Source organism: Lelliottia nimipressuralis (genome assembly GCF_004115925.1).
In the GTDB taxonomy this organism is placed as follows: Bacteria; Pseudomonadota; Gammaproteobacteria; order Enterobacterales; family Enterobacteriaceae; genus Enterobacter; species Enterobacter nimipressuralis.
The window spans coordinates 57,672-101,178 of the sequence record NZ_SDDX01000026.1 but is presented as its reverse complement, the minus strand read 5'-3'; the positions used below and the strand labels follow the sequence as shown (position 1 = coordinate 101,178).

The 43,507-nt window shown below is 55.5% G+C and carries 49 protein-coding genes (1 of these 49 running past the window's edge); 14 read left to right on the top strand and 35 right to left on the bottom strand.

What is annotated here, in order from left to right:
* Window positions 1-103: 103 nt before the first annotated feature.
* The 11 genes from parM to ETG88_RS19350 form a co-directional block, all read right to left on the bottom strand.
* Window positions 104-1,153 (bottom strand): plasmid segregation protein ParM domain-containing protein, encoded by a 1,050-nt coding sequence (parM, locus tag ETG88_RS19400; RefSeq protein ID WP_129036137.1) that lies wholly within the window; start codon window positions 1,151-1,153, stop codon window positions 104-106.
* A gap of 37 nt (window positions 1,154-1,190) precedes the next feature.
* The gene (locus ETG88_RS19395) at window positions 1,191-1,949 is read right to left on the bottom strand and encodes a C40 family peptidase (protein WP_129036136.1); all 759 of its coding nucleotides are present in this window, start codon (window positions 1,947-1,949) and stop codon (window positions 1,191-1,193) included.
* 11 nt (window positions 1,950-1,960) lie between these two features.
* Window positions 1,961-2,881 carry a putative lateral flagellar export/assembly protein LafU gene (gene lafU / locus ETG88_RS19390; protein ID WP_102105717.1) on the bottom strand — a complete coding sequence of 307 codons (921 nt, stop codon included), beginning with the start codon at window positions 2,879-2,881 and terminating at the stop codon, window positions 1,961-1,963.
* Window positions 2,881-3,744, bottom strand: a complete 864-nt coding sequence (motA, locus tag ETG88_RS19385) for a flagellar motor stator protein MotA (protein WP_100777999.1) — start codon at window positions 3,742-3,744, stop codon at window positions 2,881-2,883. Before motA ends, lafU begins: the two co-directional genes overlap by 1 nt.
* 7 nt (window positions 3,745-3,751) lie before the next feature.
* Window positions 3,752-4,444 (bottom strand): FliA/WhiG family RNA polymerase sigma factor, encoded by a 693-nt coding sequence (locus tag ETG88_RS19380; RefSeq protein ID WP_164971819.1) that lies wholly within the window; start codon window positions 4,442-4,444, stop codon window positions 3,752-3,754.
* A 22-nt stretch (window positions 4,445-4,466) separates the two neighbouring features.
* Window positions 4,467-4,934: a flagellar basal body-associated FliL family protein gene (locus ETG88_RS19375; RefSeq protein ID WP_100778001.1), complete on the bottom strand. Its 468-nt coding sequence runs from the start codon at window positions 4,932-4,934 to the stop codon at window positions 4,467-4,469.
* Window positions 4,935-4,937: 3 nt separating this feature from the next.
* Window positions 4,938-5,981, bottom strand: coding sequence for a flagellar hook-length control protein FliK (locus ETG88_RS19370; protein ID WP_187469905.1), 1,044 nt, complete (start codon window positions 5,979-5,981; stop codon window positions 4,938-4,940).
* Window positions 5,981-6,286 (bottom strand): hypothetical protein, encoded by a 306-nt coding sequence (locus ETG88_RS19365; RefSeq protein ID WP_129036135.1) that lies wholly within the window; start codon window positions 6,284-6,286, stop codon window positions 5,981-5,983. The genes ETG88_RS19370 and ETG88_RS19365 overlap by 1 nt, the downstream gene beginning before the upstream one ends.
* A complete protein-coding gene (fliS, locus tag ETG88_RS19360; RefSeq protein WP_100778003.1) occupies window positions 6,279-6,674 on the bottom strand; it encodes a flagellar export chaperone FliS in 396 nt (131 codons plus the stop codon). The genes ETG88_RS19365 and fliS overlap by 8 nt, the downstream gene beginning before the upstream one ends.
* Window positions 6,675-6,690: 16 nt before the next feature.
* Window positions 6,691-8,010 (bottom strand): flagellar filament capping protein FliD, encoded by a 1,320-nt coding sequence (gene fliD / locus ETG88_RS19355; protein ID WP_233211686.1) that lies wholly within the window; start codon window positions 8,008-8,010, stop codon window positions 6,691-6,693.
* Between the two features lie 184 nt (window positions 8,011-8,194).
* Entirely contained in the window at window positions 8,195-9,043 is an 849-nt protein-coding gene (locus tag ETG88_RS19350) for a flagellin N-terminal helical domain-containing protein (protein ID WP_100778005.1), read from the bottom strand.
* A gap of 664 nt (window positions 9,044-9,707) precedes the next feature.
* Here ETG88_RS19350 and ETG88_RS19345 point away from each other — a divergent pair.
* Window positions 9,708-10,685 carry a winged helix-turn-helix domain-containing protein gene (locus ETG88_RS19345; RefSeq protein ID WP_233446133.1) on the top strand — a complete coding sequence of 326 codons (978 nt, stop codon included), beginning with the start codon at window positions 9,708-9,710 and terminating at the stop codon, window positions 10,683-10,685.
* Window positions 10,663-11,127, top strand: coding sequence for a hypothetical protein (locus ETG88_RS19340; RefSeq protein ID WP_102105714.1), 465 nt, complete (start codon window positions 10,663-10,665; stop codon window positions 11,125-11,127). Before ETG88_RS19345 ends, ETG88_RS19340 begins: the two co-directional genes overlap by 23 nt.
* Before the next feature lie 24 nt (window positions 11,128-11,151).
* Here ETG88_RS19340 and ETG88_RS19335 read toward each other — a convergent pair whose 3' ends face one another.
* The 15 genes from ETG88_RS19335 to flgB all read right to left on the bottom strand — a co-directional run bounded on the left by ETG88_RS19335 (window position 11,152) and on the right by flgB (window position 24,487).
* The gene (locus ETG88_RS19335; protein ID WP_129036134.1) at window positions 11,152-11,820 is read right to left on the bottom strand and encodes a DUF2931 family protein; all 669 of its coding nucleotides are present in this window, start codon (window positions 11,818-11,820) and stop codon (window positions 11,152-11,154) included.
* Between the two features lie 41 nt (window positions 11,821-11,861).
* Window positions 11,862-12,533, bottom strand: coding sequence for a DUF2931 family protein (locus ETG88_RS19330; protein ID WP_129036133.1), 672 nt, complete (start codon window positions 12,531-12,533; stop codon window positions 11,862-11,864).
* Window positions 12,530-14,521, bottom strand: a complete 1,992-nt coding sequence (locus tag ETG88_RS19325; RefSeq protein ID WP_129036132.1) for an Hcp family type VI secretion system effector — start codon at window positions 14,519-14,521, stop codon at window positions 12,530-12,532. Before ETG88_RS19325 ends, ETG88_RS19330 begins: the two co-directional genes overlap by 4 nt.
* A 232-nt stretch (window positions 14,522-14,753) precedes the next feature.
* Window positions 14,754-15,749, bottom strand: a complete 996-nt coding sequence (locus ETG88_RS19320; RefSeq protein WP_129036131.1) for a hypothetical protein — start codon at window positions 15,747-15,749, stop codon at window positions 14,754-14,756.
* A complete protein-coding gene (flgL, locus tag ETG88_RS19315) occupies window positions 15,749-16,663 on the bottom strand; it encodes a flagellar hook-associated protein FlgL (protein ID WP_100778013.1) in 915 nt (304 codons plus the stop codon). The genes ETG88_RS19320 and flgL overlap by 1 nt, the downstream gene beginning before the upstream one ends.
* 21 nt (window positions 16,664-16,684) lie before the next feature.
* On the bottom strand, window positions 16,685-18,055 hold the full coding sequence (gene flgK, locus ETG88_RS19310) for a flagellar hook-associated protein FlgK (protein ID WP_100778014.1): 1,371 nt from the start codon (window positions 18,053-18,055) through the stop codon (window positions 16,685-16,687).
* Between the two features lie 3 nt (window positions 18,056-18,058).
* A complete protein-coding gene (locus tag ETG88_RS19305; RefSeq protein ID WP_129036130.1) occupies window positions 18,059-18,451 on the bottom strand; it encodes a rod-binding protein in 393 nt (130 codons plus the stop codon).
* Window positions 18,452-18,460: 9 nt separating this feature from the next.
* Window positions 18,461-19,552, bottom strand: a complete 1,092-nt coding sequence (locus tag ETG88_RS19300; protein ID WP_164971817.1) for a flagellar basal body P-ring protein FlgI — start codon at window positions 19,550-19,552, stop codon at window positions 18,461-18,463.
* An 11-nt stretch (window positions 19,553-19,563) separates the two neighbouring features.
* Window positions 19,564-20,229, bottom strand: a complete 666-nt coding sequence (flgH, locus tag ETG88_RS19295; protein WP_100778017.1) for a flagellar basal body L-ring protein FlgH — start codon at window positions 20,227-20,229, stop codon at window positions 19,564-19,566.
* 19 nt (window positions 20,230-20,248) lie between these two features.
* Window positions 20,249-21,034 carry a flagellar basal-body rod protein FlgG gene (flgG, locus tag ETG88_RS19290; RefSeq protein ID WP_100778018.1) on the bottom strand — a complete coding sequence of 262 codons (786 nt, stop codon included), beginning with the start codon at window positions 21,032-21,034 and terminating at the stop codon, window positions 20,249-20,251.
* Window positions 21,035-21,064: 30 nt separating this feature from the next.
* Window positions 21,065-21,796 (bottom strand): flagellar basal body rod protein FlgF, encoded by a 732-nt coding sequence (locus ETG88_RS19285; RefSeq protein WP_100778019.1) that lies wholly within the window; start codon window positions 21,794-21,796, stop codon window positions 21,065-21,067.
* Window positions 21,796-22,983, bottom strand: a complete 1,188-nt coding sequence (flgE, locus tag ETG88_RS19280; protein ID WP_100778020.1) for a flagellar hook protein FlgE — start codon at window positions 22,981-22,983, stop codon at window positions 21,796-21,798. Before flgE ends, ETG88_RS19285 begins: the two co-directional genes overlap by 1 nt.
* Before the next feature lie 12 nt (window positions 22,984-22,995).
* On the bottom strand, window positions 22,996-23,688 hold the full coding sequence (flgD, locus tag ETG88_RS19275) for a flagellar hook assembly protein FlgD (RefSeq protein WP_100778021.1): 693 nt from the start codon (window positions 23,686-23,688) through the stop codon (window positions 22,996-22,998).
* Window positions 23,689-23,691: 3 nt separating this feature from the next.
* Window positions 23,692-24,117, bottom strand: a complete 426-nt coding sequence (gene flgC / locus ETG88_RS19270; RefSeq protein WP_100778022.1) for a flagellar basal body rod protein FlgC — start codon at window positions 24,115-24,117, stop codon at window positions 23,692-23,694.
* 19 nt (window positions 24,118-24,136) lie between these two features.
* Window positions 24,137-24,487, bottom strand: coding sequence for a flagellar basal body rod protein FlgB (flgB, locus tag ETG88_RS19265; RefSeq protein WP_107702447.1), 351 nt, complete (start codon window positions 24,485-24,487; stop codon window positions 24,137-24,139).
* A gap of 87 nt (window positions 24,488-24,574) precedes the next feature.
* Here flgB and flgA point away from each other — a divergent pair, with 87 nt between their 5' ends.
* From flgA to ETG88_RS19240, 5 genes are all read left to right on the top strand, one after another.
* Window positions 24,575-25,360 carry a flagellar basal body P-ring formation chaperone FlgA gene (gene flgA / locus ETG88_RS19260; RefSeq protein WP_129036128.1) on the top strand — a complete coding sequence of 262 codons (786 nt, stop codon included), beginning with the start codon at window positions 24,575-24,577 and terminating at the stop codon, window positions 25,358-25,360.
* Window positions 25,361-25,488: 128 nt separating this feature from the next.
* Window positions 25,489-25,761 (top strand): flagellar biosynthesis anti-sigma factor FlgM, encoded by a 273-nt coding sequence (flgM, locus tag ETG88_RS19255; protein WP_100778025.1) that lies wholly within the window; start codon window positions 25,489-25,491, stop codon window positions 25,759-25,761.
* 2 nt (window positions 25,762-25,763) lie between these two features.
* Window positions 25,764-26,201, top strand: coding sequence for a flagella synthesis protein FlgN (locus ETG88_RS19250; protein WP_129036127.1), 438 nt, complete (start codon window positions 25,764-25,766; stop codon window positions 26,199-26,201).
* Between the two features lie 40 nt (window positions 26,202-26,241).
* Window positions 26,242-28,518 carry a glycosyltransferase gene (locus ETG88_RS19245; RefSeq protein WP_129036126.1) on the top strand — a complete coding sequence of 759 codons (2,277 nt, stop codon included), beginning with the start codon at window positions 26,242-26,244 and terminating at the stop codon, window positions 28,516-28,518.
* Between the two features lie 16 nt (window positions 28,519-28,534).
* The gene (locus ETG88_RS19240; protein WP_129036125.1) at window positions 28,535-29,182 is read left to right on the top strand and encodes a methyltransferase domain-containing protein; all 648 of its coding nucleotides are present in this window, start codon (window positions 28,535-28,537) and stop codon (window positions 29,180-29,182) included.
* 167 nt (window positions 29,183-29,349) lie between these two features.
* Here the strand turns inward: ETG88_RS19240 and ETG88_RS19235 are convergent, their stop codons facing one another.
* From ETG88_RS19235 to ETG88_RS19195, 9 genes are read right to left on the bottom strand one after another with little or no spacing between them, the layout of a single operon-like run.
* Entirely contained in the window at window positions 29,350-30,288 is a 939-nt protein-coding gene (locus ETG88_RS19235; protein ID WP_129036124.1) for a hypothetical protein, read from the bottom strand.
* A gap of 34 nt (window positions 30,289-30,322) precedes the next feature.
* A complete protein-coding gene (locus ETG88_RS19230) occupies window positions 30,323-31,702 on the bottom strand; it encodes a glycosyltransferase family 2 protein (protein WP_233446134.1) in 1,380 nt (459 codons plus the stop codon).
* A gap of 1 nt (window position 31,703) precedes the next feature.
* On the bottom strand, window positions 31,704-32,147 hold the full coding sequence (gene fliJ, locus ETG88_RS19225) for a flagellar export protein FliJ (RefSeq protein ID WP_100778031.1): 444 nt from the start codon (window positions 32,145-32,147) through the stop codon (window positions 31,704-31,706).
* A 6-nt stretch (window positions 32,148-32,153) separates the two neighbouring features.
* Window positions 32,154-33,473 carry a flagellar protein export ATPase FliI gene (gene fliI / locus ETG88_RS19220; RefSeq protein WP_100778032.1) on the bottom strand — a complete coding sequence of 440 codons (1,320 nt, stop codon included), beginning with the start codon at window positions 33,471-33,473 and terminating at the stop codon, window positions 32,154-32,156.
* The gene (gene fliH, locus ETG88_RS19215; protein WP_129036123.1) at window positions 33,466-34,212 is read right to left on the bottom strand and encodes a flagellar assembly protein FliH; all 747 of its coding nucleotides are present in this window, start codon (window positions 34,210-34,212) and stop codon (window positions 33,466-33,468) included. The genes fliI and fliH overlap by 8 nt, the downstream gene beginning before the upstream one ends.
* 2 nt (window positions 34,213-34,214) lie before the next feature.
* The gene (locus ETG88_RS19210; protein WP_100778034.1) at window positions 34,215-35,249 is read right to left on the bottom strand and encodes a flagellar motor switch protein FliG; all 1,035 of its coding nucleotides are present in this window, start codon (window positions 35,247-35,249) and stop codon (window positions 34,215-34,217) included.
* A complete protein-coding gene (gene fliF / locus ETG88_RS19205) occupies window positions 35,218-36,891 on the bottom strand; it encodes a flagellar basal-body MS-ring/collar protein FliF (RefSeq protein ID WP_100778035.1) in 1,674 nt (557 codons plus the stop codon). The genes ETG88_RS19210 and fliF overlap by 32 nt, the downstream gene beginning before the upstream one ends.
* A 10-nt stretch (window positions 36,892-36,901) precedes the next feature.
* Window positions 36,902-37,276 (bottom strand): flagellar hook-basal body complex protein FliE, encoded by a 375-nt coding sequence (fliE, locus tag ETG88_RS19200; RefSeq protein ID WP_100778036.1) that lies wholly within the window; start codon window positions 37,274-37,276, stop codon window positions 36,902-36,904.
* Between the two features lie 20 nt (window positions 37,277-37,296).
* Window positions 37,297-38,328, bottom strand: a complete 1,032-nt coding sequence (locus tag ETG88_RS19195; protein WP_100778037.1) for a sigma-54 interaction domain-containing protein — start codon at window positions 38,326-38,328, stop codon at window positions 37,297-37,299.
* A 486-nt stretch (window positions 38,329-38,814) separates the two neighbouring features.
* Between ETG88_RS19195 and ETG88_RS19190 the strand changes: the two genes are divergently transcribed.
* The 7 genes in view from ETG88_RS19190 to ETG88_RS19160 are tightly spaced (at most 5 nt apart) and all read left to right on the top strand, a layout consistent with a single transcriptional unit that may run on beyond the window.
* Window positions 38,815-39,696, top strand: a complete 882-nt coding sequence (locus ETG88_RS19190; RefSeq protein WP_129036122.1) for a FliM/FliN family flagellar motor switch protein — start codon at window positions 38,815-38,817, stop codon at window positions 39,694-39,696.
* Window positions 39,689-40,090, top strand: a complete 402-nt coding sequence (locus ETG88_RS19185) for a FliM/FliN family flagellar motor switch protein (protein WP_100778039.1) — start codon at window positions 39,689-39,691, stop codon at window positions 40,088-40,090. The genes ETG88_RS19190 and ETG88_RS19185 overlap by 8 nt, the downstream gene beginning before the upstream one ends.
* Window positions 40,087-40,839, top strand: a complete 753-nt coding sequence (gene fliP / locus ETG88_RS19180) for a flagellar type III secretion system pore protein FliP (RefSeq protein ID WP_100778040.1) — start codon at window positions 40,087-40,089, stop codon at window positions 40,837-40,839. The genes ETG88_RS19185 and fliP overlap by 4 nt, the downstream gene beginning before the upstream one ends.
* Window positions 40,840-40,841: 2 nt before the next feature.
* Window positions 40,842-41,114, top strand: a complete 273-nt coding sequence (gene fliQ, locus ETG88_RS19175; protein ID WP_100778041.1) for a flagellar biosynthesis protein FliQ — start codon at window positions 40,842-40,844, stop codon at window positions 41,112-41,114.
* Window positions 41,115-41,119: 5 nt separating this feature from the next.
* Complete coding sequence (gene fliR / locus ETG88_RS19170; protein WP_100778042.1) at window positions 41,120-41,893, top strand: flagellar biosynthetic protein FliR; 774 nt, start codon at window positions 41,120-41,122, stop codon at window positions 41,891-41,893.
* A complete protein-coding gene (flhB, locus tag ETG88_RS19165) occupies window positions 41,890-43,026 on the top strand; it encodes a flagellar biosynthesis protein FlhB (protein WP_420890802.1) in 1,137 nt (378 codons plus the stop codon). The genes fliR and flhB overlap by 4 nt, the downstream gene beginning before the upstream one ends.
* Window positions 43,013-43,507: the start of a flagellar biosynthesis protein FlhA gene (locus tag ETG88_RS19160; protein ID WP_100778044.1), read on the top strand. It continues 1,602 nt past the right edge of the window; the window shows 495 of its 2,097 coding nt (coding positions 1-495); the start codon lies at window positions 43,013-43,015; the stop codon falls past the right edge of the window. Before flhB ends, ETG88_RS19160 begins: the two co-directional genes overlap by 14 nt.

Below are 43,507 nucleotides of genomic sequence, written 5' to 3'. Positions count from 1 at the left end.
CATGGACTGATGCCACTTTTGCAGCTGCTGCATCGCGCGCAGATCCGCGCGCGACTGGTCTGGCGTCAGGTGCAGGGACAGATTGACGCGGCGAATCTGTCCCTTACGCATCGTCACCCACCTCGGCCATTAACGGCTCCTCGACCGTCTGCACACCGGCGTCAGAGTGGTACAGGCAGATTTCGCGCGACAGCGCGCTCTGCGGATTTTCAATGCTCACCACGCGATCGCCGAGGGTCGCGTAGACGTCGCGAATCGCCCCTTCGATCAGGTGCGCACCGCCGCCGACCAGGTAAACGCGGTTCGGGTTTTTGGCGAATTTTTTCGCTTCGTAAGCGACCTGATCGCCCAGCTCCTGAATTTTAATCTCAATCTTTTCGAGAATGTCGTCGATGCGCGATTCGTCGTTAATCACGCTTTTTACAAAGTTAAGATCGTGGCGGCGCTTGATCAGCTCATTCGCCACCAGATAGCTGGAGTCGCTGTCGGCAGCGGCCAGCAGTTTGCGCGTCGCGTCCGTCACCATCGCCACGCCGATTTCGTTGTTGCCGTAGATGGCCGACACATCGTCGAATTCGCCAATCACCACGCCCATATCCAGGGTGGTGCCGCCGCAGTCTATCACCAGCGATTTGGTAAATTCATTAACGTTCGAGTTGAGCAGGTGAGACAGCGCTGCAGGCAGGCTCTCCGGCATCACCTGCACATCCACGATGCGGAACAGCTCGCCCTTGTTCAGGGAGATATCGCGCATCAGATTCTGGCGCTTCGCTTCGATGCGCTCTTCGTTACGCTGACAGTCGTCCGGCTTGTAGAACTGGGTGATCGGTAAGGTCACAATCACCTCTACGTCGCACGGCGTTACCCCGGTCTGAAGCAGGGCGTGATGCACCGCCAGCAGGTTTAGATCGTCATATTGATAATCGATATGGGTGGTGGAGAGCGCCTTATCGGACGTGGCGTCGTAGGTGTATTTGGTGGTGCCGATGGTGTAATTGTGCACCGCCTGGCCGCGCAGCAGCGCCGCGCTCTTCCAGTCTTTGCGGAAGGAGTTCGGCGAGACCACGGTCTTCAGGGTGCCGTTTTCAATCCAGCTGATTTTGACGTTAGTGGAACCGTCGTCGATGGCGAATTTTTTGCAAGTCTGGGTCATGGAAAATGTCTCAATCGTTCTGAAAAAGGGGGCCGCGTCAGAGCACAGCCTCGTCAGTTAAAATGCGGCGGGCACCGAGATAGTGGTCCTGCCAGAAGTTATCGGAAAGCTGGCTGATGCGAATATTCAGGCCGGTGCGCGGGGCTTCGATAAATTTGCCGTCCCCGAGGTAGACGCCGACGTGATCCGCGCCGGGGCGCTGGTTGATGTTGAAGAACACCAGATCGCCGCGTCGCAATTTGTCCTGTTTTATCTGGCGCAGCGTGCGGTCCTGATACATACCGTTGGCGGTGCGTGGCAGATTGCGGCTCAGCACCGGCGTGAACGCGTAGAACACCAGGCCGCTGCAATCAAAGCCCTGCTCCGGCGTCTGGCCGCCCCAGACGTAGGGTTTGCCAATCTGCTCTTGCAGCAAATGAATCACTTTTTTCAGCGACGCCTGCAGGCGCGGGCTCATCTTCTCGCCGGGGAGCGGCTCCCAGATCATGTCCGTAGAGAGCTTTCCGGGCTGCCAGCGTTTATGCATCGCCAGCTGTTCGCGATTTTGTACTCGCTCAAGGCGTTTCGCCTCGCTCAGCTTGCGCTTTTGCTCCGGCGTCACCGGCACCACGGCGATGCGGGTGCGGGCTTTTTTCAGCAGCGCCGCGCGATTGCGCATCCGCGTTTTGGCGGCGGCCTCTTCTTCGGAGACCGTCTCACGACGCGGCGCGGCGTCGGCATGAAAAGTCCCGGCCACCATCAGCGCGGCAGCCAGCGCCATACAGCGCAGGATCGGGAAAGGGATAAAGGTCAACATCACTCAATCGTCTATTGTTTCTGCGAGAGTTTATCAATGATCGGCTTGATCACTTTCTCGCCGTGCTGACCAAAGAACTGGTACAGCGACTCGCTCGCCGAGTGTGTCAGCACCATGATTTCAATGCGGCGGTTCGAGGAGCTGAGCGGATTTTCCGGGTCGAGCAGCATCTGATCGGCCATTCCACTCACCTGCAAAATTTTCCCTGGCGCTAACCCGGCTCTGGTCAGGACTTTACGCGCCTGCATGGCTCGCTCGCCGGACAGGTTCCAGTTGTTGTAGAGATCCTGATCGCGGAAACGGGTAGCGTCCGTGTGGCCGGTGATAATGATTTTGTTGTCGATCTTGTTGAGCGCCGGGGAGAACTCCGTCAGCAGACGAGTAAAGAACGGCGTCAGGATCGCGCTGCTGCGCTGGAACATCTCGCGCTTCTGATCGTCGGTGATCAGGATCCGTAGCCCCTGCGGGACGATCTCCATTTTCAGGTTCGACTGGGCATCGTAGGCCGAGGTGATCTTCATGATGATCCGCGCCAGATCTTCGATCTCCCTTTGGGAACGCTTATTCACATCCTCCAGACTTTCGCCTTTCAGCCCAGCCTGAATAGTCATCGGTTTTTCTGCGGATGATTTTTTCGCTTCGCGATCGCGTTTTTCCGTGACCGCAATTTTACCGCCGCTGCCGTGCGGCTGGGTGATTGGCGTCAGGGAGTTGCCCTCAAAAATCGACTCGCCGTTGAGCTGAGAGACGATCTCTTTGCGCTCCTCTTCCGTCACCGAGCCCATGATCCACAGAACCATAAACAGCGCCATCATCGCGAGAGTAAAGTCGGCGAAGGCCACCTTCCACGCCCCGCCATGAAAGGTGTCGTGGCTTTTGCGCGAGGAGCGTTTGATGATGGTGGTATGTTCTTTTCCGCGTGTGCCGCGCATCAGGATTCACCCGTCATCTGGTTCACCCAGCCGTCGAGCGTGGCGAAGGTCGGTTTCGAATCGAGCGGCAGCATTTTACGTCCGGCATCCACCGCCAGCAGCGTGGGTTTGCCCGCCACGTGATTCACCAGCACGGTACGCACGCACTCGATCACCGCGAGCTGCTTTTTGGTGTTCTGCTCCATGGCGTTCGCCACCGGGTCCATCAGGCAATAGCAGAAGAAAACGCCGAGGAAGGTCCCGACCAGCGCCGCCGCCACTTTCACGCCGATCACCGCAATGGAGCCGTCGATGGATTGCATGGTGATAATGATCCCCAGTACCGCTGCACAGATACCGAAGCCCGGCATCGCTTCTGCGGTACGTTGCAGCGAGCGGGACGGCTGCAGCAGGTTCTCTTCCATCGCCACCAGCTCCTGCTCCAGAATCCCTTCCAGCTCGTGCTCGTTAATCTTACCCATCGCCATCAGGCGGAAGTTGTCAGAGATAAAGGTGATCAGCGCTTTGTTCTGCAGGATCAGCGGATATTTCTGGAACAGCGGGCTACTTTCCGGCACTTCGATGTGCGCATCCAGCACCTTTAGGCCGCCGTCCTGCACCAGCTCCAGCAGTTCAAACAGCAGCATCAACAGCTGGCGTTGATACTCATCCGTGTACTCGTTTTTGCGCATAATGCCGCGAAACTGACGATACATTTCCGCCAGAACCGGACGCGGATTCGCGAGCACCATCGCCCCCAGACCGGCCCCTAAAATGATGATGATTTCACCGGGCTGCCAGAATGAGGCGAGACGGCCGCCGGACATCAGAAACCCGCCGACAACGCAGGCAAAAATAATAAAAATACCGAGAAACTTTTGCATATACCTTTCACTTCTGGAAAAAACACTGGATCTTTTGAGCGATCTTTTTATTAAGCTGGCAGACGCGCGCCTCGGTCAGATCGAGAACCAGCGCGATTTCTTTCAGACTCATTTCCTGCTGGTAATAGAGCGTCAGAATCAGTTGTTCACGCTCATCAAGGCTCGCCAGCGCAGCCTTTAACGTGCCGCTGGTGACCATTTCGTCCTCCAGCGAGCGGGTGTTGAGGGTGCCGTGCAGCGCATCCTCACCTAATAATTCATCGAGACTTTCCAGCGTCCTGGCGCAATCCAGCAGTAAATACTCGTGGTATTCGTCAGCGGTGATGGAGAGGTGCTCGCTGAGATCCTCAAACGTCGGCGTGCGCCCCAGCTTGCGCGTGATGTCGCGGATCGCATCGTTGATCTTGTGGCTCTTCTGTCGAAGCCGACGCGGACGCCAGTCCAGCTCGCGCAGCTCATCCAGCACCGCGCCACGCACGCGCGCAGCCGCGTAAGCGCCAAACTGCTCATCAGGGTGGCCGTAGCGACGCAGGGAGGTCAGCAGACCCATCAGGGCGATCTGCTCCATGTCCTCTTTGTCCATTACGCTACTGGTTTGCCAGGAGAGCTGCTTCACCACCCGGTGCACAAGCGGTAAGTACGCGTTGATGTACTTCGCTTCATCAGCCGGGGTCAGCGCGTCATCCGCAATAAAATCCATCATGTCAGTCGACTACCGTTTCTTACTGGAAAACCATTTTGCTGATGATGACGTCTTTAAACGGCATACGCGTATTGAGGCTCTCAAAGCGGGCCGTGTAGGCATTCATCAGCTTATCGCGCAGGGCTTCCACGCTCATTTCACGCACCGCGTCGTAGTCCATCGCTGAGAGGGCATTGACCGTCGCGCCGCGAATGGCCGGAGACATCTCCTCCGCGCGGCTGGTGTCGGCGGCGGAATCAGTGGTCAGGGCCAGCTCCAGCAGCAGATAGCGCTCGGAATCGCCGGGGCTTTTTAAGGTGACGACCACGTTTTTGATTTCGACAAACTCCACCACGCTCTCTTTCGACGAGCTGAAGAAATCAGAAATGATGGAACGTTTATGCTCGTCCTGGCTGAGCAAATGCGTGCCCATGACGGTCAGTACGGCGGCAAAAGTGGCTGCTATCAGGGCAATCACCAGCCCTAAAGAAAAAGTCTTCAAAGTCATAAGTTAAACCGTAAGTAATACTGAATCGTCTGTACCGTCAGTGGAGTGTGCGTCCTCTGCGGCTATCTCTGCCCCTGCTTCAGGCCTGTCTGCCTGGGATAGCAGTTGCTGTCCGCGTCCTTGCTGCCGTCCGGACTGGGTAGATACCTGCACGTTCACCTGGACAACATTTTGCTCTGTCAGGCTCTGGCGCAGTTCATTGCTGATCTGCTGGAGCGCGCGCACCGTCTCGCTGTTGCTGGCGCTGATGTGCACCTGCATCCGACCATTTTCGATCTGCAGCGAGATATCCACTTTGCCCATCTCTGGCGGATCGAGACGGATGGTGGCGTGCTGCACCTGGTTTTTGACCTGGATCTGCAGCCGATCGTTAAGCGCGCTGTGCAACTGCTGCGCCCATTTGGTTTCGTCTGCGTCCAGTTTGACCGGCGGCAAATGCACGGTTTGCTTCTCCATCGCCGTCGAGAATGTCTGCCCGCTGGCGACCGGTTGCCCTGCGGCAGGCAGCACGTCAGCCAGAGTTTTCACCACCTCGGCGGCGAGCGGTTTGGTATGCTCGACTGCCTGCGCCACAGGTAATGGTGCGGGCACAGGCGTCGGTTGTGACGCGTGGGCCTGCGGCATAATCCCCGCCGACAGCGTCTGCATTTTTAGCGCTTCGCCACTTTGCGGTGCGGCCGGGGCGGCATTCAGCGTTTTGACCGGCATCTGGCTTGCCATCAGCAAGGTGTCCAGCAGCGCCTGCGGTGGTGTTAGCGTATCCGGCGCCGGTTGTGCGCTGTCGGCGGTATCCGTCGTCGCGTCGTCGTCTTCGTCATCCGTCTTAAGCCCCGCCAGCACCATGGTGGTGTCGCGCGTTTTCTCACCGCCCAGCAGGTTATTGATGATATTGAGCAGCGCGTCGTTGAACGCCGCAGGCGCGGGCTCGCCGACAGGCGTACCCGGCAGCGTCGCCGACGCTGTGTCCGTCGCGGGCAGCGCCGGGGCAATGGCTCCCGGCTCCGGGGTGGCAGGCGTTAACGTCAGTGGCGTGAGCAGCAGATTCATCAGCCTCTCTCTCCCACATCGGCAAACTGCGCGTAGGCGCTTGCGCCTTCACGGTTGCGACGCGCGCGGGCCATCTGCTGCTCCAGCTCATCGCTTTGCTGCTGGCTGTACTGGCTCACCTGCTGATGCACCGTGCGCAGTGCCGTCAGCGCCTCACGTTTTTCCGCTGTCAGCGTCTGCCCGTGCAGGGAGATCAATAGCCCGGCGATCTGCGCGTCGACCTCCTGCATTTTCGGCCAGTCGTGCTGACTGGCCGCCTGCTCCAGGGAACGCGCCAGAAAACGCATAACCTGTAGATCATCCATTCTGCTGCCCCATTTTTTCCCAGCCGTCCTGCAGGTTGCGGAGGATCACTTCCACCTCTTCAACGTGCTCAACGGAGAGCTTATGGCTGGCGTCATACAGACGATAAACGCAGTAGTCATAGAGGTTCGCCAGGCTCAGCGCCAGCTCGCCCCCTTTGTCGAAATCCAGCGAGCTGGTCAGGGCATTCAGAATGTCGATGCATTTGTTAATGCTCTGGACCTTACGGTCATAGCGACGCGCCGCGATGTGGCTTTTTGCCCGCACCAGTTCATCCATCAGGCCGTTAAACAGCATCAAAACCAGTTGATGCGGATTCGCTGCCGCCGCCTGAATTGCTAAGTCGGACTGCTGGTAATGGCCGAAGCCCTGCTGTTCGTTCCCGTACATAAAAGCTCTGTTTTCCTTACTCTAAACCAAACATACTCTTGGTGTTTTCCATCTGGGCCATGGCCTGCTGCAACTGAGTAAATTGCTTCAGATAGCGGTTATACGAGGAGTCATAACGCGAATTCATGGCTTCGGTTTTGGTGTCAATATCGCTCTGCTGGCGGTCGAGCACTTCCTGGCGACCTTTCAGCAGGCCGGTGGTCGAATTGAGGTAACGGTCGAGGGATTTATCCACCGCCGCGATCAGCCCGTCTTTGCCGTTGAACAGGCCCGTCAGCGCCTGCGGATCGGCGGTCAGCGCGGCGTCGAGCTTTTTGCTGTCGATCTCCAGCTTGCCGTCTTTATCCGCTGTGATGCCGAAATCGGACATCCGCTTGCCGCCAAACTGGGTGCGCAGCACGTCGTTCAGCTCGCGATCGAGGGAGGCCATGGTGGCATCGCCCGCAAACGCGCCGCGCTCTTCACCGTCGCCGCTGCCGCTTTTGGTCAGTTTTTGCAGCGTGTCCTGCAGGGTGTTGTATGAGGTAATGAAGGTCTGCAGCTGCTCTTTGGTGCCCGCCGTATCTGTGCCGATGGTGATGGTCAGCGGCTTGTCGGCTTCGGTCTTAGACGTCAGTTCGATGGTCACGCCGTCGATGAGCTTATCCAGCGTGTTGCTGCTGTTGGAAAATTCCATTTCGCCCATACGGAATTTGGCGTCTTGCGCTTTCGAGATCTCTTTGGCGTTCGCCGAGTTAAAACCTGCCGTCCCGCCGACGGTTACCTTATTGGCTGCGCCGCTTTCGTCACTGCTCAGCATCAGCGTCACTTTGCCGTCGGTGCGGATCAGCGAAGCGGTGACGCCGGGGTTATTTTCATCGCCATTAATGGCTTTGGTGAGATCGCTCAGGCTGTTGATACTGTCCATATCAACGTTGATGGTTTTCGCATCCGCCCCTTCGCCGAGGGTGATCTCCATCATGCCGGTGGCATCTTTGATGGCATCATCCGTCAGATCGCCGAAACCGATCTGATGGGCGGACGCCAGCTGATCGACTTCGATGTTGTATGTGCCCTTCTGCGCCGAGGAGTTGGCCGTGACGGTCGCAATCCCTTCGCGGTTGACGGTGGCGCTGTTTTGCAACATCCCGTCATTGGTGCTGTTCAGCCCTTTAATGGCGCTGCGAAAATCGGTTAATGCGGTGCGAAGCGCGTCCAGCGCTTTTTTCTGCGACGTCATCGTGGCTGTTTTGGTCTTCAGCTGATTCTGGATCGACATAATGTCGTAGGACGCCAGCGACTGCGCCAGCGTCGTCGGATCTATGCTGCTGAAATCTGCCATAGTAGTTGTCTCCATTCGCACCTGTTGCTAAACCATGCTCAGTTAATGCAACCATCGTGCCAGTTTTTAAATTTAGTTAATTCAGTTAGTTACGATTTACCGGGAAGGCAACTTTCCCCGAATGGGAAAAGACAGGAAGGGGAAAGGCCGCAAACAAAAACACCGCCTTACAGCGGTGTTTTCATCGAACGGATTGGGATTAGCCCAGCAGGGACATCACCATTCCGGACATGCTGTTGGACTGCTTCAGCATGGACATGCTGGTTTGGGCCAGCATCTGGTTACGGGTCATGCTGGAGGCTTCAGACGCGAAGTCAGCATCACGGATGTTACCCAGCGCCAGGTCGGTGTTGTCTTTCATGTTCGCCAGGTTAGCCGCGGTGTGGCCCAGACGGTTGATGTTTGCACCCAGTTTAGAACGCAGGGTACCCACTTCAGAGATAGCGCCTTCTACGCTTGTGATCATCGCCTGAGCGCCAGAAACAGTGGTCAGCGCGCCAGAAGCAGTCAGTGCGCCCATACCGCCGGAACCGGTCACGGTGGTCAGTTCTGTGCTCACGTTTACAGTCAGTTTCTCGCCTTCAGATGCACCGATCTGGAAGTTCATTGCAGAAGCGAATTTACCGCTCGCACCGAACAGGTTTTCGCCTGCGTATTTGGTGTTGTCCATAATGTTGGTCAGTTCAGCGTTCAGTTCGTCCATTTCAGACTGCAGCGCAGCGCGATCTTCAGTACCGTTCGTGTCGTTCGCTGCCTGTGTTGCGAGGTCTTTCATGCGGTACATGATGTTGCTCACTTCATCAAAAGCACCTTCTGCGGTCTGCAGCAGCGCAGTCGCGTCAGAGATGTTGCGCTGTGCAACAGCCATACCATTGCTCTGACCCTGCAGGCGGGTTGCGATTTGCAGGCCAGCTGCATCGTCCGCTGCGGAGTTGATACGTTTACCGGTACCCAGACGTTCCATTGCAGTAGACAGCATGCTGTTGGATTTATTCAGTGCGTTAGTAGAAGCCATGGAAGACGCGTTAGTGAAAATAGAAAGTGCCATGTTAGTAATCTCCTTGTGAACCTGTCTGTCAGGCTCTTCTCTCTGGTACTCAAGTAAAACGACACACTGAAAGGGAGAATTAAATCGGCGATGAAAAAAAATTAAAAATTACGTCTATAAGAAAAAGCCTGGTCTGAGTAATAACCGCATAAATTGCGAAAGATAAATTAAAAACCAATGCGACACACTCTCTCCTTAACTTAAACACAACTTAAAAATATTTAATGTATTCATTTATCCAAATGTAACAATATTTTATCGGCGGGAAAAAATAAAACACCAAATTCACATAAAAGAACAATCTATTAATATAAAAAACATCCACAGATCACTATTAACGTTTAACGATTCTCATTAATGGTTGTTTAGAGAATTAACTTAATAATTTGTTGCACATCACAGTTTTATCGCGTAAAAATGTGTCAAGGAAGAGAAACTTCCTAATCTCATACTGGAAAAGGCGGAAAATGACCGGCAAGCACATGCCGTTCCGCAGAGCGAAATCCCTGTTTACGTCGTAAAACCGCTCGTTTTTGCATAATCTCCGCAGGCACGCGGCAATTCTCAAATGAATTTTAAACGGAATTAATGATTAATTTACATTAAGCATTGCGCGACTTTTTCGCTCGGTGCGGAGATGAATAATTGATTCAGGAGTGGCTTATTGTCACCTGTCGCCATGAGAAAAAAATATTCCACCGTTAATAATTGGTTAGTTGATCTACCCTCCGGCTCTCTCATAAGCATGGTCACGGGCGAAAGAAAACGCCTGGGGGAATATCAATTAAAACTATTAGATGTACTTCTTGAAAATGCAGGAAAAATTCTCACTCGCGAAGAATTGACGACGCTGGTCTGGGAACGTCGGGTTATTGGTAATAATAGTCTGCCCAATGCCATCCATGCTTTACGCTCTGCTTTAGAAGACGACGGCAAACAACAAAAAATTATCAAAACAATCCCCAAAAAGGGGTATTTGCTTGAGCAGGCGTGGTGCCGTTTCGTTGAGAAAGAGAGCGAAGAGATTGATCTGCCGGACACGGAGATCGATGGCTTTGTGTTGCCCACCCTCAGCCCAACCGTTGAGCACAACGCTGCTGACGAGCCGGACATCGTTTCTGAACCCGTTAAGGTAATGGAAACGCCCTCCATTGAGATCGCGGTTCCCGCTGAACGCCCCGTTATCGTATCGGCCAAATCCCGGTTTCAGCATCCGTTCATCACCCTGGCAGCCCTGCTGGTCACCGTCATGATTGGCGCGATCTTTGGCTGGCACTATGCCGGTAATCAGGGACCAAAAATCGTCGCGGCAGAGCAGGAAGTCGCGGTTTACAGCAACATTCATATTTACGAGCTGTCCGAGTCCAACCGCCTGGAGATGAGCAAAGAAGATTTTTACAGCAAAATCAAAGACACGCTGTATACCATTAACCAGCAGATCAAAACCCAGTCCATGACTATGACGGTCTATTACCAGAGTATCGATCAAACGCTGAACTACACCTTTGCGCTGAATAGCCGCTGCGACAAAAAACAGCTGGTGATGGCCATCTATCACTGGCGCATCGACCCGACCCAACTGAACAACCTGATACTGCGTGAGACGAGGAGAAAAATCAGTGAGATGGAAACCTGCGCTTAACTGGAAACTGGCCCTGTCCTGCTTTCTGCTTGTGGCGCTCGCTTTTGCGGGGCTGCGAGTCATGCAAACCGCAAACGTACCGCAGTCTAACGTCGAGGGGTTTTTGCAGCTGGGGTTTTACGATTTGATGTCGATGCGAAAAGAGATTTACGATTCGCACATGCAGACGGTGAATGGTTCGATTTTAACGACCATCACCAGCCCGAACGATAATCGCTTCGTGCTGAAAGGAAAATTCACCGGCATCAACGAACAGAACGGCAGACAGTTTTTCGCCTACACCCCCATCTACTACAGCACCGCGCAAAAAGGGCTGATGATTGATGGTCTGGTGGATATGCTGCTGCACATTGATATCTGGATGCAGCCGCTGTTTGTCGGCAATCAGCAACTGGTGGTGGGGCAAAGTGGGGCAATATTTTTGTATCCGTTGAAGAAGTAAGCAGGGTGGCCGCCGCCACCCGCTTCACCATTCGCCGTACGGATAGGTTTTGCCTTTGATAAAGTCTTTTGTGCTCTGGTCGTATCCATCAGGAATTTCATAAGACATTTCAAGGTTGCTTATCCCCTTACAGCCTTCGAGTTTTCCACCTGAGAGCGTGGATATTTTTACAGGTTCTACAGGGAGGTTGTCACCACCGCCACTATTTTGAAGCCAGACTCGGACCTTTCCCCCAGGCGCCAGGCCAAACAACATCGTGCTGTACCATGCCTTTTCTCCGAACATATCTACCCCTGTCGACAAACTCATTCGCGTCCGCACAGAACTCGGAAAAGTGATTCTCGTTTCGTAGGTTTGTTTATCAATAATGGAATCCCAGCAAAACAGCATATTTACAGGGGGATGTCGTGCTTTGTTAAACGTTGCAAAACGCATGTACTGCTTATCCCACGTAGAAACGCTTGACTCATCCTCATCTGTACTATCCAGATTCCTGAATGAATAGAGGATGTTCTTTTCGTCGATAATGCCAACATAATTGACGAAAGCGGGGAGTTCCTTAGGCGTGAAAAAAACAAACCCCCACATCCCATATGGCATTGAACCAGTATCTTCTGGCAATGCGGGTTCTCCAGTATGACAGCCTGATAAAATAAGAAGCATTATGAGTAAAGACCGTTTTCCGTAATTCATTTCTAATTCCTTCCATGCTTAATCTGTTACTTGCCTGAATCTCACCATTCGCCGTACGGATAGGTTTTGCCTTTGATGAAGTCTTTTGTGCTCTGGTCGTATCCATCAGGAATTTCATAAGACATTTCAAGGTTGCTTATCCCCTTACATCCCTCCAGTTTATCCCCATACACAGTGGTTATTCTTTTCGGCTCCACAGGTATGCTCCCATTACCTCCTGAAGAATTTTGAAGCCAGACCCTCACCTTGCCTCCAGGAGCAAGCCCAAAGAGCAGAGTGTTATTCCACGCCTTTTCACCATAATGATCTAACCCGGTTGAAACACTCATTTGGTCTCCAAGGGACTCTGGGAAGGTTATCCGCGTTTCATACGTTTTTTTATCGATAATTGAGTCCCAGCAGAAAAGCATAGTGACTGGTGGATGGCGGGCTTTATTGAACTGCGCATGCCGTCTTACTTTATTATTCCATGTATCTACGGTTGCCCAGCTATCATCTACACTGTCGAGAGATCTGAAAGAGTAGACGACCTTTTTGTCATCAATAATACCTACGTAGTTTACAAATGCCGGAAGATCTTTCGGCGTAAAGAAGGCGAATTCCCAAAGTCCATACGGCATTTCCCCGGTATCTTCGGGAGAAGTAGGGATATTGGAATGGCAGCCTGTTGTCGTAAGCATCATTGTGAAGAAGAATATTTTTCCATATCTCATTTTTTATTTCCGTCCATGTTGTAAATTGTCCTCTGCCAGTTTTCATCTGGCCGGTTTACGAAACTAAGGATCTCCGAAACGGAGGTGCCACCGTAGGGCTTTCTGGTACTATCAAAAACAATGCTGTTCCAGTTTGCCGAGCAATGGATATAGTCCTTAGCAAGAAGGTCAATTTCCGAAGGGGCAAGTTGAGTCGGTGTTAAACCTGAACGGATTGCAGCTGCCGATTCCACCACCTTTGAGCAGAGCGATGTAAGATCGGCAGAGATGGTGAGCGCTTTGTCTTCCTTTTTTATCGGCTTAAACACCACACCCGCATCCTGCGCGGCATCGATCATTACCCGCAGCACCACCTTCGACCAGTCGTTTTTCACGATCCGTTTTTTCATTGTCAGAGCAGCAAATGCGCGCTTCTGCATCCCGTCTCTTGGATGGGAAGGCATTCTCGTGTCCTCCCAGGCGTCAGCTGTAATGTCATTAGTGCGAATGAGCGGTGCCGCGACCGCAGAGGATTCGAGTATCGATAGCTGTTCCATGGCATGTCTGTAAGTTCGCGTATCCGCCAGCGGGGTATCCAGCGGCACGGTTACTGCTTCCGGTCGGGTCAGGTAGATGTTTTCCCGTGTCGCAGGCAGGTAGCCGCCGCCAATATCGGAGTGCGCGCCGGGCAGAGCCAGCTCCGGCCACGCGGGTTGCACGCTGTTCAGGGCGAAGTTAAAGCGGCACTCGTGCTGCGCCGTGATATGGAAGACTTTCTCCGCCACGCCAGGGCGCAACACGATATTCACGTCACCGGTATTTGCTGTGTGTGGATTGAGACCATTTTGCGGTGTCCCAATAGCGGCGACGGTATCGAAAATACCGATAAATCGCGTTTTCCCGGCCGGTGCGCCAGCGTATTCGACATCATTCATCCCGTAGCGAATCGCATTGATAATGTCCCGATCTTCCGTCTGAATGCGATTGGCAAAGTGGCGTGCCGCCGCTGCGCCGCGACTAAATCCGAAGATATCGAACTGGAAGGAGGTGACCTTAATCACACACCCATGCATTTTTTGCTGCAACTTGCGCAGAGCATCCTTTATCGCCTCTGCAATCTGCTTCACCGCAAGGTCCGTCTTCGCGATCACCCCCGTATCGGCCACGCCTAAACTCAGGCCAATCATGCTGTCCGGTCTGCCGGCTTCGGTGCCAATCCCCTCTACATAAATGGCCGCCTGCGCCTGTCCTGATTCAATCGGGAGATCCGTTTTGTACAACGTATTTAACCAGTGAATATTGGTATACCCGCCGGTATAGCTGGTGGCCCCTGTTCCGGAGACGCCCATCTGCTCCTGCGCCATGCGGGCAAGAATGCTTTCTGCATCCGGGTCAGAAATGTCAAAGTGCGCGGCGGTGCAGGCGGCGAGCATGTTTTGCGTGTTCACGGCGTTATTACCGGTTCCATCAAAAAACACACCGAGCGTCAGGGTAATATTGCGCTTTTCAGGTTGTTTTATTTCATCGGGTGGAAACAGTTGGTTATAGGCGTCAGGCAGGAGCAGATTGCTGAACTCTGTATTCGCAATAAGATGTTTACTGCGAATATATTCATAACTGACAGTGATACTTTCCGTATCCAGACTGTCTTTCTTATGCGAGCTGGATATCCCCTGAATCGACGCCCCGCGCAGTTCGATATGATAATATTTTTCCTGACGGCCGAAGCGGTTAGTACGGTAATAATCAAAACTGAGCCGCAGTTTTTCATTCTCATTAATGGCGGTGGTCAGGAGTGGCGAGCTTTTGTCGGTGGGTTTGGTGAAGCGCAGGCCCTGATGATGCACGCCGCCCGCGGTGCTGATGCTGCTGGAGGAGAGCTGATAAACCAGAATTTCGTTTTCATGGCGATACTGAAAGCGATTACCAATAGATTTTTCTGTTCCACAGCCTGCGGATATTTCCCCCTGGCGCTCACCCGTCAGCGTTAAATAGATAACGTTGCTCACTCAATGATGTCCTTATCATTTTCCAAAAAAATATATTGCAATCATTAATTATGCTGGACAGCAGTGTAGTCTTTTTTATTTTTACAATATCGCAGCTGAGATCATGAAAATGGAAGGTAAAACGAAAATGAAGGAATGCTATGTGGCAGGAATAAATAAAATAAAGAGAGAGTATAAAACCTGAGTCGTGGGTCATCTCCTCCCCGCAAGGAGAGGAGATGACCGCGCAGGGCTAGCCTAACAAATTCTTCACCGTCACCTGATGAACGTTCCCTTGCGCCGCCAGCGCTTGCGTTAGCAGGCCAAACTGCTTACCGCTCCCCGCCAGGGCATCTCCAAGCGCGCGCGCCGTTTCGAGCGCCTCGCCTGGGGTGTAAACCGTCGACATATCCTGAATCCGCGTCGAAACGCGATCCTGGTGAAAATGCAATTTACTGCGCTCGCGGGTGATTTGGTCCAGCGTCTGCTGCAGCTTTTTACTGTCGCCGCGCTCCCAGCGGAGGGCCAGCTGGCTGATTTCGTCTTCGCGGCTGGTTTCTGCCTGCGGAGCCAGCAGGGTAAAAGCATCCGCCGGGAAGTGTTGCCCTTCGCCGCGCACACTGAGATGCTGGCTGACGCGCGACCAGCGCGCTTCATCGACCTGGAAAGCGACTTTCCCTTCAGGGGCGAGCGTCGCGTTGATTCCCAGGCGACCCAGTCCCACATTGAGATGGGCCAGGATCTGACGCGGAGACGCCTGCTCGGGCAGCGCCACGGCGGTGAGTTCACGCTGGCCGCCGCCGAGCTGAAATACCAGCGTCTCACCCTGCGGCTGCTCCAGCAGTTTTTCCACACCCGGCAGGGTGAACGTGACCTGGCTTTTTTGCTGGAGCGTGATGTTGAAGTTCCGATCGATCGTACCGCCCGACAGCTTTCCGCGCTGATTCAGCAGCGTGTTCAGCCCCGACGGCGCAGAGCCGTTCTGATGGCGCAGCACCAGCAGCTGGGTTTCGGTTTCGGACAGATAATTATCCGCCTGCTGAACCGCCGTCAGCTGCTGATTAAGCTGTACGTTATAGCGCAGCGGACGGCGCGACAGCAGCGCCGCTTCAGGAAAGGGCGGCGTCACACGATTCGGGGTGGCGACGCGTTCTGTTCGGGCAATCTGGGCCGGTGCCCCCGGCAGCGTCCGGACGGCGGACGCGGTACTGGAGGCGGTGGTGGTTTTTAATCCTACCTGCATAACCATTACAACATGCTGAAGAGCGAAAGCTGACTGATCATGCTGTACGCTTTGTTAGTGACCTGCACGGAGTTGGTGTACAGCTGAAGGTTGATACTGGTGGTCGCCCAGTCGGTGTCCGACAGGTCGCGCACCACCTGATCGTTGGCGGTGCTGACGTCCGTGTGGGCATCGCCAAGCATCGTCAGGCGATTCTGACGCCCACCCAGATCGGTAAACATCGCCGCCACTTTGTCGCGCGTGTCGGAGGAGAGCGTCAGCATCTCCTGCATCTCATCCTGATAATCGCTGACCGGAATGTCTGGGTCCTGCATCTTCTCGCTCAGGGCTTTCAGCTTGTTCAGCATCTCCAGATCGCTGCCGTTACCAAACGCCTGCACGACGTTGGTGTTTTCCGTCACGCTCACCCCGTTTGCCACCGTGGTTTCTCGCGAGCCGTCGTTGCCCTGATAAACGTATTTCCCCTGCGCCTCGTCCCAGACCACCGGTTTGGCGTCGGTTTTGGTGCCTGAGAAGAGATAGCTGCCGCTCTCATTCTGGGCGTTAATCGACGCCACCAGCGAGTCCAGCATCGACGACAGTTCGGTGCCGAAACCGTTCATATCTTCGCTGCTGTGGGTGCCGTTGGCCGCCGCCAGCAGTTTATCGTTGAGGGACAACAGCTGATTGCTCATCGCGCTGACGTGCGCTTCCTGGCTCGCAAGCGATCCGCTGAGGCGCGAGATGTTGCTCTGATACTGCTTAATGGCCGACTGCTCGCGGTTCAGCTGCACCAGACGCGTGGCGGCAACCGGATCGTCCGACGGGACGTTGATTCGTTTCTGGGTCGCCATCTGTTCCATCAGCTTGCTCATGCGCGTGCCGTTAACGCCAAGCTGCGCCAGCATGGCGTCGGAATTATAAAGACTACTGATTCGCATAAATTCGTTCCTTAACGCCGGTTAAAACATGCCTAACAGGTCAGTAAAAATCTGGTTGCCGGTGGCGATCACTTTGACGTTGGACTGATACGCCTGCATGTAAACCTGCAGGTTTATCGCCTCTTCGTCCTGGTTGACGGCGCTGAGGTTGTTGCGCTGCAGCTGTGCCTGGTCAAACACCGCCTGCGCCGCTTCCAGCTCGCTTTGCGACTGTTTACTGGCAATACCGATGTTGGAGATGATCGCCGCCGCCCCTTCGTTCAGGCTCATGTTGCCCATCCCGCCGATATCGACCTTTTTATTTTTCAGATCGATCAGTGCTTCAAGGTTGTCGCCATTCCCCTGCTCGTCAGGCTTGCCGGAGAGCGCCAGTTCGTCGGGTTTCAAATCGTTGACCTGCAAAATACCCGCCGGATTGGTGAGATCGAAACTGAACAGCGGTTTGCCCGGATTACCGTTTTTGTCAAAACCCTGCGCCAGCTGATCGTTAAACAGCGTGGCGACGGTTTCGGCCATCCCCTGGACCGAGGCCTGCATGTTCGCCAGTTCGCCTGTTTCGTAGTCATACAGCGCGCCAAGCTGGCCGCCCGTCGACGGGTTTAACGAGAAATCGCTGCCGGAAAACTTCAGCGTTAAGACAGAGTTACCGTTGGCATCGGTGCTGGCGCTGAGCTGTCCGGCCACTTTGCCGCTCACCAGCGGCTGGCCGTTTTTCATCGATACGGAGTAGCTGCCGTTGCTGTCTTCCACCACTTTCACGTCGCTGTAGGTGCTGAGCTGTTTCACCAGCTCGTCACGCTGATCGCGCAGCACGTTGCTATTGCCGCCCGTCGAGTCCATCTCCATGATTTTTTTGTTGTAGTCAGCGATCCCGGTGGTCAGGGTGTTCATCTGCTCGACAATGGTGTTGCGCTGATTACCGACCGAGGTTTTCTGGCTGTTGATGAAGTCGTTCATGTTGTTGAAACGGGTCGCCAGGGACTGCGCCTGGTTCAGCAACTGCTGGCGGTTGGCTTCACTTTCTGGCCCGGCAGTTAAGGCGCCGAGGGCCGAGAAGAAATCGTCCAGCCCGGTGCCGAGACTGGTGGAATCGGTGCCAATCACCTTCTCCAGCGAGCTGAGATACTGGTTGTTAATGCCGTAGTAGTTAGCTTTGCTGTTGCTCTGCCACACCTGGCCCGTCAGGTATTGATCGGAAATCCGGCGGATGCTGTCTACCTGCACACCCGCCCCGGCGGACATACCGCCCGGCCCCATCGTCGTCACGGAGCTTTGGATAATGCCCTGACGGCTGTAGCCCGGCGTCAGCACGTTGGAGATGTTCATCGAGGTCACGCTCATCCCAAACTGTGCTGCCTGCAAGCCGCTAAAGGCAATATTAATCATGTTCATGGATTACTCCTGCCCGCGACGTATTACCGGGACGACGGGGGGCGTTAATGTCTTCGGATGTTCCTGTAAAGCGACCATTCCCTGCGAATTCTTAAGCGGCGCGCTCTCCTGCGGGCCGAGCTGGGTGATGATCATCTGGGCGATGCCCGTGCTGCGCTGGGAAGCCAGCTGTGACGCCAGCTTGTCATCGTAAAAATCGCGCATCATGCGCTGCTGCTTGCTGTCGAACGGATTGTTGTCCACCAGCGCTTCGGAGGCTTTTCGCATTTGCTGGAGCATCGAACGCAGGAAAATACCTTCGAACTGCTCCGCTGCCTGTTCCAGATTCTGCGGTTTTACCTGGCCGGTAAAATCGCCGGGCAGCACGCTGGTCTGGGGTTTGATCGCCTGTAGCATTGTCTCTCCTTAAATCACAACCAGTTCGGCATCCAGCGCGCCTGCTTCATGCAGGGCCTGCAGGATCGCCATGGTGTCGTCCGGCGACGCGCCGAGGCTGTTAATGGTATTCACGATGCTGCGCAGGCTGGTGCCTGATGCAATGGTCACCATCTGGCCGCTGCCGCGATTCACATCGACGTCGCTTTGCGGTGTGACCACCGTCTGACCCTGGCTGAATGCGCCCGGCTGGCTAACGTTCGACGATTCACGAATGGTGACGGTCAGGTTGCCGTGCGACACCGCCGCCGCGCGAACCACCACGCCATCGCCAATCACCACGGTGCCGGTGCGGGCGTTAAACACCACGCGCGGCGGCTGTTTACCGGCATTGATCTGCACATCTTCCAGCATCGACATAAACGCCACGCGCTCGCCCGCCGGCAGCGGAGCGTTGACCACCACGTTAGTGGCGCTCTGCGCCGTCGCCGTGCCGGAGCCAAAGGCGCTGTTCAGCGCCACCGCCACGCTGTTGGCAGTTTTAAAACTTGGGCGCTTAAGGTTGAGAATCACCTGGTTGTTCTGCTGAAAATCGGACGGCACTTCGCGCTCGACGGACCCTCCGTTCGGCACGCGGCCCACGGTCGGGGTGTTGATGGTGACGCTCGACCCGCTGTTGCCTTCGGCTTTCACACCGCCGACCACCACGTTCCCCTGCGCCAGGGCGTAGACTTCACCGTCGGCTCCGCGCAGCTGCGTCAGCAGCAAGGTGCCGCCGCGCAGGCTTTTGGCGTCACCGATGGACGAGACGGTAATGTCGATACTCTGCCCGCGCGCGTAGCCCGGCGGCAGCGTAGCGCTGATCGCCACGGCAGCAACGTTTTTCACTTTTGGATCGATTTTGGTCGGCAGTTGGACGCCAAACTGGCGCAGCATGTTGGTCACCGACTGGCTGGTGAACTTCACCTGATTTTTATCGCCCGTGCCGTCGAGGCCGACCACCAGGCTGTACCCCACCAGCTGGTTACCGCGCACGCCCTGAATATCGACCACATTTCCCAGTCGTTCTGCGGTTGCCGCCGTCGTCCACAGCAGCATCAGAAATAGCATCGCTTTACGCATGGCAGACTCCATTAAATCGGGAACAGCGGATGGTTAAAGAAGCGCGTCAGCCAGCCTGCGGAGTTGGAGTCGCTGAGCGCTCCGCGTCCGGCGTAGGAGATACGCGCGTTGGCGATCCGCTGGGAGGAGACTGAGTTGTCGCGTTCCACGTCTTCCGCGCGTACCAGCCCGGTCACACGCATATATTCATCGCCCTGATTAAGGGTCAGCCATTTTTCACCGCGCACGGCGAGCACGCCGTTGGGCAGCACTTTGTAGACCGCCACGGTGATGGCTCCGCGCAGGCTGTTTTGCTGCTGGGAAGTGGCGTTGCCGTTGAAGTTGCGGCTGCCGTCGATGGAGCCGGAAAGCTTATCCACGGAGTGACCAAAGGCTTCCGGCACGCCAATCGAGACGTCATTTTTCTTGCCGAAGTTGGTCCGTGCCTGTTTGCTGGCCTGGGTGGATTCGTCCAGTTTGACGGTCAGGATGTCGCCCACGCGGTAAGCGCGGCGATCCTGCGTCAGGGACCAGTTGTAGTTGCCGTTATACAGCCCGCCGCCCTGCACTTTGGTGGTCGGCATGGAGAAATCTTCTGGCGGCGCGTAGGCCGCGTCATCTTTTTGCACTAACAGCGCCGGGCTTTCACACCCGGCCAGCAGCAGTGCAATACATCCAATAACTAACTGCTTTTTCATTTCTTTTTCACTTCACGCGTTACATCGACTGCGTGACAAATTTGAGCATGTCATCCGCCGCCGAGACCATTTTGGCGTTCATCTCATAGGCGCGCTGAACGGTGATCATATCGACCATCTCCTCCACGACCTGCACATTGGAGCCTTCCAGCGAGCCTTGTTCGAGCTGCCCGAAAGCCTCTTCGCCCGCCACGCCTTCTACCGCTTCGCCACTGGCAGCTGTTTCGCGATACAGGTTGCCGCCGAGGGCTTCCAGTCCGGCCGGATTGACGAAGTTCACCAGCGTGATCTGCCCAAGCTCGACCGGATCAGCTTCGCCCGCGACCGTGGCCGTGACGGTGCCGTCTTTGCCGATTTGCAGGTCTTTAACGTTATCCGGCAGTTCAATCTGCGGCACCAGCGGCAGCCCCTGAGCGTTAGTCAGCAGGCCGTCCGGGTTTTTCTGGAAGTTACCGGAGCGGGTATAGGCGATATCGCCGTCGCTGGTTTCAACCTGGAAAAAGCCCTGTCCGGTGATGGCGACGTCCAGCGACTGTCCGGTGTTCTGGATATTGCCGGTGGTGAACTCTTTTTGGGTGCCGACAATTTTGACGCCGGTACCAAACTGAATGCCCGTCGGCGAGATGTTGTTCTGGTCTAGCTGACCGCCCGGCGTGCGCTGATTCTGATAGAACAGATCGGCGAACATCACGCGATCGCGCTTAAACCCGGTGGTGTTAACGTTCGCCAGGTTGTTGGAGATGGCGCTCATCTTCGCGTCTTGCGCGGCAAGACCGGTTTTACTGATCCATAAAGCGGGATTCATCGTTATTCCTTTTGGCTAAACGGGCAAAAATCAGGCGTTACGCAGCAGGCGATTGCCCGCCGTCGCCAGATCTTCTGCCGCCTTCATCATTTTGATTTGGGCTTCGAACTGACGGTTAAGCGCGATGCTGGAGACCATTTCGTTAATCGCCGAGACGTTAGAGGTTTCCAGATGCCCGGCAACCACCTCGACCTCTTCGGTACGCGGATTGACGTTGGCGTTGGTCACCAGAAAACCGGCGCTGTTTTTGCTCAGCTCGCTGGCGGCGATATCCACCAGCTTGATACGGTCGACGTCCATCGGCGCGGCGATGTCGCCGTCATCCGCCACGATGGTGATGACCCCGTCGTCGGCGATGCTGACGGACGAAAACGGCGGCAGCACGATCGGGCCGTTGTCGCCGGAGACCGGCAGGCCGTCGATGGTCAGATCGCCCTCCGGGCCGACTTCAATCTGGCCGTTGCGGGTGTAGACCTCGCGGTTGCCGCTGACCAGCGCAATCAGGCCGCTGCCTTTGACGGCGACATCGAGATCGCGCCCCGTCTCACGCGTTGCCCCTGGCGTCAGATCGACGCCGCCCTGCTGCTGTTGCACCAGAAAACGGGAGGCGTAACCCTCCCCCTGAATTTGCTGCGACATCGCGCTGTCCAGATCGTGACGAAACCCCTGGGTGTTGACGTTCGCCAGGTTGTTCGCGTGGATCTGCTGCTGCGCGAGGCTGCGGGACGCTCCGCTCACGGCGGTATAAATTAAGTGGTCCATTACAGTGCCTGGAACAGCGCCGACATCATGTTGTCGTTGGTGCTGATCACTTTGGTGTTGGCCTGGTAGTTACGCTGCGCCGTCATCAGCCCGACCAGTTCGGCGGTGAGATCGACGTTGGAGCCTTCCAGAGTATTGGAGCTGATCGACCCCAGCAGCCCGGTGCCTGGCGCGCCCGTCAGCGGCGTACCGGAGCTGGCGGTTTGCGACCAGGTGGTGCCGTCCTGCGAAGAGAGACCGTTCGGATTGGAGAAGCTCGCCAGCACCAGCTGGCCCTGCAACAGGCGCTCACCGTTGGAGAAGGTGGCGTAGACGCTGCCGTCTTTGTCGATCATTTGTCCGGTACGTTCCCCGGAGGCATAGCCGTTACCGGAGTTTTTGCTGACCGAGAAATCGGAGCCAAACTGAGTGGTGCCGCTGTAGCTCAGGGTCAGTTCGATGCCGTCTGCGCCCGGAATACTGGCGTTGATGGTGACCGGGCCGGTCGGCGTCTGCAGCACGCCCTGCTCGGTGAAGGTCATCTTCTCGGTAGTGCCAAGATCCTGATCGTCCATGTAGTAGTGCACTTCCCACTCGTTGTCGGTGGTTTTAACGAAGTACTGCTTCATGGTGTGTTCGCGGCCCAGAGAGTCATACACCTGAGTGGCGTAAGTGTGGTTGTAGGATTTCTCGTCGGTCGGATCGAAATCGGGGTTTTCCGGCAGCTTTTCGTTGGCATTCAGGTTGGCGGTAAAGTCGAGAGTGCTGGTCGCTTTCGCCGGGATAGAGCCGCTGCTGATGGTCAGATTGCCGATGGTCCCGGTCTGTACCACGCCGTTGGCATCCACCGGATAGCCCTGCAGGTACATGCCGAGGTTGTTAACCAGATTACCGTTGTTGTCGGTGGCCATATAGCCTGCGCGGGTGTAGGCAGTAGTGCCGGTGCTGTCGCGCATCATAAAGAAGCCGTCGCCATTAATGGCCAAATCGAGGCTGTTGGCAGAGGCAAAAATGGCTCCGCTTTTGGAAATACTCTGCGCAACGGCGGTCACGCCCACGCCCAGCGGCTGACCTTCGGCATACAGGGACGCGAACTCCGCGCGCCCGGATTTAAAGCCCACGGTGCCGGAGTTAGCGATGTTGTTGGAGATCGCGCCGAGCTGTTGGTTGATGGCATTCAGGCCAGAAACTGCAATATCAAAACTCATAATAATTCCTGATTAACTCGTTAATCCCTTCGGGTTTTTGTCGTTCGACTGGCCGAACTGAGTGATGTTGTGGTACGCCACTTCACCGATGCCGCTGATGTTGAGCATGGTCGCAGTGCCATCGAGCGGGATCCGCACGTTGTTCACCACGCCGCCGACTTCAATCGGCACTTTGGCTGGCTCGTTGTCCGTCATGACGGTCATGGTGTATTTGCCCTCTTTCAGCCCCAGCTCCTGCGGGTTGAGGGTGAAGTCCACGGAACCGGCTTCCTGTTTGCCCAGCTCGATTTTGGTCTCGTTGCCGCTTTCGTCTTTGACGATCACCGTGACGGTGTTGGCGGCGTGATCCAGCGTCAGGCGGCCTTCGATGTTGGTGCTGCCATCACTCTGGAGGGTATCGGTCTGAACCATCACCTTCTGCCCGACCAGATTGCCCGTCGACAGGGTTTGCAGGTTGTCCATCAGCACCGCGTTGTTGGCCATTAACTGTGACATGGTCTCCATCGACTGCACCTGGGTCAGCTGCGCCAGCTGGCCGACGTATTCCGTGCCATCGGTCGGGTTCAGCGGGTCCTGATTCTGGATTTGTGCCACCAGCAGCTGCATAAACAGGTTGTTCATCCCTGCCGCGCTGTTGTCATTGGCGGATACACCACTGTCGTAAGGGGTTGTACCGGATTGAGTGGAAACGCCATTCACGCTCATCTATTACGCCTCGCCCAGACGCAGCAGGCTCTGCTGCATGCTTTTTACATTGTTAAGAACATCGACATTGGTTTCGAAGTTGCGCGACGCAGACATCATGTCGGCCATCTCTTCCACCACGTTGATGTCCGGATACCAGACGTAGCCGTCCGGGTTCGCCATCGGGTGATGCGGTTCGTACCGCTGCACCGCGTTGCCGGATTCCACGACGTCCATCACCTGCACGCGGGCACCGGATAAACCGTTGTTGTTCATCAGCTCGTCGTTCTGATACACCGCCGCAAACACCGGGCGGCGCGCTTTGTACACGCCCGCTTCTGCCGTCGCCGCGGTATCGGCGTTGGCGAGGTTACTGGCGACGGTATTCAGGCGGACGGTCTGTGCCGTCATGGCCGAGCCTGACACTCGGTAGATATCGGTAAAAGCCATTTATCGTTACCTGATTCAATTACTTACCTTCAATGGCCTTCTTCAGACCAGTGAATTTCATATTCAAAAACGCCAGGCTCATCTGGTAGTCCTGAACGTTTTTGGCAAACTCTGTTTGTTCCACATCCAGCGCAACGGTGTTGCCGTCCGAGGAGGGCTGATAGGGCACGCGATACATCTGTTGCGCCGTCGAGCCGGGAAAGAAATCCCGCTGCGAACGTTGCATCTCCGCGGCAAAATCAATATCTTTAGCCTGGAAATTGGGTGTATCGACGTTAGCCAGGTTTGCTGAAAGCAGTTCCGCCCTGGAAAGTCGAAGTGCTACAGCTTGCGGATGAACGCCCAATGCCTTATCAAAACTAATACTCACAACTCACTCCTTCGTGATGGTGGACAGTGCCGATAGTCCGTGTTGCTGCAATCTTTAAAGCAACTATCGTGCCAGGTTCATAACATCATGATTAATAGCGTTTTATCACTGTTTTCACCGCACAATGGGAAGGGCTTTTTCCGCTCCTCATTGACCGCAGCCATACTGTGCTTTTCCGCGGCTTCCGCCGCCGCGCCGCCCCAGCCCACCAGCGCCCGTAAGCAGGTGCATTCCCGCGTCCAGCAGGCGGCCTCCGAGGCGATTCGTCAGGAAGCCCAGCGCAGCCGCTGGGAGGATTACCAGGCAAAGCTCAATCTGTTTATTCCCTCTGAAATCTCGCAGTACGCCCCCTGCGCCGCCCCGCTCACCGTCAGCATGCCGACGGGCGAACGCCTCGATCTGCGCAGGCTGCGTTTTGACGTGCGTTGCGAAAGCGCGGGCGGCTGGGAAGTGGCGGTGACCGTCAAACCGGACATCTATCTCACCGTATTGATGGCCAAAAACACCCTGGAGCGCGGGCACGTGCTCGGGCCGTCCGATATCACCCTGAAGAAGTTCAATATCAGCAATCTGCGCAGCGGTTACGTCACCCATCCGGATGATGTGGTTGGCCTGACGCTCAAGCGCCGCGTGCGGGAACTCCAGCCTTTAAGCATGAGCCAGCTCGATTCGCCGGTGATGGTTGAGCGCGGTCAGCGGGTGCTGATGATTGCCGATCAGGATGGCGTCGAGGCCCGCACCATGGGGATCGCCAGCAAAAAAGGGCGCAAAGGCGAGATGATCAAAGTGAAGAATGAGAGCAGCGAGCGGGAAGTGACCGCCATCGTCAGCGAGATGGGCGTGGTCAGAACCAGCCTGAGCGCGAAAAATTAAAAAACTTTACGCAGGGCTTAAGTTTCGCCCTGAGTGCGTCGCTTTACAGGGGTATGGAGATCGGAAACGTTTTTTCCGCCCGCTGAACAGCTGACGCAACCTGCACAAACAAGAAGATGGAGTAAGCGATGAAAGTGACATCCCCCCAGTACGCCATGACGAGCGCGATTAATCAGTCCAGTGCGACGGCACAGACTCGCACCGCAGGTGCTGAGGAGATGAAAGTCGCACGCACCACCGCGATTGATCCGGTTCTCGGTGATGCGCAGACGCAGCTGGCAAGCCTGCCAGAAGTGGATATGGCGCGCGTCGCCAGTATGAAAGAGGCTATCGCCAGCGGGAAAATCAGCGTCGATCTCGATGCCCTGACCAGCGCGATAGAGCAATACTATCAGAGGTAAAAATGAGTAACGCCGCACAGAGCGTCAGAACGCTGATTCAGGGCATGGTCGACGATCGCAACCATTACAACCAGCTAAAGACACTGCTGACGGATCAGCGTCAGTTCCTGATCGCGCGTAACGCGCAGGCACTGGAGACGCTGAACGCCAGCATTTTCACGGTGTATGAACAGCTTCTGGAAAACAGCAAACAGCGCTATCAGCTCCTGACCCGGCTCGGTATCCCCGCCGGTGCGCACGGCCTGCGCACGCTCTTCACCCGCCTGCCCGTCGCCAATCAGTCGCAGCTCAACACGCTCTGGGATTCGCTGGAGCAGGTAGCCGCAGAATGTAAAACGCTGAACGACAGCAACGGCATGGTGCTGGCGATGCAGCAGGAGGTTCTGCAAAACCTGTTTAACGTAGGCGAGCCGGAGAACTGGCTTTATCGGCAGGTGTGACGTCCCCCGCTGAATCTCTTTTTCCCCGAAGGACCGCAGCATGACAACTCAAAAAATCCTGGCGGCTGACCTGCCTCAGGAATATTTGCTGGCCGCTATTCAGGAAGCAGCAACAGCCCATTCACCCGTCTCGCTGGAAGGTGCAACCCCTGACAAATTCGCAGAAATCAGCGGGTATCTGCGTCGCTGCGGCTATCAGTGCATCGGGCAAACAGACCAACCGCTTGCGTATCAATTTGTTCCGCTCGAGGCTGGAAAACAGCGGATTGTGGTGACAGCGACCAACGATAATTTCCATTTTTTACTTCCCGTCATGGGGCTGATGCAAGAGCAAGGCCATCATGTACAGAAGCTTAGCGGCAAATCACTCACCCAGCAGTCCCTGCTCAATGCCCTTCGCCATTGCGATGTCGCCTGGTTTGAGTGGGGCGACGGCGCGATTATTGCGGCGAGTCAGTTGCCGAAGTTTTGCCGCATGGTCTGCCGTATCCATCGTTACGAACTCTATGGGGAGGCATTTTTACAGGCCAACTGGGACAATATTGACGAAGTTGTTCTTGTCAGTCAGGCGATGAAAAAACGCTTTATTTCCCTGATGGGCAAGAAATTACCCGTCCATTTGAAGGTCACTGTTCTCGCCAATTTGACCGAACATGTTCCTGTCACGCAGAGTGCCATTCGTCGAAATCCGTTTCATATTGCCTGCGTGGCCCGCTTTGCGCCGCAAAAAAATCTGATCATGCTTCTGCCCATCCTGCAGGCGTTAGTGAAACAGAATTCGCGCTATAAGCTGTTTATTGTCGGACGCGTAGAGGATCAATGTCTCTTCGACAGTTTTACTCAGCTTGTCGCCATCTATGGTTTATCCCGCAATGTGGTCATATGCGGAACAATTGCCGCCGAGGAAATGGCGAGCTGGTACGCGGATAAATCCTTTTTGCTCTCCACCAGCTATAACGAATCTCAGGGCATGGGCGTATTTGAGGCGATGCTTGCCGGATTAAAACCTGTTGCATTTCATGCTGCTGGAGGATTGAGTGAATATCTACCCAAGCGCTATTTATTCACTTCGCTTGAAGACGCCGTGACCCGCGTGCTTGAAGGTAATCCCTCTCCTGAACACTATACACAGGAAGCACAAACCCTTTTGCGCCAGCAGGAATTGCCGGAGGGTTATCAGGCTCTCTGGCAACCGGTCGGCAGTACCACGCCGCTTTTTTCGATTCTCATCCCCTGCTATAACCGTGAGCGCTATTTACTTCCGGCAGTTTATTCTGCGCTGAATCAAAGGGATGCGCATTTTGAGGTGGTGGTGGTTGACGATGGCTCTACAGACGGGAGCCTTGCGACAATCGAAGACCTGAACGATCCGCGCTTACGCATCGTTCGTAAAGTACACAGCAATGCCCCGGATACCCGAAATCGCTGTATTGAAGAGGCGAAGGGAGAATATCTGGTCTGGCTGGATAGTGATGACCACCTCCATGCGAATGCGTTAACCCATTACCGCACCCTGCTACAGCGCAACCCGCAGACCGACGTGATCTCCTGTGCAATGGAAACCTTAGCAGGTGAAAAGAAGTTTTTTTCTCTGTTCAACCATGCACCTGCCAACTGGTTACATCAGATAGTCCATGGCAGTTTCATTACTAATCCCGGTTGCTGCGTTCGTCGTTCGCTCTACACCCGAGTCGGGGACTATAACCCGACATACCTGCGTGCTCATGACTACGAATTCTGGTCCCGCGCTGTCGGCGTAGCCCGTATTGCTTTTACCGCTCAGTGCAATGTCGCTTATCGCCTGCATGACGACAATCTGACCGGAATGGGCAAACCAATAGATGCGACCTATGAATATCGTATCTTTGAAGCCATTCTTAAACGTTACCGGTCGACGGAGTTGTTTCCTGGCAAAAGCCGCCAGGAGATCGACGCGTTTGTGCAGACACGGCGCGAGGCTTTAATCGCCGCCTGCGATCTTGAGTACATAATCATTGTGCTGGACGCCACGACGGTCTCCATTGACACGTTAATAGAGCAAATCCAGCTCCTGGGCGCTCAACAGGATAAGCAATTCCATCTGTTAGTAGTTTCAGATAAAGCATTACCATTTGCCAGCCTGCCCGTGCTGATTGCCGATTCACCCGAGCCTACTATTCTGCGCCAGTACGTTAGTGAAACCTTCCCGCAGCGCTATTGCCGACTCTTTACGACCAACCCCGGCATGCAAATACATCCACTAACGATAGCCGATCTCAAGCACGCACTTTTGCACGACAGCCCTGTAGCAACAGGCCTGCATCGTTTACCTCTTTAAAGCATCAGGATTAGACATGTCACAGCCAAACAATACGTTAGCGTTTCAACACTCAGCACAATACTGGGACGACCGTTACCGCCTTGAAGGTAATTCAGGCGCAGGATCTTACGGTTGCCTGGCTGATTTTAAAGCCGAGGTACTGAATCGGTTTGTTGAAAAGGAAAACATATCGTCAGTCATGGAGTTCGGCTGTGGCGATGGAAATCAGCTCTCACTTGCGCGCTACCCGCGCTATACCGGTTTTGATGTTTCTGCGCATGCCCTTGAGCGCTGCCAGAGCCGATTCGCCAACGATCCAACAAAGCACTTTTATCCGGTCAACGCCTGGAACGGTCAGACAGCTGAACTCGCGCTCTCGCTGGATGTGATTTATCACTTAATTGAAGATGAAGTTTTCGCACACTATATGACCACATTGTTCAGCGCAGCCGAGCGGTTTGTCATTATCTATGCATCGAATAACGAGGAGCTGAATGCGCTACTGGGCGGGCATGTTAAACACGTTCGCCATCGTAAGTTCACTGACTGGATTGTTAAAAATATGACCGCGGAATGGGTGCTAGAGGATTGGGTTCCGAACAGATATCCGTTTGATGTTCGCAAACAAGACAATACGTCCTTTGCAGATTTCTATATTTTCCGTCGTATTGAAGAACAGTAAGTCTCACCGACCGGGCACCAGACAGGTTTCAATGCAGACTCACTGCGACGATAACTCTCTGTAGAGAAAAAGAAAAAACATAGACATCAAAACTTTATTTCATGGTTTTGATGTCTATTTAAATTAAAAGGCTGAATGGCAAACGTTAATAGTGACGGCCTGGTACATCAAATCAACGACAGCCCACACAGTAACGTGTAATCCGCAGAATTCGCGCCCTTCCACACATTTCCGCTCTGCCAGTTAAACCACGCGCTAAACAGCGCCACCACATCGTTGTGGGTGAGCTGAGCGTTGTCTTCGAGCCACATGGCGCACAGCATTTTCAGCTGGAACATCATGCGGGTCAGGGACATCAGCACATCGCCGTAGTTGTCGGCGTCGGGACCTGGCAGACATTCGCCATACAGTTTGTAGATCAGGGCGTTGCGTAGGATATGCGGCTGTTCGTTCAGCAGGGCGTTGCGCGCGGCACCGGCTTCCAGCTCGCGTAAGCGATCCTGCAGACGGGCAGGCTGCATCACCGCCAGCTCGCTGAGTTTCAGCATCATGCTCATTTTCTGCATTGCGGGCAGATTGAGGGTCAGGCGCATCGCGCCCATCTGCTCCAGCGCTTCCACGCGATTCACCTCAATCGGCGGCAGAAGGCGCAGCTGTTCGTCGAGGATCCCGCGCTCCGCCAGCGCCGAAAGCTGCTCGCCCATCTCCAGCAGCTGGTGCGGCTCGCACTGATCGCTGTCGAGATAACGCTGCGCTTTACTGAGCAACACGCCGATGGCGTACAGGCTGCTCTCCAGCGTCAGCGCCGGATGGACCGCCAGGTTGATGCACTGCTGGTTCAGGGCTTCGTCCCAGGCGCTCAGCCCCAGCTCGCTCTGCGGCCGGGTCGTTGAAGTATGCAGAACAAAGGCCTGCGGGTTGAGCAGGATCTCGCGGGCCGCAGTCTCGCAGCCCGCGTCGAGGCTGTCGCGCTGCTGGTTTTTCAGCTTCACGTGAGTGACGGGCCATTCGTCCGTACGCCCCTGACAGGCAGGGCATTCGCAGGGCCGTATCCGCTCGGCAAAGCGGACGACATATTCGGGTTGGTAGTGCTCAATCAGTTCCATAGGGTACTCCGGCCGCTGGAGTGGCGGCCCTTCTTCATTGAAAGTTTTTGCGAAAAAACCAGTGGGTGCAATCGATACGCTTCCCGCTTTCGCGGTCGGATATCTCGGGTAAAAAAGCAAAGCTCGGCTGCAGACCAAGCCAGCAGCGGGCCTGCATGAGCGCAGGCCAGCATTCATCAAGCGTGAGCTGTTGCGCGAGGGCCTGGCGGTAGCACGCCAGCAGCTCGGGGATGTATTCGCCGTTGACGGCATACGCGCAGCCGCAGCCAGCGCGCGCGATGCGGGCCACGCCCGGCAACGCCTTGAGAGGTGAAATACGCTGATAGCGCGCCCCCAGCACCACCACCTGCCAGTCGATATGAGCCAGGCGGGAAAGGAGCTGGTTTACCGTTTTTATCGACATCTCTTTGCGCACGTATTTCACCGACGCATCCACCAGCACCACGCTTTGCCACTGCTCGCGCATCGCCGTGTCCAGCACCTGGCAGTGGGACGTCAGCTCGTCCTGCCCGTCGCGGGCAAAAGGCACCAGCTGTTGCGCATCGAGTCCAAGAGCGACCAGCGCCTGACGCTGATGTTCAAGCTCATCGGGCTGGTCATACAGCACCGCCACCTTATCGAACGCCGACCACTGCACGGAGGTGCTGAGCGGGGCGTGGCTCAGGCGGCGATAGTGGTTCAGCAGATTGCGATCGGAGACGAAATCTTCCAGCGTCAGCGCCGTCGGCTGGCTGGAGCCGAGCACGAAATCTTTGTCGTAGGTGTTAGCACTGTGCGAAATGCACAAAATCGCCTCGCGGGGATCGATTTGCAGCACCGGCGCGGTGAAGTTTTTCAGAAACGCCTGCTCTTCCGCCAGCCTCGCGGTGTCTTCATAGCGATGGTTTTTCAGGAAGTGGCGATGATAGGCAAAGGTGCCGTTCAGGGCGTGGTGGGCGCCAAACGAATGGGTGCGATAGATTTTATCGAGATGGCTGTACCAGATGTAAATAGTGTCGCTGCCGGAAAAGAGGGCATTGTTGCGCTGCATCTCGCCCACTTGCGCGCTGATTTTGTCCGGCGGGTAGTAGTCGTCATCGTCAAAGCAGACGATGTACTCCCCTTTGGCCAGCTCGTTGAGTTTGTTGCGCTTTTCACCGAGATCCAGCCGCTCCGGGCTGTGGATATAACGCACATTGTCCACGCGCGCATCGACCATCATGGCGATCAGATCTTCGTTGCTTTGCGCGGAATCGTCGAGGATCACCAGCTCGCGTTTATCGGCCGGATAGTCCTGATACTGAAAGAGATAGAGCAGATAGGGCAGGAACGCCCGGCGCTCCCACGTCGGACAGATCACGCTGACAAACGGGAATTCGGTGATTTTTTTCTGCTGCTGGCGTTTGAGCAGCGACTGCATCAAATTAGTAGCCATCTTATCGCTGCCGCTGGGCCTGTTGTTGCCTTAACCAACACTGCGCAGAGACGGCGTCAGTGACTTTTTGCTCGCGGCGCTCCTGCGCCTGGCGCAGGTCCTGTCGACGGCCATCGAGTACCAGTTCGAGGCTCTTTTCCCGGCGCGATTCCGCCAGCAAATTCCCCTGCAATTTTTGCGCTTCGACTGTCGCGAGCGCCTGCTCCTGCCGCTGCCAGTCGATCACTCGCTGGATATTGCGTTTGTAGAACGACTGATTGTGAAGCATGGTCGCGCTGCCCTGCATCTCCGGCGTGCTGTGATTGACGAGGTTCGACAGGGCGTGAATGTTCTTCTCCAGGCGCTGGCACAGCTGCTGCTGGGTGGCGAGTTTACTGCTGAGATCTTTTACCGCACGGTTGCGCAGCACATGGAGTTGTTCGAGGGTCTGAATCAGTTTACTCATCGTCGATTATCCTGCTTTCGCCAGTACGTTGAGATCGGAGATGGTTTTGTCGAGCAGCGCCGCATCCTGCACTTCCTGCTGCAGGAACCGGGTGATTGCCGGGGCGAGATTGACCGCTTTATCGGCCATCGGATCGGCGCCCGCCACGTATCCGCCCAGCGGGATGAGCGGCTTGATGCTCTGGTATTCGGCGTACAGCTGCTTGAGGGTGCGCGCCGAAAGCTGGTGTTCGCGCTCCGTCACCTGGCTCATACAGCGGCTGATGGATTGCCCGATGTCGATGGCCGGGTAGTGGCCCGCTTCCGCCAGATGGCGCGACAGGACGATGTGCCCGTCCAGCACCGCACGGGCGCAGTCGACAATCGGATCCTGCTGGTCATCGCCTTCTGCCAGCACCGTGTAGATTGCGGTCATTGAGCCGTGGCTTTCGCTGTTGCCCGCGCTTTCAACCAGTCTCGGGATCATGCCGAATGCCGATGGCGGATAGCCTTTCGTGGCGGGCGGTTCGCCCAACGAAAGGGCGATTTCACGCTGCGCCATGGCGTAGCGGGTTAAAGAATCCACCAGCAACAGAACGTCTTTACCCTTGTCGCGGTAGTAGCTGGCGATGGTGTGGCACAGCTCCGTGGCTTTGATACGCATCAGCGGCGATTCGTCGGCTGGTGCGGCGACGATCACGGATTTGCGCCGCCCCTCTTCACCCAGCGAATGTTCGATAAACTCTTTCACTTCGCGTCCGCGCTCGCCGATCAGCCCCACCACCACCACGTCGGCCTGGGTATAGCGGGTGATCATGCCGAGCAGCACGCTTTTGCCAACGCCGCTCCCCGCCATTAACCCCACTCGCTGACCTTTGCCGATGGTCAACAGGCCGTTAATCGCCCGCACGCCCACGTCGAGTGGCGCGGCCACCGGCTGACGTCGCAGAGGATGCACCTGCGGGAGTTGCTGCGGCAGTACCGTGTCCCCGGAGAGTTTGCCTTTGTCGTCAATCGGCTCGCCGAGGCCGTTCACCACTCGCCCGAGCCACTGATCGCCAATCAGCACCCCCTGCTGTTTATCGGCGGGATAAACGCGCGCGCCCGCCATCAGGCCGGAGGGCTGTTTAAAGGGCATTAAAAAGGTTACGTCGCGATCGAACCCGACCACCTGCGCTTCGATAAACTCCCCTTCGGCGCTTTCGACCTGGCACAGCTGGCCGACGGCGAGACGGCACCCGACGCACTCCAGCAAAATGCCCGCCACGCGCACCAGGCGCCCGGCCACGCGGGCGAGGTTGATGTTGTCGATGGAGCGCAAAACCTGCGCGAAATCGGTGTTACTCATCGCGGGATTCCGGCAGCAGCGTCTCTTTCAGCACGTCCATGCACTGGTCCAGTCGGTGCTGGCAGCCCACGTCCATTTCAGTGGTGTTGGTCACCACGCGGCATTCACCGGGGGCCAGATCGGGGTCCGCCATTAGCCCCCACTGGGCCACTTTTTCCGGCTCGGCTTCACTGATGCGGCGATGTTCTTCGCTGTTGAGCATGACGTTGATCTGCTCGGGTTGCTGGGGCAATGCGCTCAGCGCTTCCTCCACCAGCGTCAAAATCTGCGTAGGATGCAGGGTCAGTTCACAGCGGATCACCTGCCGGGTCACTTTCTCCACCAGCTGTAATAACTCCTCGCGGCGACGCTGTTCGTAGTTCGCCATGAAGGTTTCCATCGACTGAATGATCTCATCCAGCGGATGGGCCGCGTCGAGAAACTGCTGCCGCGCCTGGGTTTTCCCTTCGGATCGCCCTTTACGCACGCCCTCGTCAAAACCGAGGCGCAGCCCCTCCTGATATCCCTCTTCTTTGCCCTCTTCCATACCCTGGGCAAATCCACGGTTCAGGCCGTCCTGAAATCCCTGCTGAAGCTGCTCCTGTATCGCCGCGCCGTCAGCCGCAGCGGGAATATCCTCCGCCACGCTGTGTGCCGGGCGGCGTTTACGCAGCGGCGGGAATTTGTACAGGCGCGGTTTGATCACCGCCTGTCGGGTCGGGGTCAGGGCGCTTAAAGGTAAGCTGTGCTTTTTAAACATGGTTACTCCATGGTCTGTTCGGCAAACAGCTGCACCTGAATCTCACCCTCTTCCGCCAGCTGACGGACGGTGGCCATGATCTCTTTACGCACATGATCCACGCGGCTAACAGGAACCGGACCCAGACGCGTAGTGGTGGATTGCAGCAGGGTAACCTGGCGTTTCGGCATAACGTTGAAAATGGTCTGGCGCAGTACCGGCTCGGTGCCTTTCAGGGCAACCGCCCACTCTTCGATGGAGATCTCCTCCATCAGACGTTGCAGCGTGGCTGGCGTCTGGCGACTCAGGATGAAGAACTCGTACATCTCCTCTTCCAGCTCCTCCACTACGCCCGCATCCCGTTCGCGCAGCTGATCGAGCAGTTGCTGCTGGTTGGACGGAATACGGTTGACGATATTGGCGGCATGTTTGATGCCGACCACTTTCGAGCCGTGCTCGGACAGCACCGCCACGCCGCGTTCGATCAGGCGATCCAGTTCGTCAATCACGTCGCGGTTGACGTCATCAAGACGCGCGATACGCCAGACGATTTCGTCCTGACGCTCCTGAGACAGGGCGCTGAGCACGCTGGCGGCCACGTCCGGCGGCAGGAAAGCGAGGAATACCGCCTGTAACTGGAGGTGCTCCTGCTCAATCAGCGCCGCCAGTTGCGGCACGTCGACCCACTGCAGACGCGCCATGCGGTGGCGGATCTCGTCGCCGTAGATACCGTTGATCACGCTGCTGGCGATTTCGCCGCCCAGCGCTTTCTCCAGAATGCTGCGCAGATAACTGCGCGAGGCGCCGTTGATACCGCTCTGCTCGCGGTAGTCGTCAAAAAAGTTGTTCATCGCATAGCGCGCGTGGTCCACCTTCACGCCGTGCAGCCGCGCCATGGTGTCGCTGAGTAAAATCACTTCATCACGGTTCATCTTCTGCATCAGCTTTGCGGCGGCTTCTTCGCCCACACTGAGCAACAGAATGGCGGCCTGCTCCAGGCGGCTGCGTCCACTTTTGACGCTACCTTTACTGCTCTTGTTTATTAGGTGTTCGCTCATTGCTGTTGATCCATTGTTTCAGTACTTCAGCCATACGTTCGGTTTCGTTTTCCGCCAGCATTTGCAGGTATTCCACCTTGGTTTCAAGGCCAGAACTGAGTGGCGGCAAGTCGGTATCCTGATTGAATGCCGGGCCTGGCAATCCGGTCAGGCCGTTTTCGGTGGTGACCAGCTCATTTTCCGGTGCGTCGTCCAGCCCTTTCGCTTCAATCGCATCGATGGCAGGCGCATCGCGGCGCGCCAGGCGCTGAGCCAGAGGACGCACGCCAAACAGCAGGGTTAATAGCGCCAGCAGGCCGATACCGCCCATTTGTCCCCAGTATTGAATGGACGGGTCTTGCCACCACTTCAGCACCGGCAGGCCGTCGCCCGTGATATCAACAAAGGTCAGACGGTCGAGGGTCAGAGAGTCACCGCGATCTTTTTCGATGCCAGCGGCGTCTTCGACCAGCCGCGTCAGCGTGGCGAGCTGTTCCGGCGTCATCGAGGCGAGAGATGGAGCGGCCTGATTCAGGGCCACCGCCACGCGCAGTTTCTCCAGCTTGTAGCCGGGATGACGGATGTGGCGGATATCGCGATCGAAGGCAAACTTACGCTGCTCCTGGGTGCGGTTGGTGAGGGAGCGCGGATCGCTGGTCTGGGTTTGCGTGGTCTGCTGCTGCGCGTCAGGTGCCGTGGCGGCTGCCGGTGGCGTCACCGGACGGTTACTGAGCGAGCCAGGAATGCCCATCGCCAGCTCGTTGGTGGTGTTTTCGCGGGAGATATTCTCGTCGCTGACCAGCGGCTCTTTGCCCAGGCGCTCCTGAGTCTCTTCGACGCTGCTCATGTCCACGGACGGCGTCACGCTGATGCGGTAGTTTTCGCTACCAAACAGCGGTGTCAGCAGCCCGGCGATATTACTGGTGGTTTCGTGTTTGATACGCTCAATCACATCGCGCCCCTGGCGGATGCTGGCCATATTGGTGGTGCCCTGCTGGCCGTTCTCCGACAGCAGATTGCCCGCCTGATCCACCACGCGCACACTGTTTGCCTGCATGCCCGGCACACTGCCAGCGACCAGCTGGACAATCGCGGCGACCTGCTGCTCATCCAGATGTTTGCCGTAGCGCAACTGCAGCATCACCGAGGCGCTGCTCTGCGGTTTGTTGGTCATCACAAAGGAGCTGGATTCGCTCAGGCCGAGATGCACGCGGGCGCTTTCCACCGGGTCGAGCGCCATAATGCTGCGCGCCAGTTCCCCTTCGAGGCTGCGTTTGTAGCGAACGTTCTGCACAAACTGGCTGCTGCCGAGCATCTCCTCTTTGTCCATCAGCTCGTAGCCTTCCGGCATCACCGCCGTAATCCCTTTCGCCGCCAGCGCCATGCGCGCACGCGGGAGCTTGTTTTCCGGGATCAGGATCTGGCCGTTGTCGGGGTTTATGCGGTAGGCAATCGCCTCTGCGCCCAGAACTTCCACTACCTGCGCCACGGGAATATTTTCCTGGCTGCCGTACAGGGCCACATAGCCCTGATTGCTGCGCCACAGGGAGAAGACGATCGCCCCCACCAGCAGCAAGCCGCCTGCGGTAATCAGCCACTGGGGTTTCAGCCGCCCGGCAGGCAAGGGTAAAGCGGAGAGTTTTTCTTTTAACTTATTCAGCACGGAGGAGACCTTAGAGCGGAGTATTCATCACTTCGTCGAGCGCAGTGGTGAGTTTGTTGCGAACCTGCATCATGGCGGAGAAGGCCACGCTCGCCTTCTGCGATTCGATCATCGCACCAGCCAGATCGTCGCTCTGTCCCATTTCAATCGCTTTTTGCTTTGCTCCGGCAGAGTGCTGCACCGCATCGACGTTATCGATCGCGTTATTCAGCACCTGGGAAAAGGAGAGATTGCCTGCGCCCGCCACGTCGGGAAACGACGCACCGGGGGCGATCATCTGCCCCTGATTCACCGCGCCAGACGCTGCCATCGCGGCCGTATTGTGCATTTTGTCCAGCATCGCCTGTTGGCTGGCGTGAAGACCGATAGCGGTAATTTTGTCCATTGGTTAAGTCCCTTATGCCGTTACGAGTAGCAACCGGCATCAATGCCTTCTTCACGCATTGACGCCAGTCGATAGCGCAGCGCGCGCGGGGTGATACCCAAAAAAGCCGCCGTTTTAGATTTGTTGCCGTTGTGACGTTTTAGCAGTTCGAGGATGTACTGGAACTCCGCCATCCGGCCATGAAGCTTCACGTTGCTCATCGCGCTGGCCGCGCTCTGCTGCTCGCGGTAGGCGGGCATGACGTCGAGGTCGGGCATTTCGACGGTAGGAATCATTACCGGCAGGCCAAAATCCACCGCCGTGATCTCTTCGCCGTTGCTCAGAATCATGCCGCGCTGAATAACGTTCTCCAGCTCACGCACGTTGCCCGGCCATTCGTAAGCCAGCAGTGCGTGACGCGCTTCGTCGCTCAGACGAATATTGCCTTTATGGAAGGCTTTATATTTGGCAATAAAACGCAGTGCTAAAGGAATAATGTCCTGACGGCGTTCACGCAGCGGGGTGATATGAATGGGCACGACGGAAATACGGTAAAAGAGATCCTGACGAAAACGCCCTTCGGCAATTTCCTGCTGTAAATCTTTATTGGTGGAGGCGACCAGGCGAATATCCAGAGGAATACGTTTATGGCTGCCGAGACGCTCAACTTCCTGCTCCTGCAAGACGCGCAATAATTTCGCCTGCAGGGCTAACGGCATATCACCGATTTCATCGAGCAATAAGGTTCCGCCATTCGCCTGTTCGAATTTACCGGCAACGCCTGTGACCGCTCCGGTAAAAGCACCTTTTTCGTAGCCGAATAAAATTGCCTCAAGCATGCTTTCCGGAATGGCCGCACAGTTCACGCCAACATAAGGCGCATCGGCACCTAATGCATTCTCATGAATATAGCGGGAGATACACTCTTTTCCTGTTCCGGTCTCGCCAGTAATAAGTACCGATACATTATATTTAGCCACGCGACGCGCTAATGAAAATACATTGACGCTTTCTGGTGCGCTGGCAACAAATCCATTTTCATTTTGGGCTTCATGTTCAATAACAATACTCATAACAACTCACCAACAATTTAATCAATTCATTAACCTGAAACTGCTGCACAGATATTCCGCCGCCTGGCTCGGATATTTATAAATGCATAAGTTCGATATGGGTTACGAAAGTCACCGGATACAGTGAAGCATCGGAATTCATGACTGAAGCGCAGTATATCGGTGCGGGGTGAGATGTCTTGTTTTTAATGGGTATTAAAATATTAATCTATAAATATCATAGAGTTACAAAAGTTATTAATCTTAATAAGCGCCTGTAAAATAAGGAATTAATAACCCGGACAATCTTGTGCCGATCGTCTAAAAAGAGTCTAATTCTTGTCCTTAATAAACTGTGTGCGTCTGGATATATCTCTGGCAGGTAATTCCTCCTGAATAGGTAAAGCGGCACCGTTTTAAGAAACTTAAATTATTTTAGAACCGATTAGCGTTTTTTGTTTTATCTCTGACGCTTTACGCTTATCACTCTTTTTATGCGGAAGAACTATGCAAGCAGCTCCTCAGCGAATCAGAATCTACCCACGTCAGGCGATTCCCGACATGGTGAAGCTCGATGTGAGCAAGCTCGGTCGCCCATGGCATAAATTACCCAAGTTAATGAATGACAGCTTCGATATCTTTGATTCGCGTCTGAGCATTTATTTTCTTAAAAAATTGCGGGTAAATGTCGCACTGGAATCGATGACGTTTGCGATTGACCAGACGCATAAAAACACCCAACTTTTTTCCACGCCGCTCGGTTCCATTGCCTTTAGCATCGAGCGTTCATTACTCCTGCACATTCTTCATGACTATTATGGCCTGGGGAAAGAGAGCGGAAATATTTCACCGGACATCAGCCAACCGGTAACCAAAACAGAAGATCGTCTTAAAACAAAAATCGGGCTGGATCTCACCCGTTTGCTGATTGATAAAGAGACTTTTGGCCAGGACCTGGACATTAAAAGCGATAACACCACCATTATTAATCAGTGGGCGTGGTGCGTCACTTTTAGTCTTGAAGGGTATGAGCACGGCAGTTTTACGCTGTTATTTGATAATCAGCACGTCGATCACATGTTGATGAATTTACGCGACCCGCTGACGGACAGCCACGCTGGCCCTAAACCCACGCCGGACCGTTCGCAGATCGAACGTCTGTTTTACAGCCTGCCGCTAAAACTGAGCGGCAAAGTCGCCAGCCTGAATTTAACCGTCGCCCAACTGGCCAAAATCAAGCCGGGCGACATCATCCCTATGAGCATCAACGATCCCGTTCCTGTGTATATCGGGAAAGAGCAGATTTTTGACGCCAACATCGCCGAAGACCACAGCAAGTTATTCCTCTGTGGATTTAACGACAGAACCATCGAGAAGCCTTATGAGTGATCTGCAACAAGAATTGAGCCAGTCCCTGGATTTCAGCGATCTCAACCTCGGCGATATGCCGCGCGAAGAGACGGTTGAAGGCAATATCCGCCTGGATATTCAGGAACAACCTGAGACGGCGAGCGGCATCGACGACCTGCGCAAAATGGCGCTATTCAGCCGCATTCCGGTCACCCTGACCCTGGAAGTGGCGTCGGTCGAGATTTCGCTGGCCGACCTGATGACCGTCAACCATGACTCGGTGATTGAGCTGGATAAAATGGCCGGTGAAGCGCTAGATATCAAAGTGAACGGCATTCTGTTCGGTAAAGCCGAAGCGGTGGTGTTGAACGATAAATACGGCCTGCGCATTCTGGAGTTCAACAGCAAAGAACTGGGTGAATTGACGCGATGAAACCGCTGCTTCGCGCCGTGGCGCCCGCGCTGCTGTTTGCCGGGCTGCTCTTTTCACCGCAGCTGTTTGCGGCGAACGGCGATATTACGCTCTTTAGCTCGGCCACCACCGACGGCGGCCAGGATTACAACGTCAAAATTGAAATCCTGATCCTGATGACCCTGCTGGGGTTGCTGCCGGTGATGGTGCTGATGATGACCTGCTTTACGCGATTCATCATCGTGCTGGCGATTTTGCGCCAGGCGCTCGGGCTGCAGCAAAGCCCGCCGAACAAAATCCTCACCGGCATCGCGCTGGCCCTGACGCTGCTGGTGATGCGCCCGGTCTGGACGACGATTTACGATGAGGCCATCGTGCCGTTTCAGAATGATGAAATCACCATGAAACAGGCGTTTGGCAAAGCGGAGACGCCGCTGAAGAACTACATGCTGGCGCAAACCAGCAATAAAGCAATGGCGCAGATGATGGATATCGCCAAAGTGACGGGCGATCCGCGCGAGCAGGATCTGACGGTGGTCACCCCCGCGTACCTGCTGAGCGAGCTGAAAACCGCCTTCCAGATTGGCTTCATGATCTACATTCCGTTCCTGGTTATCGACCTGATTGTCGCCAGTATTCTGATGGCGATGGGGATGATGATGCTGTCGCCGCTGATTGTATCGCTGCCGTTCAAGCTGATGCTGTTTGTGCTCTGTGACGGCTGGACGCTGATTGTCGGCACCCTCACCTCCAGCGTGCAAGGGGTATAGCCATGGTCACGATGGATATTGCCGGTGACATCATGGCGAGCGGCATCAAGCTGGTGCTGATTATCTCGGCGGTGGCGATTGTGCCGAGCCTGATCGTCGGCCTGTGCGTCAGTATTTTTCAGGCGACCACGCAAATTAACGAACAGACCCTGAGCTTTTTGCCGCGTCTGCTGGTAACGCTGGCGGTGTTGATCATTGGCGGCAAATGGATGCTGACCCAGTTAGTCGACTTTACCGTCAACCTCTTTCACCAGGCGGCGGCGCTGGTGGGCTGACGGCCATGGGCATCGATATTCTCACCCTGATTAACCCGCTGATGGCGCTCGTTCTGCCGTTTGTGCGCATTCTGGCGTTTATCCACTTTTGCCCGGTGCTGGATAACCGCGCTTTCAGCAAACGCATCAAAGCGGCGCTCGCGCTGGCGCTGTCGGTGATTATCACCCCGATGCTGCCGGAAAAAGTGCTGCTCACCGGGTTGCTGTCGGTGCGTACCCTTCTGCTCATCGGCGAGCAGATGCTGTGGGGCATGCTGTTTGGCATGGCGATGCATCTGGTGTTTGTCGCCCTGCAGACCGCCGGACATATTCTTTCGATGAATATGGGCCTCGGGATGGCGATGATGAACGACCCGGTCAACGGCAGCTCGACCACCGTGATTTCGCAGATTATTTACACCTTTTGCGCCCTGCTGTTTTTCATTATGGACGGGCATCTGCTGGTGGTGACGATTCTGTTTAAAGGTTTTGTCTGGTGGCCCATCGGTCAGGCGATTAATAAACCGACATTATTATTAATCGTACAAAGCCTGGGCTGGATAATGTCTGCGGCGACATTAATCGCCCTTCCCACCACCTTTGTGATGCTGATTGTGCAAGGGGGGTTTGGCCTGCTGAACCGCATCTCTCCGACCCTGAACCTGTTCTCGCTCGGCTTTCCCATCAGCATGCTGTTCGGCCTGCTCTGTATATCAATGATGATGACCAATATTCCCGACCACTATCTCAACCTGACCAATGAAATTCTGGCCAGGCTCGAAGCCGTAAGGAGCCACTGATGGCCCAGGGCGGAGATAAGAGCGAAAAACCCACCCCCCAGAAACTGCGCAAGGCGCGGGAAAAGGGCGATCTGCCGCGCTCGAAAGACCTGACCATGGCGGTGGGGCTGCTGACCTCGTTTATCACCCTGAGCAGCTTTTTTCCCTATTACCAGCGGCTGATTACGGAATCTTTTACCTCGGTGGGAATGATGGCCGGGCGGCTGGACGATAGCGGCGCGTTGAGCCAGTTTCTGATGCTCAACGTCTCGGTGATCTTGCGCTTTATCGCCACCCTCGCGCCGATTCCACTGGCCTGTATTGTGGCGAGCCTGATCCCCGGCGGCTGGATTTTTACGCTGTCGAAGCTAAAGCCCGACTTTAAAAAAATCAGCCCGATCAGCGGCGTAAAGCGCATGTTCGCCGCCAGCCATTACGTGGAAGTGGGCAAGATGATGCTCAAGTGCGGGGTGATTCTGGCAGTGCTGTACTCAATGGTTCACAGCTCCCTGAATCCGCTGCTGCATTTGCAGCGCCTGAACCTCAACCAGGCGATCCACGCCGGTTTTGGCATTTTTCACCATGTGCTGATCTACTTCATTTCAGTGATTGTGATTTTTGCTCTGCTCGACGTGCCGCTCACTAAATTCATGTTCACCAAAAAGATGCGCATGACCAAGCAAGAGGTGAAGGAAGAGTACAAAAATAACGACGGGAATCCGCAGATCAAGGGGCGTATCCGCCAGCTCCAGCGCCAGATGGCGATGGGGCAGATTAACCGCACCGTACCGGAAGCGGACGTGATCATCACCAACCCGACCCATTTCGCGGTGGCGCTGAAATACGATCCGAACAAAGCAGAAGCCCCGTACATCGTGGCGAAAGGGGTCGATGATATCGCCCTCTACATCCGTGAAGTGGCAAGCCAGCACCAGATTGAAGTGGTGGAGTTTCCGCCGCTGGCGCGAGCGGTTTACCACTCCACGCGCGTTAACCAGCAAATTCCGGCCCAGCTTTTTCGCGCCATTGCGCATGTGCTGACCTACGTCATGCAGCTCAAATCCTGGCGCACCGGCCAGCTTGAGGCCAAACCGAACCTGAACAAACAGATCAACATTCCTAAAGAGGTATTAAAAACCCATGGCGAACAGTAAGTCACAGCAAATGCTTGCCATTCTCCGTCAGGGCCGCATCGGCGTACCGATATTACTGCTCAGCGTGCTGGCGATGGTGATGTTGCCGTTGTCTCCGCTGATGCTGGATATTTTGTTTACCTTCAACATCGTGCTGGCCGTGACGGTCCTGCTGGTGGCGGTAAACATGCAGCGTCCGCTCGATTTTGCCGTGTTCCCGACGCTCCTGCTGATCACCACCCTGATGCGACTGACCCTGAACGTTGCTTCCACGCGCGTGGTGTTACTCCACGGCCACGAAGGGGAAGGTGCAGCCGGTAAGGTGATCGAGGCCTTCGGACAGGTGGTGATCGGCGGCGATTTTGTCGTCGGCTTTGTCGTATTCATCATCCTGATGATCATCAACTTTGTGGTGGTCACCAAAGGGGCAGAGCGTATTTCCGAAGTGTCGGCGCGTTTTACCCTTGATGCCCTGCCCGGTAAACAGATGGCGATCGACGCC

Bases quoted from the DNA above. Each gene is read 5' to 3' on its own strand.
- parM (WP_129036137.1), bottom strand. From the start codon at position 1,153: ATGACCCAGACTTGCAAAAAATTCGCCATCGACGACGGTTCCACTAAC.
- ETG88_RS19395 (WP_129036136.1), bottom strand. From the start codon at position 1,949: ATGTTGACCTTTATCCCTTTCCCGATCCTGCGCTGTATGGCGCTGGCT.
- lafU (WP_102105717.1), bottom strand. From the start codon at position 2,881: ATGCGCGGCACACGCGGAAAAGAACATACCACCATCATCAAACGCTCC.
- motA (WP_100777999.1), bottom strand. From the start codon at position 3,744: ATGCAAAAGTTTCTCGGTATTTTTATTATTTTTGCCTGCGTTGTCGGC.
- ETG88_RS19380 (WP_164971819.1), bottom strand. From the start codon at position 4,444: ATGGATTTTATTGCGGATGACGCGCTGACCCCGGCTGATGAAGCGAAG.
- ETG88_RS19375 (WP_100778001.1), bottom strand. From the start codon at position 4,934: ATGACTTTGAAGACTTTTTCTTTAGGGCTGGTGATTGCCCTGATAGCA.
- ETG88_RS19370 (WP_187469905.1), bottom strand. From the start codon at position 5,981: ATGAATCTGCTGCTCACGCCACTGACGTTAACGCCTGCCACCCCGGAG.
- ETG88_RS19365 (WP_129036135.1), bottom strand. From the start codon at position 6,286: ATGGATGATCTACAGGTTATGCGTTTTCTGGCGCGTTCCCTGGAGCAG.
- fliS (WP_100778003.1), bottom strand. From the start codon at position 6,674: ATGTACGGGAACGAACAGCAGGGCTTCGGCCATTACCAGCAGTCCGAC.
- fliD (WP_233211686.1), bottom strand. From the start codon at position 8,010: ATGGAGACAACTACTATGGCAGATTTCAGCAGCATAGATCCGACGACG.
- ETG88_RS19350 (WP_100778005.1), bottom strand. From the start codon at position 9,043: ATGGCACTTTCTATTTTCACTAACGCGTCTTCCATGGCTTCTACTAAC.
- ETG88_RS19335 (WP_129036134.1), bottom strand. From the start codon at position 11,820: ATGAATTACGGAAAACGGTCTTTACTCATAATGCTTCTTATTTTATCA.
- ETG88_RS19330 (WP_129036133.1), bottom strand. From the start codon at position 12,533: ATGAGATATGGAAAAATATTCTTCTTCACAATGATGCTTACGACAACA.
- ETG88_RS19320 (WP_129036131.1), bottom strand. From the start codon at position 15,749: ATGGTTATGCAGGTAGGATTAAAAACCACCACCGCCTCCAGTACCGCG.
- flgL (WP_100778013.1), bottom strand. From the start codon at position 16,663: ATGCGAATCAGTAGTCTTTATAATTCCGACGCCATGCTGGCGCAGCTT.
- flgK (WP_100778014.1), bottom strand. From the start codon at position 18,055: ATGAACATGATTAATATTGCCTTTAGCGGCTTGCAGGCAGCACAGTTT.
- ETG88_RS19305 (WP_129036130.1), bottom strand. From the start codon at position 18,451: ATGCTACAGGCGATCAAACCCCAGACCAGCGTGCTGCCCGGCGATTTT.
- ETG88_RS19300 (WP_164971817.1), bottom strand. From the start codon at position 19,552: ATGCGTAAAGCGATGCTATTTCTGATGCTGCTGTGGACGACGGCGGCA.
- flgH (WP_100778017.1), bottom strand. From the start codon at position 20,229: ATGAAAAAGCAGTTAGTTATTGGATGTATTGCACTGCTGCTGGCCGGG.
- flgG (WP_100778018.1), bottom strand. From the start codon at position 21,034: ATGAATCCCGCTTTATGGATCAGTAAAACCGGTCTTGCCGCGCAAGAC.
- ETG88_RS19285 (WP_100778019.1), bottom strand. From the start codon at position 21,796: ATGGACCACTTAATTTATACCGCCGTGAGCGGAGCGTCCCGCAGCCTC.
- flgE (WP_100778020.1), bottom strand. From the start codon at position 22,983: ATGAGTTTTGATATTGCAGTTTCTGGCCTGAATGCCATCAACCAACAG.
- flgD (WP_100778021.1), bottom strand. From the start codon at position 23,688: ATGAGCGTGAATGGCGTTTCCACTCAATCCGGTACAACCCCTTACGAC.
- flgC (WP_100778022.1), bottom strand. From the start codon at position 24,117: ATGGCTTTTACCGATATCTACCGAGTGTCAGGCTCGGCCATGACGGCA.
- flgA (WP_129036128.1), top strand. From the start codon at position 24,575: ATGATTAATAGCGTTTTATCACTGTTTTCACCGCACAATGGGAAGGGC.
- flgM (WP_100778025.1), top strand. From the start codon at position 25,489: ATGAAAGTGACATCCCCCCAGTACGCCATGACGAGCGCGATTAATCAG.
- ETG88_RS19250 (WP_129036127.1), top strand. From the start codon at position 25,764: ATGAGTAACGCCGCACAGAGCGTCAGAACGCTGATTCAGGGCATGGTC.
- ETG88_RS19245 (WP_129036126.1), top strand. From the start codon at position 26,242: ATGACAACTCAAAAAATCCTGGCGGCTGACCTGCCTCAGGAATATTTG.
- ETG88_RS19240 (WP_129036125.1), top strand. From the start codon at position 28,535: ATGTCACAGCCAAACAATACGTTAGCGTTTCAACACTCAGCACAATAC.
- ETG88_RS19235 (WP_129036124.1), bottom strand. From the start codon at position 30,288: ATGGAACTGATTGAGCACTACCAACCCGAATATGTCGTCCGCTTTGCC.
- ETG88_RS19230 (WP_233446134.1), bottom strand. From the start codon at position 31,702: ATGGCTACTAATTTGATGCAGTCGCTGCTCAAACGCCAGCAGCAGAAA.
- fliJ (WP_100778031.1), bottom strand. From the start codon at position 32,147: ATGAGTAAACTGATTCAGACCCTCGAACAACTCCATGTGCTGCGCAAC.
- fliI (WP_100778032.1), bottom strand. From the start codon at position 33,473: ATGAGTAACACCGATTTCGCGCAGGTTTTGCGCTCCATCGACAACATC.
- fliH (WP_129036123.1), bottom strand. From the start codon at position 34,212: ATGTTTAAAAAGCACAGCTTACCTTTAAGCGCCCTGACCCCGACCCGA.
- ETG88_RS19210 (WP_100778034.1), bottom strand. From the start codon at position 35,249: ATGAGCGAACACCTAATAAACAAGAGCAGTAAAGGTAGCGTCAAAAGT.
- fliE (WP_100778036.1), bottom strand. From the start codon at position 37,276: ATGGACAAAATTACCGCTATCGGTCTTCACGCCAGCCAACAGGCGATG.
- ETG88_RS19195 (WP_100778037.1), bottom strand. From the start codon at position 38,328: ATGAGTATTGTTATTGAACATGAAGCCCAAAATGAAAATGGATTTGTT.
- ETG88_RS19190 (WP_129036122.1), top strand. From the start codon at position 38,815: ATGCAAGCAGCTCCTCAGCGAATCAGAATCTACCCACGTCAGGCGATT.
- ETG88_RS19185 (WP_100778039.1), top strand. From the start codon at position 39,689: ATGAGTGATCTGCAACAAGAATTGAGCCAGTCCCTGGATTTCAGCGAT.
- fliP (WP_100778040.1), top strand. From the start codon at position 40,087: ATGAAACCGCTGCTTCGCGCCGTGGCGCCCGCGCTGCTGTTTGCCGGG.
- fliQ (WP_100778041.1), top strand. From the start codon at position 40,842: ATGGTCACGATGGATATTGCCGGTGACATCATGGCGAGCGGCATCAAG.
- fliR (WP_100778042.1), top strand. From the start codon at position 41,120: ATGGGCATCGATATTCTCACCCTGATTAACCCGCTGATGGCGCTCGTT.